The sequence below is a fragment of the Prochlorococcus sp. RS04 genome, from assembly GCF_001989455.1.
GTDB lineage: Bacteria > Cyanobacteriota > Cyanobacteriia > PCC-6307 > Cyanobiaceae > Prochlorococcus_A.
Genome location: NZ_CP018346.1, coordinates 566,133 through 623,678 on the forward strand (window position 1 = coordinate 566,133; position 57,546 = coordinate 623,678).

Sequence of the window (57,546 nt, forward strand, 5' to 3'; positions counted from 1 at the left end):
ATAGGAAATATGGGCTGGCATCATGCTCGAGTACTCAGTTTACTCAAAGATGCGAATCTCATTGGAGTAGCAGATCCAAATGAGGAGAGAGGTAAATTAGCTATTGAACAATTTCAATGTGAATGGTTCAAAGATTATAAAGACCTAATTCCAAAAGTTGATGCTATCTGCATCGCTGTGCCTACACTACTTCATCAAAAAGTAGGACTAGATTGTCTCAATGGAGGAACTAACGTACTCATCGAAAAACCAATTGCAGCTAACGAGTTAGAAGCACAATCCTTAATAGAGGCCGCTAATGCAAGTAACTGTCTATTACAAGTTGGTCATATTGAGAGATTTAATCCTGCTTTTAGGGAATTAAATAAAATAGTACATAATGAAGAAATTGTTGTTTTAGAGGCAAGGAGGCATAGTCCTAATGCAGACAGAGCAAATGATGTATCCGTAGTTATGGATTTAATGATTCATGACATTGACCTTGTTTTGGAGCTTGTAAACTCAAAAATACAAAAATTAGCAGCTGTTGGAGGCAGAAATAGCGAAGGATTAATAGATTATGTCAATGCTACTTTAGTTTTTAAAAATAATGTTATTGCAAGCTTAACGGCCAGCAAAATGAGTCACAAAAAAATTAGAAGTTTAAGTGCTCACTGTCAAAATGGGTTAGTAGAAACTGATTTCCTAAATCACTCCTTACAAATCCATAGAAAGTCTCATGAATCATATACTGCAGAACATGGCGAATTAGTTTATAGAAATGACGGATATGTTGAAGAAGTTAGCACAACCTCCATTGAACCTCTATATGCGGAACTGGAGCATTTTCTTAAATGTGTTCAAGGCAAAGAAATTCCTGAGGTAGATGGTGAGCAAGCCTCAAGAGCTTTAAAAATTGCTGATTTTATAGAGTGTGCTGTAGAAAATTCTGGAGATGCGATTTTACTTGAAAATCCTTTCTAATGCGGGCAATCTAAACTAAAAGAATTTTATTTAAATCCAACTGCAGCTTGCCAAACAAATACCAACAAAAAGAAAAATAAAGGAATAAGTGGAAGAACATCAACAGTAGGAGCAAAGGCCTTGTAAGCCTCAGGCAATTCAGCGAATGTATTAAGTAGAATGAGCACCTTTTTTGATAATTTAATTTAATTATGTTAAGACGTTACCACGTATGATGAGCAATAGAGGATGTTTTCCAAGGAGCGAAATCATTTGTAAAACAATTATCTTTAATTGCAGCAGAAATTGCATTGGTAAATCTTATTAAATGAGCAATATTATGCAAACTTATTAGTGTGAGACCTAATATTTCATCATTTCTAATTAGATGATGTAAATATGCACGAGAATAGGACTTACAGGTTTCGCATTTACAAGTTTTGTCAATCGGAGAAAAGTCATTTTTAAATCGAGCATTTCGCAAATTCAATCTTTCATCATTAAAAAATGCAGTCCCATGTCTTCCTAGTCTTGTAGGCAAAACACAGTCAAATATATCGAATCCATTTGCAACAGCTAAAGAAATTTCTCTTAAAGAGCCAATTCCCATTAAATATCTTGGTTTATCTATTGGTAAGAATTTCGGGACGTAATTAATTACACTATGTATTTCTTCGACTGCCTCTCCAACACTTACACCTCCCACTGCTATTCCAGGAAGATCAAAAGAAGTTGTATATTTGGCGCTATATTCTCTTAATTTCGGATACTTACCACCTTGCACTATACCGAATAATGCTTGATTGGATTTCTGATGAGTCTCGACACATTTTTGCAACCATGAATGAGTTCTTCGTAAAGAATCCTCAATATCATTTTCGTTAGCTGTATGCGGAGGACAATGATCAAAAGCCATCGCAACATCCGATCCAAGATCCATTTGAATCTGTATTACTTTTTCAGGTGATAAAAATACATGACTACCATCTCTTGGATTTTTAAATTCCACTCCTTTATCAGAAATATTGTTTAATTTGGCCAAACTAAAAACTTGATATCCTCCTGAGTCAGTAAGAATAGGCTTAGGCCAATTCATGAACTTATGTATACCGCCAGATTCTTTTACTAATTTTTCTCCAGGTTGTAAATGAAGATGAAAGGTATTTGAGAGAATCATTTCTGATCCTGTAGAGGTTAACTGCTTAGATGAAATTCCTTTAACCGTTGCCAAAGTACCCACAGGCATAAATTTTGGAGTGTTTACCTGACCATTTGGTGTATGAAATATACCAGTTCTTGCCGCTGTGTTACTGCAATTCGATGTAATTTCAAATTCAAACACGATAATTTATAAAATTTTTTGATCCTTTTTCATTAATCTACCCTATTATTTAATATTGAATCTATTTTTATCTCATCAAAAAATATTTAATAAAAAATTTGGCAGGATCTTGGATTTTCTATACTACATTTCCAAAGATACCTTTAATTAATCCCGAATTTAAAAATATTGCACAATTTGCCCCGCCCTTAGGATTTTTTATTGGAACAATACAGAGTTATATTTTTCTTTTTTTAACAATAAACTCTTGGTCAATTTATGCATCTGCATTAATTTGTTTGGCTTCAGGATATTTTATTACTGGTGGTCTACACATTGATGGTTTAATGGATACTTTCGATGGTATTTTTGCGGGTAAAAAGAAACGTTTAAAAGCCATGAAAGACAGTAAAGTTGGGTCCTTTGGCGTTCAAGCTTTGGTTTTTATAACTTTAATTCAAATTGCTTGCATACTGAAAATTCAAACCCTAATAATTTTTGTTTTACCTATATGCTTATTTTGGGGAAGATTTTCAAATTTATTTTTTATAGAGAAGTTTAAATATGTCAGTTATAAGAAAAAGTCTATTAGTCACAAAAAGTTTTGGAATGGATTTAAAAAAGAATCTTTGATCTCCATTATTTTTCTTTTAATTTTCATTGCATACCAATTTGTTTCAATTACATCCCAAGCAATATTAATTAAATTTTTAATCCTTATTTTGATTGGTATTTTTCTAAGCTATTCTATCCCAAACATACTGGGGAATAAAATTGGAGGCTTCAATGGAGATGCTTGCGGTGCAAGTGTTGTACTAGTTGAAACTGCAATGTTGTTTATGCATGCAATTCTTTTATAGGTAGTTCTAAATAGAACATATTTTTCTTCTTAAGATTTTTTGATTTCTCATTATTTTCAATCGAGTTATTTTCCATCAATCTCAAATCTCCTCCAATTTGTTTTGCTAATTTTCTCGCTAAAAAAAGTCCCACACCAGTGCCATCTTTCTTTTTAGAGGCAGATCCTCTAAAACCTTTTTCAAAAATTTTCTCGTTTTCATTTTTGGTTATTTTTTTACCATCATCAAATATACAAAGTCCATTACTCGTAATGGCGAGTCCAATTTCAGCATCTTTTTGGGCATATTTAAACGCATTTTCTAATAAATTGGCCACGATTTCGGCAATCACAGCATATTTTGCCTTTAATGGCGAAATAGTCCAATCTGGCCAAAGAGAAGGTTCAGTCCAATCTCTATTCTCTAAGTCCGCATTAGCTTTACCCCTTTCTAATATTGGCCTTAATAAACTCTGAATAGTTATTACCTTTTTATTATCTAAATTTGGAGGTAATAATAATCTTTCCTCTCCAATTTCCAGCGGAAGTTGAATAGGTGAATTTAATTGCGCAAAAGAATCCATATATTGATTAATTTGTTTTTGCTCCATTATCATGCGTTCGACTATTTCAATAGAATCATCATCTGAGCCAAGTCTTTTTATTAGTAATTTTGCATATGTCCTAATAGCGGCCAATGGATTCCTTAACTGATGAATTATGACATTGACCTGATTTTTTAAAAAATTGATTTCTTCATTTTTATTTTGACGTTCTAATTCTATAGAGACGCATTTAGCTAAAGATATTGAAAGTGCTTTTAATCTAGAATCAAGAGATACTGGCCAATTCCCCCCTTTCAAATCAGTTTCTACCCTAAGGACACCAAGTAAAATATCATTTTCTTGAAGAGGGTACCATCTTCTGTTAGGCGATGAAACTTTTAGTGAAGGATCATCTTCTATTGATGTAAGTAGCCTATCAATTTGTGGCCATTGTCCTATCATTTCAAAAGATGCTTTAGTTCCTTGCTTAGCTGAAGCAAGATACATAACTAAATTAGTCACGCCCATTGAGCAACCAAAACTCTCTAGCTGTTTTATTATTAACTCTTCAAATTTTTTTGAAAGATTCATAATTAATTAAATTTTGAGAAATTTTTAAAAAAAAAAAAAACTTGAGAAGGGCTTGTAAAATATGAAAAAAGTATTAAGATATATAAAGAGGTCTGACATTAGCCAGCCTTAAATATGAATATTTAATCATATTTTAAGCTACATCAGGGGTTGATGGGTCCTCTATGTAATTTGAAGTGAATTTAAAATCACATATATAAGATTAGTAAAAATTAATAAGACTAATCTCACTAATAATTTCAGGAGTACCAATCAATGTCAAAAAAAAGAAAAAGAATCAGCAGAAGAAGATTGGCTGGCCAAAGAGTAATGGCACATGTACCTATTTATCATATCGAAACTGGAAAACATAAACCAGTGACAGCAGCAAGAAGATTCATAGCTGAAAATGGTCTCTCTGCTCCTTCAGTTTTCAATGTAAGAAGAAATGAACACACCACTGATAGATTTTTTTGGGGTGAAAAAGGGTTGTTTAGTGCCCAATATGCTGAAGAAAATCATTTTCTATTTCCATCATTAAAAGTTGTAGTTGAAGGAATTGGTGAAGAAAAAATATTTGAGGGTCTAGAACTTACTGCAGATGATTGGGAAGAGATTGAAGAATATGAATATGCTTTTGTTTAAAAAATCTTACTAATATTTGAACTTATAAAGTTAATTAAATTTGAATCAATTTGATGAAATCCATCGAATTCTAATAATTCGCAAAATTTAGAAGAATTACTCTTTACCTTTTTATATATAGTCCTAGAAGCTTCTATAGGTACAACTTCATCAAATAAACCATGACTAATAATCAAGGGCGAGAATTTTTCTCCTGGGGCCCAGTTAGGGTGAGGATAACCACTACAAGCAACAATTAATCCAAAATTTAACTTAAATCCCGCATCAATTGCCATTGCTGCTCCTTGAGAGAAACCCAACAAAATTGTTTTTCTGAGTGGAATCTGATCAGTATCAAATTTTTTTAATGAAACTAAAAGTTTATTTACTTCAACCTCAGCTCCATTCCAATCATGTGGGTATAATCCATACCACTGTCTTCCCTGACCGCTTGGGTGTAATCCAGGAGCCCTCAAAGAAATTACCTCAAAATCAAGAGTTATTTTTTCAGTCATCTCCTTGCCAAATGTTAAAAGGTCATCTGAATCAGCTCCCCAACCATGCATCAAAATAATTCTATGAGTTGCAGTTTGAGAGCTAATCGAGACAAATTCATGATTGATAGCATATTTCATGTTTATATTCTTAAGTAAGTAAACTTTCCCATAATGTCTCCATTAGCTTTAGTAAGTGTCTCTGATAAAAAAAATATAATCCCATTTTGTAAGGAATTGGTAGAACAATTTAATTATAAAATTCTATCAAGTGGAGGAACTGCCAAACATCTTATAGAGGCCAAAATTCCAGTTATTAAAGTTGCTGATTTTACTAATTCTCCAGAAATTCTTGGAGGAAGAGTTAAAACTTTACATCCAAAAATACACGGGGGAATATTAGCTAAAAGAACTGATAAGGAACATAAAAAAGATATAGAAGCTAACAATCTTGAGTTAATTGACTTAGTAGTTGTAAATTTATATCCTTTTAAAAAAACAGTAGAGAAGGGAGCTAAATGGGAAGATGCTATTGAAAATATTGATATCGGAGGGCCATCTATGATTCGTTCTGCAGCTAAAAATCATAAAGATGTTTCCGTTTTAGTAGATCCTAGTCAGTATCAAAATTTTCTTGAAGAAAGTAAAAAAGGTAAATTGAAAGACTCATATAAAGCAAAATTAGCACTTGAAGCTTTTCAACATACAGCAGACTATGACACTGCAATATCTAATTGGATAAGAGAAGAGAGAGATTTACAATCTTCCAAATATATTGAATCTTATCCACTAATAAAAACCTTAAGATATGGGGAGAATCCACATCAAAAAGCTTTCTGGTATGGTTTAAATAACATTGGATGGAATTCAGCAGAACAATTACAAGGAAAAGAATTAAGTTATAACAACCTATTAGATCTAGAGTCAGCACTTTCAACAGTTTTAGAATTTGGCTACCCAGAAAAAGATGAATTTGCAACCGACATGTTCGCCTCTGTTATTTTAAAACACAATAATCCTTGTGGTGCCTCTATAAGTAATTCAGCTTCTAAGGCATTTTTGAATGCTTTGGAATGCGATTCTATTAGTGCATTTGGAGGAATAGTTGCTTTTAATTCAAATGTTGATAGTGAGACCGCAATTCACCTCAAAGATATTTTCTTAGAGTGTGTCGTCGCTCCATCTTTTGATGAGGAAGCTTTAGAAATTTTAAAAGTTAAAAAGAATTTAAGAATTTTAAAGTTTTCAAAAGATCAACTTCCAAAAAAGAATCAAAATTCTACTAAATCAATAATGGGAGGATTACTAGTTCAAGATACTGACGATAGTGAAGAAAAAACTGAAAATTGGATTTCAGTAACTAATAAAAATCCGAGTGATCAAATTAACTTAGATCTGAATTTTGCATGGAAAATTTGTAAACACGTGAAATCTAATGCCATTGTTATTGCAAAAGACCAAAAAACTATTGGTATTGGAGCTGGACAAATGAATAGAGTTGGAGCAGCAAAAATTGCATTAAAAGCAGCTGGAAGTTTAAGTTCTGATGCTGTCTTAGCCAGCGATGGGTTTTTCCCATTTGCAGATACTGTAGAACTAGCAAATGAATATGGAATAAAAGCTATTATTCAACCCGGAGGAAGTCTAAGAGACCAAGAAAGTATTGATATGTGTAATCTAAAAGGAATCTCAATGGTATTTACACAAAAAAGGCACTTTTTACATTGAATTATGTTGATTTTGGATAATATGTAATTTTGTTAGTTTTTCTGAATAAAGATAGCCTGCCTGGACCTGCACAAAGAAAATAGAGAGAAATAGCCCCATATATAAAAGACAATTCGAAAGCATAATTATGACCTTCAACGACTGCCAGAGGAAAACCTTCTAGTCCAGTATCAAGGAGATGAAAATAAACTGCAAATGCCATGGTGGAGAATAGACCAAGAGAAGAAAGCCTGGCGAAAATCCCTAAAGCCAATCCAACTGGGCATACTAGTTGAGTAATTGCTGCTCCAAAAGTCCAAATAACAGGATCACCAGGCAAAAATGGGAAATACTTACCAACTACAAACTCGGCAAAACCCTGCGGATCCTGAAGTTTCTCAAGGCCATGATGAATCATCAAAGCACAAAAACCTATTCTTAAAACAAAAATCGATAGTTCTCCAAGGATATTTACTTCTGAACCTGAAGATGAATTGGCAACTACAACTTCAACTTTTTGAGGAGCCTTAGTTCTATTCATACTTGCAGTTTGAACCTGATTAGATTGTGCTTTGTCTTCCATACTTCATTAAGTTTTCATTATTCTAGTTAATAAAGTAGATATTTTGGAATTATCTGACTAATAAATTAAAAAAACTAAGCAAATTTATAAATGAATAACAAATTCAAGTTGCAATATCAATTAACTTTTCAATAACATCTGCAACAACCTTATCAGGCGTAGATGCACCTGAGGTAATTCCAACATTAATTTTTCCACTAGGTAGAAAATTATTCTTGAGTTCTAATTCTGATCCTAGTGGTTTATGAAAAATTGAGTTTTCTTTAACTGATATTCTCTCTGGAGTATCAATGTGAAAAGAAGAAATATTTTTATTAATTGCTATTTCTTGTAGGTGAGTAGTATTGGAAGAATTGAAGCCTCCAATAACTACTAAAATATCAAGGTCTTCATCAACCAGAGAGAACATTGCATCTTGCCTTTCTTCAGTTGCATCACAAATAGTATTAAAAGCTAAAAAGTGGCTATTTAAGTTTTCCGGTCCAAATTTCTTTAACATCGTCCTTTCAAAAACCTTTCCAATTTCCTCAGTCTCGCTCTTAAGCATAGTTGTCTGATTCGCGACTCCCACTCTATCTAAATCTTTATCAGGATCAAATCCATTAGAACAAGCTTTAGCAAATTTGTTCATAAACTCATTTCTATTTCCTCGCCCCAGAATATATTCAGAAACATAATTCGCTTCTTCTAGATCAAGTACAACTAAATATTTACCTGCGAATGAACTTGTAGCGAGAGTCTCTTCATGTCTGAATTTTCCATGGATAATGGATGTGAAAATATGTTTTTTATGTTTTTCAACTGTATGCCAAACCTTAGAAACCCATGGACAAGTTGTATCAATAATATGACAACCTTTCTCATGCAAGAGTTTCATTTCTTGAACAGTAGCTCCGAAAGCAGGGAGTATAACTACATCCCCATTAGAAACTAAAGAAAAATCTTTGATTCCATTTTTAGCTGAGATGAATTTTACATTCATTTTCCTTAAATGATCATTAACCGAGGGATTATGAATTATTTCGTTTGTGATCCAAATATTCTCATTTGGGTAATGTCTTCTAGTTTCATAAGCCATTGCAACAGCTCTTTCAACTCCCCAACAGAAACCGAAGGCTTGGGCCAACTTTATATTTAGTCTGCCTTTAGTATAGGTAAAATTATTATCCCTAATAGAAGTTATCAAATCACTTTGGTAAGCTTCTTCCAACGCTTGAGCTCTTTTTGTTGGAGAATCGAAACCCCTTCTATTGTATCTGTCAGAATGATGAAGAGATCTTCTAAAAGCTTGAGTGTCCATCTTCCTATATTACAACGTTTTAAATAATTTTTTGTAAAAAAAAAGAAACCTGACATAAGTCAGGTTTCTTAAATTAATTTTTCGTTAGATTACTTAGCAGATGCAAAGTCTGGATATGCTTCCATTCCATGCTCTCCTATATCTAAGCCTTGAGTCTCTTCCTCTTCAGATACTCGGATTCCACCGAATAATCCTCCAATTACAGACCAGGCAATCCAGCAAGTAACTAGTGTCCAAATAGCATAAGCTGCGGCACCAAGAGCTTGAACTAGAAGAAGGGTAATACCTCCGCCATTGAACAATCCCATACCTGCTCCATCACCTTGTACAGCTGTACCCCAAAGACCGATAACAACAGTACCCCATACACCACAAACTCCGTGAACAGAGAATGCGCCTACAGGATCATCGATCTCAGCGGCATCAAGTGCTGCAACAGAAAATACAACGATTATTCCACCTACTAGTCCTGCGAACCAGGCTCCAGCAAGAGTCATATCACCACAACCAGCAGTGATACTAACCAAACCAGCAAGGATTCCGTTAATTATCATTGTAAGATCAGGCTTACCAGAAGTTAATGTTGAAACAATAGTTGCACCAATAGCACCAGCTGCTGCTGCCAAAGTAGTTGTTACAGCAACATATGGAACCCATTGATCCATAGCAAGTTGAGAACCGGGGTTAAAACCATACCAACCTATCCATAGAACTAATGCACCAAGAGTAGCTATAGCCATGTTGTGTCCTGGCATAGCTTGTGGTTTCCCATCAGAGTATTTGCCAATTCTTGGTCCAAGAAGCATAGCTCCTACAAGACCCGCCCATGCTCCAACTGAGTGAACAATTGAAGAACCAGCAAAGTCTACGAAACCTAAAGAATCAAGCCAACCACCATTCCATTTCCAGCTACCAGCAATTGGATATATAAATGCAGTTAATACAACAGCAAAAACAACAAATTCTCCAAATTTAACTCTTTCAGCAACAAGACCGGATACGATAGTTGCCGCAGTTCCTGCGAATGCAGACTGGAACAAGAAATCAACTGTTGGGACTAATCCAGCATCAGTTACCATATCTGCAGTAACTGTTGGATCAAAAAATAAGCCTCCAAAATAAAGCCATCCGTCAGCAACACTACCTCCGTACATTAATGAATAGCCGATAAACCAATAAGAGGTTACAGCCAGAGCAAATACGAATAGGTTTTTAGCAAGGATGTTTACTGCGTTCTTAGAACGACACATACCTGCCTCAACCATAGCGAAACCAGCGTTCATAAAGATCACTAAAATAGTAGCGATCAAAAGCCATAAATTGTTAGCAAGAAAAGCTGCATTCAACTCAGGTAAATCAGCTGCGTGAGCTGAAAGATTAAAAATACCTAAACCAAACAGAGCTAGAGGAACAGTCGCAAGCCACAACATTGAGCGGTTTGAACTAAATCCTCGAATACTCCTCAAAAGGAGCATAGGTCCATTAACAAGACTTGCATCTTGTAATTTGGACCTAGAGCGCCTTTGAGGCGTTTGCAAAGCAGTGGTCATAAAAAAAAATTAGATCTGCAAAAAAACAGTTTGTGCTGTTTCCTTTCATATTCAATTTTGCTCAAAAAACTAATTAGTGTCTAGTAGTCGTTGTTACCAATTTTATAGTTGCACCTTAAAACTATATCTGTTAAATTTAAAAAATTTTTTTTTTAAGATTTTCAAATTATCAAGATTTAATTTATTTCAAAGGTCTAATTCCTTTCCATGATACGTGGTCTTTATGAAATTCAAAGGAACATGGAATAGTTATCATTCCTGCACTTAGAGATTCTCTAAAAAGACTGCCGTATAAGGGGTCTGCTTCATCTCCAGGGGCAAAAAAACAAGCGTCTTTTCTCGTCATACAAAGTACCAAAACACTTTTACTTTCAGGAATTAATTCCTTTAATTCTATGAGATGTTTTTGGCCTCTTTTCGTGACTGTATCTGGGAATAGAGCTACATTTTCTTTAATCCAAGTCGTATTTTTAACCTCTATGTAAATGTTACGTTTATCAGGATTTGAAGATTTTGGGGTTAAAAAAAAGTCAATTCTGCTTTTTTTATCTTTTCCATAAGGAACTTCAGATTTAATTGTCTCTATTTCACCTATTATTTCTATAAGCAGATTTTTCTCTATAACCTTTTTAATTAACTTGTTTGCAAATAGAGTATTAATGCCTACCCAAACCTCCTCATTTTCTGCATTAAAAACACATATCTGTTCCCAAGTAAAAGGTAATTTTCTTTTTGGAGAAGTGGAAACACTTATTCTTACTTTTGCTCCCTCACTCAATAATCCCTTCATTGGGCCAGTGTTAGCGCAATGAGCAGTTACTACCTCTCCACTCTCTAATTCAATATCTGCAAGGAACCTTTTATACCTCTTAATTAAAACTCCTTCAATTAATGGATCAAAATCAATTATCCGATCATTCATAAATATGTCGTTTATTAGAATTCAAATATAATTGAAACCTAAACTGATTGAAAAATTTAGACGAATCCAAATGCATTCATTTTTAAAAAATAATGTTTTTTCAATTTCGTTTGGTACTAGTCTAAGTAAATTAGCTGGATGTATAAGACAAATATTTATAGCTGCTGCTTTTGGGGTTGGTGCAACTTATGACGCGTTTAATTATGCATATATAATTCCTGGTTTTTTGATAATAATTATTGGGGGTATTAATGGTCCATTGCATAACGCAGTCGTTGCAGTTTTAACTCCGCTTAACAAAAAAAATGGAGGGATTGTTTTAACTCAAGTAAGCATAAAACTTTCAATATTATTATTAATTTTAGCCATATTGATTTACTCTAATTCCAGTTTATTAATTGATTTATTGGCCCCGAATTTAAGTTACGAAGCTAAATCTATTGCCACTTACCAATTACAAATACTTACACCTTGCATCCCTTTATCCGGCTTCATAGGTTTAAGCTTTGGCGCCTTAAATTCCCAAAGAAAATTCTTTTTATCAAGTATAAGTCCAGCGATAACAAGCGTAACTATCATTTTTTTTATTTTTTTTAGTTGGATTTTTAACCGAGAAAATACATCTTCTAATTTCTTTACCTACACGGGATTACTGGCATTTGCAACTTTGACAGGAACTTTAATTCAGTTTGTTGTTCAAATTTGTGAAATAAATAAAATTGGTCTCTTGAGATTAGAGTCAAACTTCAATTTATTTAAAGATGAAAAGAAGAGGATTTTCAAACTAATTATTCCAGCATCTATCTCATCAGGTCTAAGTCAAATTAATGTTTTTATCGATATGTTTTTCGCTTCAAGTTTTCAAGGCGCAGCATCTGGACTAGCTTACGGAAACTTTCTTATACAAGCCCCCCTAGGCATATTATCTAACTCATTGATTCTGCCATTACTTCCAAAGTTATCTCAATTGAGAAGTGAAAAAGACGAAAGAGGGCTCCAAAAACAATTGACATCTGGGATAGAGACCTGTTTCTTGACAGCTATTTTTTTAACCGGATTTTTCATAACATTCAATAATCAAATCGTACAATTAGTTTTTCAAAGGGGATCATTTGATTATTCAGCAACTTTAAAAGTAAAGAATATATTAATTGCTTATGCAGTTGGCATACCCTTTTATCTTTATAGAGATTTATTAGTAAGAACCTATTATTTAATAGAAAAAACAAACTTCCCTTTTAAGTCTTCATTAGCAGGGATAATATTTAATATTTTTTTTGATTGGTTTTTAATTGGTGCCCCAATTAAAAATTTTGGGAATCTTTCTCCTTATAATTTTGGAGTCGTAGGAATAATTTTATCTTCAGGAATAGTCAACATTATAGTTTGTATTTTTCTTTCTTTTAATCTGCGCAATGAAAATATCATTTTGCCTAACTTGGAATTATTGAGGAAAATTAGCCTCTTGGCATTAGCAGTATTTATAGACAGCACACTTTGTTTTACTATTCTCCAAACTACTAATAACTTCAATTCAAATCTTGCAGAATTTTTATTATTAATATTTGGAACTCTAACTTTTTTTGTAATTTATTTTTTACTTACAAAATTCTTGAAAGTAAATAAATTTAAAGTTTCAAAAAAGGAGATTTAGTTTTTAAAAAAACTTTCCAAAATCTCTTCTAATTCTAGAATTTGTGAGTTAGTGATTAAATTAATCAATGGAATACTATTAACACCATCCCCTACTTTTACATCTATTGCTTTAAGACTTAATTTTGCAGCCTCCAATGGGCCTTGATCTCTATTGCTGATACATTCAATAGCAAGATGCCTAGCTAGTCCAGCGTCTCCAAGATATAAATTCCACTTTTCTATTTTTATAAAAACCTTTTCGGAAATAACATTTTCTAGATCACTTATAGTTATCTGAGAGTCCATAAATAGAAATTAATTTAAGTTGATTGTTTTGAAGTATCTTTTGGTTTTTTTATAATTACGAAAAGTAAATGGGAGGCCAAAAGAATTGACCAGACAATTGCAAAATTATTAAAAAAGCTGATTTCATATTTAATCTCTTTTAAAAGCCACGTGCCACTTACAATCGCAGTAAATATCATGCAGTGAATAACAAAATTTACTATTCGAGAAAAATGTTTATAGATAGGATCTTCCGAGTCACCATTTCCGTACCACTTTATAGGCATATTAATAATTAGATTGTTAATAATAGACATTTTACCCGAAATCTAGTTGACTAAGAGACCCTGAAACAGAGATATTACATAATTATGCGCCTGTAGCTCAGTGGATTAGAGCACCTGACTACGGATCAGGGTGTCGGGAGTTCGAATCTCTCCAGGCGCGTTTAAAATTCTGAAATATTCTTTTTATATTTTTCTAAAAAATATCGTCTATATTATGGGTATTACTTATTAAATTCAATGAATATCCTTCAAAATCTTAAAGAAAGCGATCCAGTAATATCAAATTTTATTAACTCTGAAAAAAATAGGCAGGAAACTCATCTTGAGTTAATCGCAAGCGAAAATTTCGCATCAGTTGCCGTTATGCAGGCTCAAGGTTCCGTACTTACAAATAAATACGCCGAGGGATTACCCCAAAAAAGATATTACGGGGGATGTGAATTTGTTGATGAAATCGAAGAATTAGCTATTCAGAGAGTGAAAAAATTATTTAATGCAAATTGGGCTAATGTTCAACCCCATAGTGGAGCGCAGGCAAATGCTGCTGTTTTCCTAAGTCTACTTAAACCTGGCGACACAATCATGGGGATGGATTTATCTCATGGTGGACACCTAACTCATGGGTCTCCAGTAAACATGAGTGGTAAATGGTTCAATGCAGTTCACTATGGTGTAAATAAAGAAACTAGTGAATTAAATTTTGATGAAATAAGAGAGATAGCACTTGAAACAAAACCAAAATTAATCATATGTGGATATTCTGCTTATCCAAGAACAATCGATTTTGAGTCATTTAGAAATATTGCAGATGAAGTTGGTGCGTTCTTAATGGCTGATATTGCACACATCGCCGGTCTTGTAGCAAGTAAACTTCACCCAAATCCAATACCATATTGTGATGTAGTAACCACAACTACTCATAAAACATTAAGAGGGCCTAGAGGGGGACTTATATTGTGTAAAGATGCAGAATTTGGAAAGAAATTTGATAAATCTGTTTTCCCTGGAACTCAGGGTGGGCCCCTCGAACATATAATTGCAGCTAAAGCAGTCGCATTTGGAGAAGCCTTGCAGCCAGATTTCGTTAATTATTCCCAACAAGTAATAAAAAATGCAAAAGTTCTAGCTTCAACTTTAATAAATAGAGGTATTAATATCGTTAGCGGAGGCACTGATAACCATATTGTTTTACTCGATTTAAGGAGTATCAATATGACTGGTAAGATTGCTGATTTACTTGTAAGTGAAGTGAATATCACTGCAAATAAAAATACTGTTCCATTTGACCCTGAATCACCTTTTGTAACCAGCGGACTAAGGTTGGGAACTGCTGCTCTAACTACTAGAGGCTTTAATGAGGATGCTTTTGCTGAAGTTGGTGAAATTATTGCTGATAGATTACTTAACCCAGACGATTCACTGATTGAAAGTAAATGTAAAGAAAGAGTATTAAGCTTATGTAATCGTTTTCCTCTTTATGAAGGCAAACTTGAAGCATCAATTAAATGAGTCCTAACTCCAAGGGAGTTGAAATTCTTTCTATTGGAACAGAGCTACTCTTAGGAAATATTATCAATACAAATGCTCAATGGATTTCTGAAAAGTTATCTCAATTAGGCTTAAATCACTTTAGGCAATCAACTGTCGGTGATAATTGTGATCGAATTATAAAAGCAGTTCAAGAAATATCGACAAGAAGTAATCTTCTAATTACAACTGGTGGCTTAGGACCCACCCCAGATGACTTAACCACTGAAGCAATAGCCAAATCTTTTAATGTATCTCTTTTTGAAAGACCGCTTTTATGGGATGAAATTAAACAAAAACTCTCAAACTCAAAGCTCAAGGACGATTCCTCCAGCTTAAGGAAACAATGTTTCTTCCCTGAAAATGCTCAAATTATTAATAACCCTAGGGGCACTGCCCCAGGAATGATTTGGGAACCAGTAAAAGATTTTACTATCCTTACTTTCCCAGGAGTACCCAGTGAAATGAAAACTATGTGGGAAGAGACGGCGTATGATTTCATTAAGACCAAATTCTCAGATAATTATTCCTTTTTCTCAAATACTCTTAAATTTGCGGGTATTGGAGAATCAAGCGTTGCTGAAAAAATTAATGATCTATTAAATCTTAAAAACCCTACCGTTGCTCCATATGCAAACTTAGGAGAGGTTAAACTCAGAATCACCGCGCGAGCTAAGAACGACCTAGAAGCAAAAAATATAATTAAACCTATTAAAGAAAAATTAAAAAAAGATTTTTCAAAATTTATTTTTGGAGAGGATAACGATACTCTTCCTAGCGTTTTAATAAAAGAATTAACCAAGAGGAACGAAACAATTGTATTTGCTGAATCCTGCACCGGAGGCCTTCTATCTTCATCACTAACCTCAATATCAGGCTCATCTCAAGTTTTTCAAGGTAGTATTGTTTCCTATAGTAATGAACTAAAAAATTCATTATTAAATATTTCTAAAAAAAAGCTTACAAAATATGGAGCTGTTTCTGAAGAAGTTTGTGAGGCCATGGCAATTAATGTAAAAGAAAAATTAGGAGCAGATTGGGCAATAGCAATTAGTGGAATAGCTGGGCCTAACGGAGGCAGTCAAGATAAACCGGTTGGACTTGTCTATATTTCAATTTCAGGCCCAAATAATCATATAACTAACATAAAAAAACTATTTAACTCAACACGAAATCGAATAGAAATTCAAAGACTAAGTGTAAATGTGTGTTTGAACAGCCTCCGATTAATCCTATTATCGAATAGTAAGTAACTATTTTTACAAATTGAGTCAAGATACCCTATTTGATAAAGTTTGGGATTTACATAAGGTTTCAAGTCTTCCTGGAGGATCTGATCAAATATTTATTGGTCTTCACCTTATCCATGAAGTGACGAGTCCTCAAGCATTTGGTGCTTTAAAGGACAAAAAATTAAAAGTAAAATTCCCTGATAGAACTGTTGCTACTGTTGATCATATTGTACCAACAGATAATCAGAGCAGGCCTTTCAAGGATAATCTCGCTGAACAGATGATTGAAACACTTGAGAAGAATTGCTTAGAACATAAAATAAGATTTTTTAATATTGGTAGTGGTAATCAAGGAATAGTTCATGTAGTAGCACCGGAATTAGGCCTAACTCAGCCAGGAATGACAATCGCTTGCGGAGATTCTCATACTTCAACTCATGGAGCTTTTGGGTCAATTGCTTTTGGTATAGGTACAAGTCAAGTAAGAGATGTTCTTGCTTCGCAAACCTTAGCCATGAACAAATTGAAAGTGAGGCAGATTTGGTGTGACAATACATTATCTAAGGGTGTTTATGCTAAGGATTTAGTTCTTCATATAATTAATAAACTTGGTGTAAAGGCAGGAGTAGGTTTTGCATATGAATTCGCAGGACCTGCGATACATGAATTATCAATGGAAGAAAGGATGACGATATGCAATATGTCTATTGAAGGAGGAGCAAGATGCGGCTACATCAACCCTGATGAGAAGACCTTTAGTTACATTAAAAATAAATTATATGCTCCAAAAAATGAACATTGGGATAGAGCGCTTAGATGGTGGGAATCATTAAAAAGCGATGAAAATTCAATTTATGATGACGTAATTAAATTAGATGCTTCTAAAGTGGAGCCAACTGTAACCTGGGGGATTACTCCCGGCCAAAGTATAAGCATTAATCAACAAATCCCTCTTTTAGATGAATTATCCCCAAATGATAAATTAGTTGCAGAAGAGGCTTATGAATATATGAGTTTCAAGCCTGGACAATTAATAAAAGATACTCCTGTAGACGTTTGTTTCATAGGTAGTTGCACAAATGGAAGAATCAGTGACTTAAGAGTTGCAGCTAAAGTATTAAAAGGCAAAAAAGTATCCAAGAATGTCAAAGCATTTGCAGTTCCAGGTTCAGAGAAAGTAGCCACTAAAGCAAAACAAGAGGGTCTTGATCAGATATTTAAGGATTCTGGATTTCAATGGAGAGAACCTGGCTGCTCAATGTGTTTAGCAATGAATTCAGATAAGCTAATAGGTAATCAAGTTAGTGCGAGTTCTAGTAATAGAAATTTCAAGGGTAGGCAAGGATCTCCCAGTGGAAGAACACTTCTCATGAGTCCAGCAATGGTTGCCGCTGCTGCAATTAATGGCAAAGTCAGTGACGTTAGAGAATTTATTAACTGATGAAATCAGAGTTTACCCAGCCAATTGGAAAAATTTCAAATATTAACGGGCAATGTATCCCGTTGATTGGTAATGACATTGATACAGATCGAATAATTCCAGCACGTTTTTTAAAGTGTATTAACTTTGATTCATTGGGTGAATCTGTTTTTGAAGACGATAGAAAAACTTTAAAAGGAAAGCATCCTTTTGATCTTGAGGAAAACAAAAATGCCTCAATACTAATTGTTAATAGCAATTTTGGATGTGGTTCCAGCAGAGAACATGCTCCCCAAGCGCTTATGAGATGGGGTATAAAAGCAATTATAGGAGAAAGTTTCGCCGATATTTTTTACAGTAACTGTATTGCAATCGGAATTCCATGTTTTACGTTACCTAAAAAATCCATAGAAGAAATACAAAACTATTGCGATAATCAATTTTTATTTTTAGAAATTGATCTGAAAAAATCCTCAGCAAAATCAAAAGATTTAAATTTTAATCTTGAAATTAGGGAAAGCTCAAGAAAAATGTTTTTAACAGGAGAATGGGATGCTACTTCAACACTACTTGACAATGAAAATTTAATAGAAAATAAATTTAACCAATTACCTTATATAAAATTTAACTCTTATTATTCTTAACTATTTAAATCCAAATAACTTGAAAGAGATTCCCCCTGCTTGATTATGAGGTTGATAAAAAATACCAACTTCATAGGATCTTTTTTTCCAATTTAAAGAAATTTTGGAATCTATAAATTCACCATAATCATTTGAATCGTTTGTTAAGTTCAAAATCCCAAAACTTTTGAGAATAATTGGTCCATATAATTGCTGATCATAAGAAATATTTAAGGTTAAGTCCTCATAATTATGATCAAACTTAAAAACACTTTCGCCACTATCAAATTTATAAAAAGGTAAAAGACTTATACGAGTATAGTCAAAAGTTTTGTTTTTAAAATTACCAAATATTAATTCTGGGCCTATACCTAGCCCTATATATTCTTGATGATGTCCATTTTCATAGAAAGAATATGATGCTTCTAATCTTGTATTAAGACTTAATCCTTTTGAGATTGGTTCAGGAATATACTTATATGAAATATCAATAGATTTCTTTTTAGGATTTACAATACTAATTGGAAATTTCTGATCAAGAGAATAAAACAAATTACCTTTTAGATTAGTTACAAGATTTTTTGTATTTAAAGCCTCAGCCGTTATGTTGGCCAAACCTAAAGATAAAAATTCTGACTTTTGGATGCCATCAGTAATCCAATTATTTTCTTTTTGCAATTTTGAACCATAACCAGAGTAAATTTCTGCTTCACCTAATGAACCATTCCAAACCCTCTCTCTATAAACTCCATAAAAACTTTTTTCCCATACTGAATCTAACAAATCAATTTCTTTACTCAATTTGGTGTTAAATCTAAATGCATCGGAAAATTTATTAAAGTCAAGAGAATTTAAATTCTTTTCTATTTCTAAATCCCAATTTTTTATTGTGCCTTTTATCTGGGATTTTAGAGCAAAATAATCTTCAAAACTTGAATTTCTTTTAACCCTATCTGAAGTTATTGATTCCCCCTTATTTACAAAACTTTTTGTATAGCCTTTTAGTGAGCGTTGAATCAAGAGTTGAGGTTCTAAATCAAGAACAAAATCATCATTAATGTCTATTGAGTTAATTCTCCTCCCGATAAAATACCCATCCTTATCTAAATTTTCATATCCAAAGTTCCATGTATTTGCAGGTTGTACCTTTTTAAAATCAAAATTTCTACTACCTAACCAAAAGGGGATTGATACTTTTTCGTCAAGTATTAAATAATTTAATGAGGATTTAAATCTAAGTTTTTCATTAATAGGAAAAACTTCTAATGAATTTATTACTAATTTTGCTTGTTTTAATTCAAGTAAATCATTACTAAATATAGCCTTCTTACTCTTCCACTTATCTCCATCTATGATCATTTTTTCTGTAAAAAACAACCAATTCTGTATATTTTCAGGAGTATTTATAACTTCCCTTTTATTTAAGTCAATTAAATTTTCTAACTTTTTAGAATCTGATAAGCTGAAATTTGAAGATACGTCATCAATCAAAGTATTGGTATTAATAACACCCTTAACATCTAATAGATAACCTTTTTCACTATTAAAGCTGTATTCAAGTTGTGAAACTCTAAAGATTTGATCTCCTAATATGAATGTTATATTTCCGTTTGCTTCAATTTTTTTATTTGACTTGTCGTATATTAATTTATCAGCTTTGAGTAGTTTGCCTTTATAAGAAACGGAAACATTGCCCTCTGCATAAATAACATCACTTATTTCGGACTGTTTATCCGATTGTATTATTAACTCATGTTGATTTTCGGCTTTAGCAACCAAAAGTGAATCTGTTTTTTTCTTTAAAAATTTTACATAATCATTACCTTCATCAAGATTATTACTAAAAGATCCATTTTGAGAATTTGATGAAATGTCTAAATTAGATGAATTTGATAAAGTTATTTTTATATTCCGATTGTTGACATCTTTATTAATTTTTGAAAATTCAGCTGATTTTGATGGCTGAATAAAATTAATAAAAAGAAAAGAGAAAAATATTACTTTTTTTGATATACCTGAAATCAATTTAAGAATTTAATTAAAAAATTAATCTTGAGGACTTTCTAGATCTTTTCTATTTGGGGTTCTTGTTGGGTCACTTGCTAAAAATCCGAAAAGAAATATTCCAACAAAGAAGAAAACGATTGTGTAAACAGAAATTTTTAAGGCAAGCATGGAATTACTAGTGCTGACAGATTTATATCCTATTAAATTTATAATTAAACTATGGTTAATTGTTTACTTTTTGTATTTTTGGTAAATTTTGAAATACTTTAAGGGAGACTAATCGTCATGATCATCCCAAGGATCAGTAAGCTTTGCTGCTTTAGGTCCAAAGGCAGTCCAAAGACCAAAACCGGTCAAAGCTAAGAGTAGGGCCAGAATTGTCACAGCTATAGAAACTGCAGGATCAGGAGCTGATGATAAAGTTTGCATCAATTTTGCTAAGTTTGTAAACAATTTATGTATAAGTTCTTATACAATAGCGAAATAATATTCGATTTTGTGAATTTAACATGGGTCAAAAAACAGCATTAGGAAGTCTTCTAAAAGCAATTGGCAATTCAGGTCAGGGGAAAGTTGTACCTGGTTGGGGAGCAGTACCTGTCATGACAGTAATTGGTCTACTACTTTTGGTTTTCTTAGTTATTCTTCTACAAATTTATAACCAATCCCTTCTGCTACAGGGTTTCTCAGTAGATTGGAACGGAAATTAAATTTCTGAAAATTTCTCAAAAAGTTATTTGGTTAATGTTAAAATTGCCAAGTAATTTTTTTTTAAATTTTTGTTTTATTAATTAGTTATAGTTTGTATATATTAATAATTCTCAAACAAAAAGAGATTTAGAAATAAACAATGAAAGAAATATTTTTAATTGGATTGGGAAATCCTGGCAAAAAATACTCAAAAAGTAGACATAACATTGGTTTTTTACTGCTTGAACAATTCTCGAAAAAATATAATTCAAATTTCTTACTAAAAGATAAGCTTAAAAGTTCCTGCTCAGAATTCCAAATCAATGATTCTACTTTCAGATTATTCTTACCAAATACGTTTATGAATAACAGTGGTGATGCTGTCCGCGCAATAGTTGATTGGTACAAGATCAATTTAGATCAGATTTTCATAATAGTCGATGATAAAGATCTTCCCCTTGGAAAAATAAGATTTAGAAGAAAAGGAAGCTCAGGGGGACATAACGGGCTTAAAAGCATCATTGAACAATTGCAGACACAAAACTTTAAAAGAATAAGAATTGGTATTGGGTCACCTCCTCTCATAAAAGGAAAAAATAATTTTAATACCATTTCACATGTATTAGGAAATATTTCTCTAGAAGAAAAATCAATCTTAAATAAAGTGTACAAGAGAGTAATTGAATCTCTTGAACAAATAAATACTAAAAAAGAAGAATATATAATTAATGAATTAAATTCTTTTGACAAAGACCAACCTTAAGAAATGCGTTCAAAACCTGAAACTATCGCAAATGTAAGTGTTAGGAAATATTGCTTCTCTAAAAAGCAAATTCAGGGGGTTGTGGAAGCTAGTCAATTTAAATGGACTTTTACATACTCCTTTAATAAGGGTCAATTAAAGGTAGATCCACCTTTAGGAAGAGCATTAATTGAGAATGCCTTATTGAAATTTTTACTAAAAAAAGATTATGAACTAGAAACAGGGAATGAGTATAAGTTCACTATTTCAGCCAAGTTTTAAAATCTAAATTTTGATTCAAAGTAAACTTCATTTTGCAATAATCCTCTAAAATTATTAGAGCTGATATAGCATCAAGGTTTTTATTAAGAATAAAAACCTCTCTTGGAATTAAAAACTTGAGACCACTTATTGGAAACAGTTCGAAATATCTTGCTTTAGCCCTGTAGGTAGTATTCTTTTCCTCAAAAGTTATTATTTCTTTTTTAAAAAAATCTAGTTTTTCTCTGATCTCCCTGTTAGTGGTACCATTGCCAATAATAATTTGTGATATTTCCTCAGCAGTAATTAAATTTCTGACATAATTCCCAAGTAATTCACTTTTAAGAATTATCGCTTTATAAACTTTTTTCTCACTTATTTCAGCTAATACTAAGCCACATTTACTTTTTCCGGGATCAATAGTTATTACTCTAGACATTTAAACTGCAATCTTTAAAATATTAATTTCAACGACTATAGGTTCTATAGTTTTACTATCTCTTAAAGATACTACTTCCAACTTAAATTTGATATTTTGATTTTCTTTAAGAAAGTCTCTAATTTTTTTTACAAAATTTCCACTTGTATTAATTTCACTAACTTGCGACCCTTTTGACTTAATTTCATCTCTTGTTTCTCTAAGCAATGATTTAATTTTTAGATTTATTGATTTACTATTTAAATCACTTGCTTCCAGAATAGAACTTGTAATAATATCACCTTTTTTGACTATAAATTTATTCTCTAATAAATCTGGAGATACAAAAACATAATTATCTCCTTTTAAAACATTTGTTGCTGATTTAATTAATAAAACCCAGTTACCTCCGCTAGCAGCTACTGTCTCAATCTTTGTAATATCACTGGGTCTCCACAAAAGAATATTTCTTGCTTTTTTATTATTTGGGATAACAATTTTTCTAACAAATTTATCAGCTTCATTAAAGATTTCTGTTAAGTTAAGTTTTAAATTTGAGCTGGAATCAACCTCAGCAATAAATAAAGTTTGTCCTCTTTTAATAACGATATTTCCTCTCCTAAATTCTTTAATATTATTTTTTAATTGATTTAACTCCTTTTCTTTTTGAATAATTTTACCCTCAAGTTCTTTTCGTTCTTCCTGTAAAGGGATTAATGCCTTTTTACTTTCATCTAAAGTTTTTTGCAAAAAAGGAATATCAACAAAAAGCCTTTGTCTGAATTCTTCACTTGCTAAAATCAATAAACCTATTGATATTGAACTAATAAATCCACCGGTAAAAATAGTTATAATAGTTGCTGTTTTTTTCGGTCTTAATTTTAAGATACTAAATCTTGCTTTACCAATCTTTGTTCCAAGAATATCCCCAAATGGCGCAATTAATCCCCCAAGTAATATTAAAAAAACAATTAGAATCCAAGCCACACTTTTGTATATACTCAATACATCATAATTTATGATGAATCAATTAAATCTTTTTGCAAGAGCAATTGGATCAAACACTGTGATCTTTTTTCTTTCAATATTAAGAAGACCTGAATCCTTTAAATCACCCAATAATCTTGTAATGGTTACTCTTGTAGAACCAATAGCTTCAGCAATTGCCTGATGTGAAAGCCTTAAATCTATTGTAATACCTTTTTCACCTGCAACTCCAAAGTCTCTACAAAGGACCATTAAAAAACTCACTAAACGAGAAGACATATCTCTATGTGTAAGAGTTTCTATCATTGTTTCAGTTTGCAGGATCCTACTTGAAAGCCCCTGTAAAAGTAATAGTCCTACTGAGGCATCTTCCTCTATAGCTCTTAAAACAGAATTTGCAGGTGCTGTTATCATTTCAACTCTTGTGAATGCTATTGCATGGTAAAAACGATCAGATCTATGGCCTGTAAGCAGGGATAAAACACCAAAGAGACTATTCTCTCTTAAGAGAGCAACAGTTATTTCCTCACCCGACTCATAAACTCTTGAAAGTCTTACTGCGCCTCTTCTTATAAGATAAACCCTTTCAGCAGGGTCACCGGGGAAGAATATTGTTTTAGATCTCTCAACCATTTCTGTACTTGCACCATCTAGACCTTTAATAACTTCCATTAAAGTTCTATTGATTGGAAAACGTTCTCCAACAGAGTTAATTTTACTTTGTCCGGATTGTTGCGAACTAAAGCGGTTGAATCCTCGTGAAGCAGGTATCATAAATATCTTGACTATTAAAAAATTTAAGGAGACACCCTGAAATATCTTGTATCAACAGTAACAATTTTCAATTCTTATCGGTTTATCAACAAGCTTTTTTCATTCAGTTTCAAGTTGCTTAAACCTTTTTTAAGTAAAATTACACTATATGCAGCGTTAATAGATTCTAATTATACTGCATGTAGAAAGAATCTAAATAATGGTAATTAGCTCATCTCATATTTATTCCAAAGGTAACCTTGATGTTTTAAAAACAAATACTGATAACAAAATTAACCTAAAAAAATTTCCACAAAACGGACAAATCCAAATCTATCAATCTTCATATAGAGGTAGCTATACATCTATCATTAGAGACTCTCTAAGAAATGCTGCTCTTGGCAGAAAAGTGCTACTAATACAATTTATGAAAGGAGGGGTAAAGCAAGGAGTTGATCATGCAGTAAAGCTATGCGGTAATTTGACCTGGGTAAGATCATCTCATTCATATGATCAATATAATTCTGAAGCAATTGAAAATAATAAAACTTTAAAAAAATCTATTTATGAATCTACTATTGAATTATGGAATTTTTGTAAAAGAGAACTACAGTCTGGAGAAAATGATCAAATCATACTTGATGAAATTTTTTTAGCTATTGACATGAAATTTATCGATAAAGATGATTTGATTTCAACACTTGAAAACCGATTTATATCAGGAGATGTAATCCTTACTGGTACAGATATACCTAAAGATTTATTATTAATGGCTAACCAAATTACCGAACTTCGCTCATAAAACAATGCTAAAAAATGATCTCTGGATAAATCAAAAAGCTTCGGAAGGTATGATTAAACCCTTTCAATCAAATTTGGTGAGACATCTTGAGCCTGACAATAAACAAAAGCCAGTTTTGAGTTACGGATGTTCCTCTTATGGCTATGATTTAAGACTTTCATCTAAAGAATTCCTAATTTTCAGACATATCCCTGGGACTGTGATGAACCCCAAAAAGTTTAATCCCAATAATTTAGAGAAAACTGTTCTTCACCATGATAAAGATGGAGACTTTTTCATTCTTCCTGCTCACTCCTATGGTTTAGGAGTTGCTTTAGAAAAGATGAAAGTTCCAGAAAATATTACTGTAATTTGTATAGGCAAGAGTACTTACGCCCGACTTGGAATTATTGTTAATACAACGCCCGCAGAGGCAGGGTGGGAAGGTCATTTAACTTTAGAATTTAGTAATAGTTCTGGTGCAGATTGCAGAATTTATGCTGAAGAGGGTATTTGCCAACTACTCTTTTTTGAAGGTGATCCGTGCTCTACAACCTACGAAGATAGAAGAGGTAAATATCAAAACCAACCAGAAAAAGTAACTCTTGCAAAGATCTGAAATGAGTAAAGTTGAACTAATTTCGCTAACTCCTGATGCAGAAAAAACAATGGCTTACATTGCAAGAGTTAGTAATCCAAAAAATCAGGAAAATGAAGACTATTCTAAATTATTGAGTTATTGCATTAAAAACGAACATTGGAGTGTTTTTGAACAATCATTTATGACCTTGCAAATAGAAACTAACAGAGGAATAGCTGCCCAAATTTTAAGACACAGATCATTTACTTTCCAGGAATTTTCACAGAGATATGCAGATAGTTCTCAATTGGGAAATATCCCTTTACCAGACCTAAGGCGTCAAGATTTTAAAAACAGGCAAAATTCAATTCCCGATCTCCCCGATGAATTAAAAAAAAGATTCAATGAAAAAATAAGTTTACATTTTCAGGCTGCTTCAGAATTATATGAAGATTTACTTGCTGAAGGCGTAGCCAAAGAATGTGCAAGATTTGTTTTACCATTAGCAACTCCAACAAGAATCTATATGTCTGGATCATGCAGATCGTGGATCCATTATATTCATTTAAGATCAGCTCACGGCACCCAAAAAGAACACATGTCTATAGCCCAAAATTGCAAGTCTATTTTTAAAAAAAGTTTTCCGATTGTATCAAAATCTTTAGAATGGTAAAAATCATCCATGACTGCGGGGATTAACCTCATTGTTTTTATTTTCTTGTATTATTGAAAATTCAGAATTAATAATTTCCTCATAAGGTTTCTCTTCTTTTTTTAAATTATTAATAGATTTTCTTATTTTTATTTCATCTTGTTTACCAATAAAAGTAGATATTAGATTACCCTTTTCATCAAAAAGATTAACTTGAGGAATCCCGTTGACAGCAAATTTCTGGATGTAATTACCCCATTTTTTATTATCAACATTTAAAAAAACAAAATTAATATCTTTTTCGTATTCATCTTTAAAAGCAGAAACTTTTGGAGCCATTTCTTTGCAAACTTCGCACCACTCAGCATAAAATTCCAGAAATGTAGGCTTATTATTTGTAAAAGCTATTTCAGGGTCAACGGACAATTCTCCAAAACTCTTTAGAAGATAAGTTGATTTAAAAAAGAAATTTCTAAACAAAAAAAGTGAAATGATAACAATAGATATAATTAAAATAAGTATTGTTTTTAAATTTGTTTTTAAAATTTGCTCTCGACTCTCAGATTGCACTATTAAGAAATTACTAACTAAAAGCATCTTAAATAAGTTAAACAAATATAGAGAATTAAAATCTACAAGCTTTTAATCAACTGATAAAATAATAAATAAATAATTTTCAAAATTTCTTTAATTCCTGAAATCTAATTATGCAATCAATCTTTGGAACTGATGGAATAAGAGGAAGATTTAATGAAGAGATAACCTATTCACTAGCCTACAAAGTGGGATACGCTTTAGGTTCGATCTTAGAAAAGAAAAGTCCAATTATAATAGGGAGAGATACAAGAATTAGTGGAGATATTCTTCTTCAGGCAATAACTCAAGGTATAAACGATAGTGGTAAAAAATTTATAAATCTTGGAATCTGCCCTACCCCAGCTATACCTTTTTTAATCAAACAAGAAGACCTAAGTAGTGGGATCATGATATCTGCAAGTCATAATCCGCCAGAATATAATGGCATAAAAATTTTTGATCATAATGGTCAAAAAATTACTAAATATTTTGAAAATAAAATTCAAAAATTAATTGAAGAGTCAAGTCACAATATCTCAGTTCCTAAAAAAGTGATCCCCCTAAATACAAATAAAGATCTCATTGATATTTATATCAAAGGCCTAATCCAAACAATGGGAGGAGAAAATCTAAGCGGGTTGAGAATAATATTAGACACATGCTATGGATCAGCAGCAACCTGCGCAAAAAATATTTTTCAATCTCTTGGTGTTGATGTAAGAGTTATCAATAATTCTAAAAATGGGTTAAAAATTAATTTGAATTGCGGTTCTACTAACCTCGAACCATTAAAAAAAGCATTAAGAGAGAGTCCTGCAGATATGGGTTTTAGCTTCGATGGGGATGCTGATAGAGTAATTGGCATAGATTCAAAAGGGAATGTTTTAGATGGAGATCACATTCTTTTTCTTTGGGGTAGAGAACTTTTGGAACAAAAAATGCTCACAAATAATTTACTAATATCAACGCAAATGGCAAACTTAGGTTTTGAAAAGGCCTGGAAGAAAATTGGAGGAATTTTATATAGAACTAATGTAGGAGATAAACATGTGCATGATGCAATTAAGGAAAAAGGAGCAGTTTTAGGAGGTGAGCAGTCAGGTCATATACTTTCAAAAATTAATAACTTTTCTGGAGATGGGATATTGACTGCACTTCAAATTTCTAAATTTTGTAAAAAGAAAAATATTAATTTAAATGATTGGCTTAAAAGTAGTTTCGAACCTTATCCTCAAAAACTAACCAATATCAATCTAAATTTTAATATTAATAAATTAAATTCAAAAGACAAAATCTTAATTGATGAATCTATGAAAAATATTCAGGCAATATATTCGGATAATTGTAGAGTTTATATAAGGCCTAGCGGTACAGAACCGGTTATGAGAGTTCTAGTGGAGGCCAAAAACCATAACAAAGTTGATTCTTTATCAAAAGAAATAACAAATAAACTCTTTTTAGAAATTGATAAAATAACAAATCAAAGATGAATTAAATTTTTATATAAATTTTTTCATAAATATCAAGTTGGTTAACAATCACATACTTTTCTCTATCAGTTTTAACTTTAAATGGATTAAAACTTTCGGAACAATTAAAATCTTTTTTATCTATTGTTTGAAAATGAAAATTACTCGATATAGTGCAATCCATATAATCGAATAAATCCTTTACATCTGTTTTTATAAAAATTAGGGTGCCTTTTTGCAATGAATTTGAGAGTATATTAATAAATCCTGGCTGAATTACACGCCTTTTATAATGCCTCTTTTTAAACCAAGGATCAGGGAAATTAAAAGAAATACTTTTTAGATTTTTGATAATAAATTTATTTTGGACATCATTCAAAATATTATTAGCATTGCCAAATATAAAATTTAGATTTTTGATTTCTCTTTCAATAACTTTTAACTTAGCATTTTTGACTAATTTCTCACGGATTTCAATGCCTAAATAATTCCAACTGGTATTAACAAAAGCTAAATCAAATAGAAACTCACCAGCAGCACAACCTATATCCAAATGAAGGTTCAATTTAGAATCACCAAACATTTCGCTCAAAGAAGGTATTCTTTCAATTTGATTAAAATTACTACTAAGAGGATTAACATGCTGTCTCATACAATTATCAATATATTCCTAGGCAATAATATAAGGATGCATAATATTCATAACTATGACAATAGTAAGTTCAAAAGTAACAGTTTGATGTTTAATTATTATGTGTTTAAAAAGAAAAAGTTTTGAACGTTTTTAATCAACTTTCTATTTGGGTATCCTTTCAACTTTCAATAATTTTCCTTATTGGTATTCCTGTTACTCTATCTTTCTGGTCATTTAAAAAAAGAAATAAAGCAGTTACTAAACTTCTATCAATTTATTGGAAAGTCTCCCTTTTATTTTTTATAAGCCTTCTACTTTTAATAGGAAAATATAATTATGCTCTTGTGATAACAAATATTTCAACATTATTAATAACAGCTTCAGTTTGGTTTTGGAACGATATTAATGATGAATTAAGAGAATATGATTTTTCTTACTACCTTACAACAACGACAAAAATATGGAGATGGACGATAACTTTTATATCTCTCAATTTCTTTATTCAGAGTTTAAAAAACTTAACCTGCTTTTCTTTTATTAATTCAGAAACTTGTGCAATATGGCTTCAGCCTTCTTCAAATTTATACATTATTATCAAAAATTTATTTAATTTTTTCTTTGGAGCTAACTTTACCCAGCCGATATCAAAATTCTTAGGATTATTCGCATTATTAATCTATATTTTAGGCATTTTTCAATGGTCAATAATCAAATTACCTAAAAATGGAAGAAACTCTTGCTTCTCAGAAAATGGCAAAAATTGATTTAATAAATAGTCTTGAAAAAATAAGTTCCGAGATACCTGATAGGGTACTTAAACTAGAGGGATTTATTCTAAAAGAAAATCAAAAAGAACAATTAGAAATAATTATTTTTAGAGGATTCAGCAGCTCAACAACTCATCCAATTGAAATAGATTCAGAAAAAAAAGTAATAACACTTTCTCATATGATTACAAACTTTAAACTTTATAAAGCACCGTTAACAGAAACCGAAGAAAATTTTATCAGAGAAAATCAAAACTTAGTTTTCTTTTTGAATCAACAAAACTGGATTTAAATAAATTCAAAATTAATAATATTTGAACATCTTTTGCATAATTTTGTATTTTGGACTCCATTAAAAGTTTCTTTTTGATAATGCCAACATCTATCACATTTTTGACCTTGAGCTTTATTTATTTGAATTTTACCAAGAGCATTGTTATCAATAATCAGGGAATTCTCAGCCAAATCGGATACAACTTCGAAATTTGATACTATAAGCCAATCTCTAAACAAATCTACATCTTGATTGCCAAATTCTTTTAGCCAAGTAAGTGAATCTTTTAAAGCTTTATCTTCAGGTAAATAATTAACTTCAGTTTCCAAAGCTGCTCCAATTATTTGTTTGTTCCTACATCCTTCTATAGCCTTGTTAATTTCAACTCTCAAATTTCTTAAATTTGCAATGTGCTCATTAAGTATTTGATTTTTCCAGGACTGCGAAAATATTGGCCATCCTCTTTGAAAGACTGATTTTTCTTTAGTTAGATATGGAATATTTTGCCAAATATCTTCAGCCATATGACAAAGTACTGGAGAAATAAGTACGGCTAAATTTTCAACAACTTTTGACATGACGAACTGGCAAGATCTTCTCCTAAATTGTGATTTAGAACTTACGTATAACCTATCCTTTGCAATATCCAAATAAAAATTTGATAGATCTACAACGCAAAAACTTTGCAAAATTTGGAAAAATTTTGAAAATTCATAATTTTCATAAGCATTTGATATTTGATCCGTAACCTCAACTAATCTGCCTAACATCCATTGATCTAAGAGAGGCAATTGCTCAATTTCAAAACTATCAATTTTAGGATCATAATCATGAATATTACCTAAAAGATATCTTGCAGTATTACGAACTTTTCTGTAAACGTCTGAAAGTTGCTTGAGTATATTTGAACCAATTGGAACATCTACTGAATAATCTACAGAGCTTACCCATAGCCTTAAAACATCCGCACCATAAGCAGGATCAGTTTTTTTATTATTACCTCCATTAATAATTATATTTGGGTCAACAACATTTCCTAAAGATTTGCTCATTTTTCTTCCGTTTTCATCAAGTGCAAAACCATGAGTTAAAACTTTCTTATATGGAGGTTTATTATTGACTGCAACAGATGTTAGCAAAGATGACTGAAACCATCCTCGATGTTGATCTGAGCCCTCTAAATAGAGATCTGCTGGATACTTTAATTCTTTTCTTAGTTCACATACTGCGGCCCAGCTAGATCCTGAATCGAACCAGACATCCATTGTATCTGTTCCTTTTTTCCATAAATCAGATTCTTTTAAATAATTTTCTGGCAAAAGATTCTTGACATCCCAATCCCACCAAATATCTGCTCCATGTTCGCTAAAAAGTTCTTGAATATGATTAATTATCTCTTTGTTAAGGAGAATATCATTACCATTTTTTTTATAAAAAACTGGAATAGGGACTCCCCATGACCTTTGTCTAGAAATACACCAATCTCCTCTACCAACAACCATAGAGTAAATTCTTTTCTTTCCAGTCTCTGGCATCCATTCAACATCTTCTATTGCCTTTAATGCAGATGATCTAAAGCCATTTACAGATGCAAACCATTGTTCTGTTGCCCTAAAAATAGTTGGTTTTTTGGTTCTCCAATCATAGGGATATCTATGCATATAATTTTCTTTGAATAGAAGCAAATTATTTCCTTTTAAATATTCAATAATTAAATCATTTGCATCTTTCAGGACATTTGATCCTTTGAATTGACCAGAATATTCATTTAAGTTACCTTTTTCATCAACCACACATGTTATTGGTAAATCATATTTTTGACCCACATTAAAATCATCTATCCCATGACCAGGAGCAGTATGAACAATTCCAGTCCCTGATTCTGTAGTAATATAATCTCCTCCAATTACAATTCTGCAATTTTTATTCTTAGAGGGATGTTGATATTCAATATTTTCCAATTTAGAGCCTTTAACTTCTAAAAGCACCTTGAAATCTTTATTCAATTTCTTACTTATTTCAGAAGATAAATCCTTAGCAAAAAGGTAAATTCGCTTCTCTTCATTGATAGCAAAAACGTACTTTATTTTTGGATTTACTGCAACAGCTTCATTTGCAGGTATGGTCCAAGGAGTAGTGGTCCAAATAGTTATGAAAGAATTATTTTGAAAAAAATCTTTTTTTATATCAAGATTTTCTTGGATGAAATTTAATAGAATTTCCTCAGGTATTTTAGTGATTTTTAATGAAACATAAATACTTTTTGAATAATGTTCATCCGGGTATTCTAATTCTGCTTCTGCAAGTGCAGTCCTTGAACTTGGACTCCAATGAACAGGTTTAAGACCTCGATATATATAACCATTTAAAAACATTTTCCCAAATACTCCAATCTGAGCAGATTCATAACTTTTCTTAAGAGTTAAGTAAGGGTTATTCCAATCTCCCCATATGCCCCACCTTTTGAACCCCTCCTTCTGATTATTAATTTGGATATGGGCATAATCTGTTGCTTTTTTTCTTAAATTTAGAGTGTCAAGATTCTTTCTTTCATCAGATTTTAAATTCTGAAGAACTTTTAATTCAATAGGTAATCCATGACAGTCCCAACCAGGTACGAAATGAACCCTAAATCCTCTTAAGGTTTTGTACTTATTTATTATGTCCTTTAAAACTTTATTAAGGGCATGACCCATATGAAGCGCCCCATTTGCATAAGGAGGGCCATCATGTAATGTAAATATTTCGCCTGAATTGCTTGAACCTAATTGGAAATCAATATCATTGTTAGCCCAAAAATTCTGAATCTCAGGTTCTCTTACAACTGAGTTAGCGCGCATGGAGAAGTCAGTTTTTAATAAATTTAAAGTTTCTTTATAAGAAAAGTCTGATTTTTTTTCTTTGTTATTTTGAGATTTCATAGGACGATATAAGAAATATTGGTGATCAAAAGAATTATTTTAATAAATCTAATACATTATATTCTTTCTTAATTGACCTGTAGTATTTTGGGGATGTTTCAAATAACCAATTTATTTGATTTCAGATTTTTATATTATCATTTTTATCATTTCTTACCCACTTTTTTTGGGTCGTATTTTTATTATTGCTACCAAAATTAAATAAATTTGAAGGTTTCGTGAAATCACCAAATACAAGATTTATAGACTTTAATATTTTCAAAAAGTTATTTTTAAACTCCACAAAGGTAATTAATTTTTTCTTTTCGTTATCTGTCAATTGGTACCATCTAGATAAAAAAAGCTCTGCTAGATAAAAAATAACTAGTACTGTTAAAAAAAGAAAAATTACAAAAAATGATTCATCTATTGTTTTATTTTTAATTATTAATATCAAACCTATTAATAAATTTAAAAAAGCTTTAATTAAGTCTTTTGGTTTGCCGAGCTCAAGATAAATTATCGGTACAGTTAGAAAAATTGTCCCAACTAAAATATAAAAAGTTCCCAAATAAAATATCAAACTATTCATTAAATTAAGCACTTAATCAAAGTATAAGAGTAGATATCAATAAAAAACTATCTATCAGAATTTCCTTAAGTGCGGTCGGGGAGACTTGAACTCCCACACCCTAAGATACGAGTACCTAAAACTCGCGCGTCTACCAATTCCGCCACGACCGCTCTTATAAAATAATAATTGAAAGAGGTATATTTTAAGAATTTTTTTTCTTAAGATGATTAATTTGACACATTAAAATTAAATTAAAAATCTCCTAAAAGAAATTTTTTATGTTTAAGCATGCAATCATCTAAAAATATTAGTTATATTATCTAAAGAATAAAAGAAACGATTTCAAACTTAACCAGTAAAAATACAACGAAAAATACTAATTCTTCAAAAACATTTAATTGGCAAAAAGAGATTAAAAATTACGTAGATCCGCCAGGTTTTTGGAATCCAACATTAGGTTTATTTTTTGGCGGTTATTTTCTCGCTTTTCTTAGCATATGGCAATGGTATAGAGGTGTTTGGCCTTTACCTTTACTTGTAGCTACTGCTTTTTTGGCTTTACATATTGAAGGTACTGTTATTCATGATGCCTGTCATAAAGCTGCTCATCCAGTTCCTTGGATAAACCAAGCAATGGGCCATGGCTCAGCTATTTTATTAGGGTTTAGCTTCCCAGTTTTTACGAGAGTTCATTTACAACATCATATTCACGTAAATCACCCCAAAAATGATCCAGATCATATTGTCAGTACTTTTGGTCCAATTTGGCTAATTGCTCCAAGATTTTTTTATCATGAGGTGTTTTTCTTTCAAAGAAAACTCTGGCGAAGATATGAATTACTACAATGGGGAATTGAAAGATCCATATTTATAACGATTATCTTGGCAGGTTTGAAATTTGACTTTATGAATTTAATTTATAATTTATGGTTCGGGCCAGCATTAATGGTAGGAGTCACTTTAGGAATATTTTTTGATTATCTACCCCATAGACCATTTCGATCAAGAAATAAATGGATAAATTCTCGAGTTTATCCAAGCAAATTTATGAATTTATTAATAATGGGACAAAATTACCATCTCATTCATCATCTTTGGCCTTCTATTCCTTGGTTTGAATACAAAATCGCTTATGAAAAAACTAAGCCTTTATTAGATAAAAAAGGCTCCCCTCAAAGGGTTGGGATATTTGAAAGTAAAGAAGACGTTTTTAACTTTATTTATGATTTATTAATAGGTGTAAGGAGTCATAGCAAAAAGAGGGGGAAAATAAGAAAAATCATAAATTTATATCCAGGCTTTAAAATAAAAAAATTTTTATTAAAGATAGTCAACAAAACATTTATTGGTAGCAACTAACTTTCTTATTCATTAATGATTTTTGGTACTTTATAATATTTATCTTCCCGCGATGGACCCAATTCTAAAAGTTCTTCATTGCAATCAGAATTTTTCTTTTCGTCTTTTCTAAATACATTTACAACCTCTATTGCTCTTGTTGTACAGGGGACGTCATCTGTATCAATTTTTTCAAGTTGTCTTATATAGTCCAATATCTTTTCTAATTGTTCTGCATGATTATTAATTTCATTCTCGTTAAGTTCTAATCTAGCTAAATGAGCAACTTTTTTTACTTCCTCTTTAGTTATTTTTGTCATACCTTTAATATCTTTCTTATTAAATAATAGTTTATTAAGAACAACTTATTTACATATCTTTTGAATTTCAAATAATTTAAAGAATAATCACATCTTTTTAAAAATCAATATCAATTAATAGCCTTAAATATTTTTCTCAGCTAAATATAATACTAGATAGGCATTGAAAAATAGAAGAAGAATTATTTCCAAAAAATTTTTTTTATCGGCACTCTAAACTTGTTGCTCCTGATTTAATAGGCTGTCACCTCATAAAAAAAAATAATGAGATAGATCAAGTTAAAGGAGTAATTGTTGAAACAGAAGCTTATTCACAGGAAGAAGAGGCCTGTCATGGCTACCGCAAAATGACTGAATCAAACAAATCATTATTTGGCAAACCTGGCACATTTTATATTTACAAATCTTATGGCATTCATCATTGTTTAAACATAGTTACTGATAAAGAAAATTTTGCGAGTGGTGTTTTAATAAGATCAGTTTTTATCTCTAATAAAAATGAAAGATTAGCTTCTGGACCTGGCCTGGTAACTAAAACATTCAGAGTAGACATTTCATTTAACTCACTTGAAGTTCTTAATAACAAATCTCTATGGATTTCTCCACGAAAATCCACTCTAAAAGAAAAAGATCTCATTCAAACTACGAGAATTGGCATATCAAAGGCAAAAAATATAAAATGGCGTTGGTATCTCAAAAATAGTAGGAGTGTAAGTAAAAGATTAAAAGGTGACAAAACACCTAAATTTCAATGATCATTTATCTTTTTAAGCGTAATGCAAATTTGGCCTCATAAACATATTCACACACTAGCTAATTTTTCAATTAAAGATTATGAGTCAGTATTTGAATTAGCTAATAGATTTGATGCACTTAAGAATGCAGGAACAAAAAAGCTACCGGCCTTACAAGGGACTTTGGTAACTTCTTTATTTTTTGAAGCTAGTACAAGAACAAAAAATAGTTTTGAGCTTGCAGCAAAAAGACTGTCTGCTGATGTGCAAACGTTTGCGCCATCCTCCAGCTCTTTAACAAAAGGCGAAACAATAATTGATACAGCCATAACTTATTCTGCTATGGGGGCGGATACATTAGTTATCAGACATTCATCAAGTTACATAACCTTTGAGATCGCAAAAAAACTTGATGCAATAAATTCCAAGACTTCGGTTCTTAATGCGGGAGATGGATTACATAGTCACCCCAGCCAAGGATTGCTTGACATGTATACATTGATAAAGTTCTTTTCCAAAAAAACACTGAATCCAGAGGTTTTAAATTCCAAAAAAATTTTAATAATTGGAGACGTTAATCATTCAAGGGTTGCAAGGTCAAATCTTTGGGCTTTGAGTGCATTCGGCGCAGATATAATCTTATGTGGTCCTAAGACATTAATATCTGATGAATTTATCCATTTTTTAAAAACCCCTGCGCCAAATCAAACAGAAGATCCTGTTAAATCAAGAGGTTCTGTAACAATTTCTAGATCATTGGAAGAATCAATAAAAATTGCAGATGCGATTGTTGTTTTAAGACTCCAGAAAGAGAGAATGATTAAAAATTTACTAAGTAGCATTGATTCATATAGTTTAGATTATGGCTTAACCCTAGAGAAATTATCTTTAAATAATAAAGGAATACCAATTCTACATCCTGGTCCCATAAACAGAGATATTGAAATAAGTAGCCAAGTGGTAGATCGATATCCTAATTGCTTAATTAATAATCAAGTTGCAAATGGTATCCCTATAAGAATGGCTTTGCTTTATCTATTGCAAAAACACAACAAGTAAATTTATAGCAACTTAAGACTTTCAGTAAAGAAACCATAAAATAATCCCAATCTTAAAGAATCTAATAAAAGTACTAAAAATTTCTTTTTCCTTTCAAATCTAAAATTTCGTCTTAGAGCTATTAAAAACTCAACAAAAACTACTGATAAAAAAGCAGCTACAGGATCCATGAGTTCCACAACGGCACTTACCATACCAAGAGAACTTCCAAAAAAGTAGCCTATTAAAAGTGTAATCAATGATATTGAATATCTTCGCCATGGATTATTAGCCCAAATACTTAATGTCTGAATATTTTCCACAATTTTTAGCTGAAATTTTGTCTTTTGAGGTTTAACAACCATTTTGCTTTAAACTAAGCGGCTTCAGAGTTTGATTGAATTTTAGTATTTCCTTCTATTAATTCAAGTAACGCTTCCAACTGAGCCATTAATCCTCTTAATTCGCCTGGTTCAGGGAAAAGATCATCTTCATTTATTCCTAAATGCATTTCTCTAAGCTCTTGCCTTAAATAGCGTATGTGACTAATGACTTGCTCTCTTTTGTTTTGCGACATAATATAGATTTTTACATCGATATTTTAAGAAAGATTATTTTTGAAAAGGGGAGTTTGCATATTTATGACTGAGAATGAAGATAAATGACCTTACAATAATTTGAAAAGATTATGAAATTTGAAAACTATAATATCCTTGAAAATATTTACTTAATTTTTATATCAATTCTAAATAATTCCTTGAGGCATTATTATTAAAGTATATTGACTTTACTCAATATGAAATTCATTTCTGAAAATAAAATAAGTGAAGAATTAGTAAATTCTTTTGATGAAGAAATGACTCTTGAGCTCGCTAAAAGGCTAGAAGAAGATAACTATAATACTCCATTTGATGGTTTAAAAGATTGGCACTTACTGAGGGCTCTTGCAATCAATAGACCTGAATTAACAACTAATTATACCCATCTCCTCGATCAGGAACCTTTCGATGAAAACTAAAAGTAAGGACTCCAAAATAAAGGTTCTTTTATTAATAACTGGGAGTATTGCGGCTGTAAGAATTCCATTATTAGTTAGCCAATTAGCAAAAGAAAATTATGAAATAAGATGCGTTTTATCAAAAAATGCAGAAAAATTAATAAAGCCGCTTTCTCTTTCTATTTTAAGTAGAAACCCTTGCATTTTAGAAAATGATCAATGGTCTGATAGTCAATCAACACCTCTTCACATAGAACTAAGTAATTGGGCTGATATTTTAATCATCGCCCCTTTAACAGCGACAACATTAGCAAAATGGGTAACTGGAAATGCAGAGGGATTAATCTCTAGCATCTTAATAGGAAATATAAAGCCAATTATTGTTGCACCAGCAATGAATTCACAAATGTGGCTAAATAAAGCTGTACAAAAAAATTATGAGAATTTACAGAATTACGAAAATGTTTTGTCTTTGCAACCAAGTGAAGGCCTCTTAGCATGCGATGCTATTGGCATCGGTAAAATACCTCCAAATGATCTAATACAATTAGCTCTCGAATTTATAGCTTCACACAAACAAAATGAATATCGCAAAGATTTGATTAATAAAGAAATTTTAATAACTGGAGGATGTACCTCAGAGAAAATTGACGCGGCAAGACACATTACTAACAAAAGTTCTGGAGCTATGGGCCTACTTCTTTCTCAAGTAGCGAGGTTCAGGGGAGCACAAGTAAAATATGTTCATGGGCCCCTGAAAATCGATAAAAATCTTACTGATGGAATAAAAAGATATGAAATTGAAACTAGTTTTGATTTAATTAGGGCACTTAATAATGAAATATCAAATTGCGATTATTTTTTCATGAATGCAGCAGTATCTGATTTCAAGATAACCTCTGATACTTCAGCTAAAATTCCAAAAAATCAAATTAATGCTCACTTAAATCAAAACTTTGAGCTAGTCCCAGATATTTTAAAAACAATTAGTAAATCAAAAAAAGATAACCAAGTTTTTGTAGGCTTTTGTGCTTTTACAGGATCTATCGAAGAAGCACGAATGACAATTAAAGAAAAGATTATCCAAAAGGGTTGTGATTATCTATTCGCCAATCCAATTGATCTTGAAGGCCAAGGATTTGGCTTTTTGGCACAAAATGAAGGTTGGCTATTCGATACTAACAATATGGAACATTACATTAACAAAACATCAAAAATTGATTTAGCAAATAAATTAATAACCAAAATTATTTCATAAAAAAAATAAAAAAATATTTTTTAATTTGTATTTTTTTGTAATCTTAATCATTAAAAATAATGTGATAGCTTAAAATAATTCCAGTTTTTTAAAATCTAAAAAGCTACGGGTTGTTTCGAGGATTTAATAGTCCTATCTTTTATGGTCCTTTCCCTTGTAATATCCGTACTGAACTTATTAGATGACCTTTAATCTATTGCCACAGAACTTTACTGCAACTTTAATTATGAGAATTCGTTCTTTCCTAGCTTTTGTTATTTCTATTTGCATAACTTTTGCTTTCGTACCTGTTAAAACATTTGCTTTTTCTGAAAGAGGAAATGCACAATTTACAGATGTTGTTAATACAGGAAAAGCTAATGATTGTCCTACATTAGACTCATCTCTTGTCGGATCAATATCTTTAGGTAATGGAGATAGCCTCAAAGGAATATGCATGCATCCAACAGAAGTTTATGTAAAAGTGCCAGGAACAAAAAGAAAAGCTGCAGAATTTGTTTCTACAAAAATTATTAGTCCTAGAAATAACACCACAGTGACAGAGGTTTATGGAGATATAGATTCAGGAACTTTTACTGAAAAGGGTGGTATTGATTTTCAACTTATTACTGTATTAACTCCTGGTGGTTTAGAGGTGCCATTTGCATTCTCAGCAAAAGATCTTACAGCTGATTTACCTTCATCTATTGAGCCAGGCACTGAGGTTAGTGGTTCAACATTTACACCTAACTACAGAACTGGTGACTTTCTAGATCCTAAGGCAAGAGCTAAAAATACTGGTGTTGAATATGCTCAAGGTTTAGTTGCATTAGGAGGAGACGACGAAGAACTTGCCAAAGAAAATATTAAAGTTGATGTAAACGGTACTGGTGTTATTACTCTTTCCATCAACAATGTAGATTCTGACACAGACGAATTTGCTGGTACTTTTGAAGCAATCCAACCTTCAGATACAGATATGGGTTCAAAGGATCCACTTGATGTAAAAATAATTGGGGAGCTTTACGGAAGAAAGGCATAAACCCTGCTTAAGAGAAAAAGGGGGTTAAACCCCTCTTTTTTTTTTCAAAATTTTTTTATCAATTTAAAAAATGGAATTACAACAAAAAACTAAAACAGATACCAATGGACTAATACCGCCTTATGGAGGGGAACTAAAAAATTTAATTATCAAAGATAAAAATCTTAAAAATGATCTTATCTCTAAAGCTACTTATGAATTTGAATGTAGTGAGAGAAATGCATGCGATGTAGAACTTTTGATGGTTGGAGCTTTTTCTCCATTGGAAGGTTTTATGGATGAAAATAACTACAATTCGGTAATTAAAAATAATAGAAATATAGATGGGTTGCTTTTTGGCTTGCCTATTGTATTTGATTCAAATAATGAAAAAGTAAAAGCTGGAGAGACAGTATTGCTGACTTATAAAAAACAAAAAATAGCAGTTTTAGAAGTTAGCTCTAAATGGGAGCCTGACAAATCCTTAGAAGCTGAACTTTGTTATGGTACTAATTCTTTAGATCATCCTGCTGTTAAGATGATTTTTAACGAGAGAGGGAGATTTTATATAGGAGGAAGAGTTTATGGTTTCGAACTACCAACTAGAGAATTCCCCTGCAAAACTCCAGAAGAAGTTAGATCTTCACTGCCATCAAATCATGATGTAGTTGCATTTCAATGCAGAAATCCAATTCATAGAGCACATTATGAATTATTTACTAATGCTTTACTTTCAGATAATGTCTCCTCTAACTCAGTTGTTTTAGTTCATCCTACTTGTGGGCCAACTCAACAAGATGATATCCCTGGAAAAGTTAGATATTTGACCTATAAAGAATTAGAAGAGGAAATATCTGATGAAAGAATAAAATGGGCTTTTTTGCCTTATTCAATGCATATGGCAGGGCCAAGAGAAGCTCTTCAACATATGATAATCAGAAGAAATTATGGCTGCACCCACTTTATTATTGGTAGAGATATGGCTGGTTGTAAGTCGTCGTCAACTGGTGAAGATTTTTATGGTCCATATGACGCCCAGAATTTTGCGAATAAGTGTGCAGATGAATTGATGATGCAAACTGTTCCCTCAAAAAATTTAGTTTATACAAAGGAAAAAGGATATATAACAGCTGAAGAAGCTAAAGAATTTAATTATGAAATTATGAAACTTAGTGGTACTGAATTTAGAAAGAAATTGAGGAATGGCGAACCAATTCCTGAATGGTTTGCATTCAAAAGTGTAGTAGATGTTCTAAGACGCTCTTAATATTGTTTTATTATTAGTATTATAGATTTATTAAAGATTTTTTATCGTGAACAAACGTTGGAGAAACGTAGGACTTTACGTCCTAGCTGTCATTACTGTAATTTTCATTGGTACTTCAGTTTTTGATAAACCTAGTACTGAAAGTTCGACGAAGACCTTAAGATATAGTGATTTTATAGAGGCAGTTCAAGATAAAGAAATCAGTAGAGTCTTAATATCTCCAGATAATGCCACAGCTCAAGTTGTTGAAAATGATGGGAGCAGATCTGAGGTCAATTTAGCCCCTGACAAAGATTTATTAAAAATTCTGACTGAGAATAATGTAGATATCGCTGTAACTCCTACAAAATTAGCCAATCCATGGCAACAGGCTGTAAGCAGCTTAATTTTCCCAGTACTTTTGATTGGAGGCCTATTTTTTCTTTTCAGAAGATCCCAAAGTGGTAATGCTGGAGGTGGCAATCCTGCCATGAGTTTTGGCAAGAGCAAAGCTAGACTCCAAATGGAACCATCTACACAAGTAACCTTTTCAGATGTTGCTGGTGTAGAAGGAGCAAAATTAGAACTAACAGAAGTTGTAGACTTTCTTAAGAGCCCAGATAGATTTACTGCAGTCGGAGCGAAAATTCCAAAAGGAGTTCTTCTTGTTGGTCCTCCTGGTACTGGAAAAACATTGTTAGCTAAAGCAGTAGCTGGAGAAGCAGGTGTACCTTTTTTCTCAATATCTGGTTCAGAATTCGTAGAGATGTTTGTTGGGGTAGGAGCTAGTAGAGTTAGAGATCTTTTTGAACAAGCTAAAAAGAATGCTCCTTGTATTGTGTTTATTGACGAAATAGATGCAGTTGGAAGACAAAGAGGAGCTGGTATGGGCGGAGGAAATGATGAAAGAGAGCAAACATTAAATCAACTCTTAACCGAAATGGATGGTTTTGAAGGTAATTCAGGAATAATAATAGTTGCTGCAACCAACAGACCAGATGTTTTAGATTCAGCTTTAATGCGTCCTGGAAGATTCGATAGACAGGTAACAGTAGACCGACCAGATTATGCTGGAAGATTGCAGATATTAAATGTTCATGCGAAAGATAAAACTCTTTCAAAAGACGTTGATTTAGATAAAGTTGCCAGGAGAACACCAGGATTTACTGGTGCAGATTTAGCTAATCTTTTAAATGAAGCAGCAATACTAGCAGCTAGAAAAGATTTAGATAAAGTAAGTAACGATGAAGTCGGTGATGCCATTGAAAGAGTTATGGCTGGCCCAGAAAAGAAAGATAGAGTCATCAGTGAGAAGAAAAAAGAATTAGTTGCTTATCACGAGGCTGGTCATGCACTCGTTGGAGCATTAATGCCTGATTATGATCCAGTAGCAAAAGTCTCAATCATTCCAAGAGGTCAAGCTGGGGGGCTAACCTTCTTTACTCCAAGTGAAGAAAGAATGGAATCTGGTCTTTATTCTCGTTCTTACCTTCAAAATCAAATGGCTGTAGCTCTTGGTGGAAGAGTTGCTGAAGAAATAGTCTATGGCGAAGAAGAGGTAACAACCGGAGCTTCAAATGACTTACAACAAGTTGCAAATGTAGCAAGACAAATGATCACTAAATTCGGTATGAGTGACAAAATAGGTCCAGTCGCACTAGGACAATCTCAAGGTGGAATGTTTCTCGGAAGAGATATGAGTTCTACAAGAGACTTCTCTGAAGACACAGCCGCAACAATTGATGTAGAGGTTTCAGAACTTGTTGATGTTGCCTACAAGAGAGCTACAAAAGTTTTAACTGACAATAGAACTGTCCTTGACGAAATGGCTCAAATGCTAATTGAAAGAGAAACTATAGATACTGAAGATATCCAAGACTTGCTCAACCGCTCAGAAGTAAAAGTCGCAAACTATATTTAACTTGGAATTTTAAATTTTTAATGAATAATAAAGAAGATTCTTTTTCGGAGTACCTGAAAATTGAATCTTTTTTTTTACTTATAAAACCTGAAGTTAATATTTACTCAAATACCTCTATAAGAAATTCATTTTTTGAAGAATTAGAAAAATTAGTAAAATTAGGATTAAAGAATATTGAAATAAGTTGGTCTAACAACGAAAATTGGTTCGATTTTGTATCCGATATCAAAATTAAATATCCAAGAATTAATTTAGGCTCTGCCTCCATAGTTAATAAGCAATCAATAAAAGATTCTTTAAAAATTGGATTAAATTTTTCGATGATGAAATTTTGGGATAAAGATCTTTTCAATTATGCGCAATCAAAAAATTATTTATTAATTCCTGGAATTAATAATTTAAAAGATCTTAAGGAAGCGATAGATTTAAATTGCAACATTATCAAAATTTACCCAATAAAAAGTAAAGATAGTTCGATAAATATACGCAACTATAAAAATATTGATTTCATTGCTGCTGGAGGACTATCAATCAATGATTTAAAAACTTATAAATCTTTAGGGTATAAAGCAGTTGTAATTGGAGATAAAGCTATCAAAAATAAAAAATTTGATCCAAAAATATATGAATGGCTCAAAAATAATTAAGTTAAGGATAAATATAATTTATTCAACAAAACTACTATTTATTTATTAAGTCACACTGAGCATGATTTAGAAGCAAATGATCAGCAAGTACTAAAGCTACCATAGCATCAACCATGGGAACTGCTCTTGGTAGAACGCATGGATCGTGTCTCCCTTTTGCTTTCATAAGTACTTCTTTACCTTCAGCATTCACTGTTTTCTGTTCTTTCCCGATGGTTGCTGTAGGTTTAAAAGCTATCTTCATCTCGATATTTTCACCATTACTTATTCCGCCCTGTATACCTCCTGAATTGTTTGATGTTGTTCTTAACTTACTATTATCATCAGACTTGATGAAGGCATCATTATGTTCACTTCCTTTTAAATAAGTTCCAGAGAAACCTGAACCTATTTCAAAGCCTTTCGTGGCAGGCAAAGACATCAAAGCCTTTGCTAAATCAGCTTCTAATTTATCAAAAACAGGCATTCCAAGACCAGAGGGAACATTTCTTACTAGACATTCAATAACACCGCCGCAAGAGTCTCCTTGACGCTTTAATTCCTTAATTCTCTCGATCATTTCTATTGATACCTTTTCATCAGGACATCTAACAATATTAGAATCTATTTTTTTGAGAGAAATCTTCTCTTTATTTATATCAGAATCAATATCATGTATACGCTTTACCCAAGATAGTATTTCAGTGTTACAGAAGGTTTTTAATAATTGTTTTGCTACAGCACCAGCAGCTACTCTCCCAATTGTTTCTCTAGCAGAGGCTCTACCACCGCCAGAACTTGCCTGAATTCCATATTTCAGATGATATGTACCATCCGCATGAGAAGGTCTAAATACCTGCTCCAAATTATTATAATCTCCTGGTCTTTGATCCTTATTTCTTACCAACATTGCTATTGGAGTTCCAAGTGTTAACCCTTCCTTTATCCCACTTAATATTTCAATTTTATCTTCTTCATTTCTGGGTGTTGTAATGTCACTTTGGCCAGGTCTGCGCCTATCTAATTCATTTTGTATCAGATTTATATCTATTTTTAACTTAGGTGGACATCCATCAAGGATTACTCCTACTGCACCACCATGTGATTCTCCAAAAGTACTAACGCGAAAAATTTTTCCAAAACTACTACTCATAGAAATATCAAATGTTTTATCTATATATAAACATTATATGAAACCAATTGAAAATTAAACAAAAAAAAGCCCCCAAAAAGGGGGCCTGTAAGTTTAAGAACTTTAAGCTTAACCGATAGCTGGAGCTGAAAGAGCTACTGTTGTAGACTCAGCTGCTGCTAGATCAAGTGGGAAGTTGTGAGCGTTACGCTCGTGCATTACTTCCATACCTAGGTTTGCTCTGTTAAGAACGTCACCCCATGTAGGAACAATCTTACCGTTCGCATCAACAACTGATTGGTTGAAGTTGAAACCGTTAAGGTTGAATGCCATTGTGCAGATACCCATTGAAGTTAACCATACACAAACAACTGGGAATACAGCTAGGAAGAAGTGAAGACTTCTGCTGTTGTTGAAACTTGCATATTGGAAGATCAAACGACCGAAGTAGCCATGAGCTGCAACGATGTTATATGTTTCTTCTTCTTGTCCGAACTTGTAACCATAGTTCTGAGACTCAGTCTCAGTTGTTTCTCTGATTAGAGATGAAGTAACAAGTGAACCGTGCATAGCTGAGAATAAAGATCCTCCGAACATACCAGCAACACCAGCCATATGGAATGGGTGCATAAGAATGTTGTGCTCTGCCTGGAAAACAAACATGAAGTTGAATGTTCCAGAGATACCTAGAGGCATTCCGTCAGAGAATGAACCTTGACCGAATGGGTATACAAGAAATACTGCGAAAGCTGCTGAAACTGGTGCAGAGTATGCAACACAGATCCAAGGACGCATACCTAAACGGTATGAAAGCTCCCACTGTCTTCCCATGTATGCTGAGATACCGATTAGGAAGTGGAAAATTACAAGCTGGTAAGGACCACCGTTATATAACCACTCATCTACAGTAGCTGCTTCCCAAATTGGGTAGAAGTGTAGACCAATAGCGTTAGATGAAGGAACAACTGCACCTGAGATGATGTTGTTTCCGTATAGGAATGAACCAGCAACTGGCTCTCTAATTCCGTCGATGTCTACTGGTGGTGCTGCGATGAATGCAACGATGAAGCAAGCCGCTGCTGTAAGAAGGCATGGAATCATTAAGACGCCGAACCAACCAACATAAATTCTGTTGTTAGTTGATGTTACCCACTCACAAAACTGTGGCCAACCTTTTAACAGCGAAGAACGCTGCTGCTGAATAGTTGTCATGAGTTCGTAAAGTATGTCTCTAAAGAGAGACGTGTAAATAAAAACGGAAATAAATTCCGCTTCGAAGATTTTAGACCAAAATCGCTAAAAATGTGTAAATATTTTTTCTTTAAGTAAATTTATTTTTTGAAAAACATGAGAAAAGAACTTCCATGTCTTAAGATTTTCTTTGTTATTGAGGATTCAACTTGGTAATAATCGAATGGCTTCTTAACGGAAAAAGATCTAGAGAGGTAGTTTCCTTAAGAGAGGCTAAGCATAGAAGACTGCAATTAGAGGCTTTTGGAGCTGTTATTTATTGGAGTGAAAGAATTTAGGGTTTTAAGGTTTAAAAATTAGAAAAAAAAATAAAAGTATTAAATATTAAATAAACTTATCTATTAAATAAAAAATTCTTATTACTTTTCAGCGATTTATTGTTCCGGTTTCTTAATTTAAAGACTTTCAAACTCTTGAACCCATAGTTTATTGGAACGAATCACTTCTTTTTTTGTGTAGCTCATGGCAATTTTTTTTTCCTTATAAGCTACTTCTCCAATAAAAACAGGCCAAATCAATTTGTCTCCTTCATATTTGTGAATTATTCCTTGGCTATCCAGAAATAATGGATCTCCTTTTTTAATCATTTTCCAATCTTGGTTTATTCTCTCAGGATGAATTAAGCCATCAATATCTCCTTTTTCATCTCTTGGATAATCTATACTCCCTTGATGAACGTGAACAACTAATTCCCTTGGTAGTTCTATAAGGTTGTTTTTTAATTTATCTATCTCTTCCCTCAGGGAACTAATAATTATCAAGAATCTATCTATGATTTTTGGATCATAAAAATTTTGTGCGACAGCTCCTATTTCAATAACTAAACCACATGGCCAAGCTTCTACAAGAAAGCCTGTTTGGGCTTTATCTTTTTCGTGCAAATAAATAGGCAATCCAAATTTGTTCTGCAGTAATGCAGCTAAACAAAAATCTTTGGATCTCCTCCCATACATAACAATGCTTGTTCCCATATTTGCAGTAGTTGTGTGCAAATCGATTGCAATTTGACAGGGTTTAGATCCATCAATTCCAAATTCATCTACTAAAAAATTGGCTCTATTAATTTCGTAAAAGCTATTCTTGTGTTGATCAAAATTCTCACTTTCTTTAAAAGATCTATTTAAATCTACATCTATATATCTGCAACCTTTTTCATAGGCAGCAGGATTACCTATGATGAACTCATAATCAATACCATTATTTAAACTATTTTCTTTTCTATTAAATTGCTTAACAGCCCAAACAGGATTAATTTCATTCCCATGAGTGCCTGAAACGATAAGTATTCTTTGAACAGTCATTTTTTCTTTAAAAATAAAATTTTATGCAAAATAAATACCTTATAAAGGCCTCCAGAAAATTCTGGTTTTGGTATTGGACTCAATTAATGAATGGCTTCGCACCATCAGATATACATGGTAATTATAAAAGGCCTAAAGGTATAACCATAAATAGTGAATACGATATTAATAATGAAAATGGACAAATTTATTTATTAGTAGGTCATTCTTGTCCATGGTGTCAAAGAACTTTACTCGTACAAGAAATAAAAGATTTATCTAAAAAAGTTAAAGTAATTTTTTTAAAGGCAGATGTTGAGCATGGCGAATGGATTTTCAATACAAAGATTAAGGGATGCATGAGACTTTCAGACCTTTACAAAAAAGCTAATAAAAAGACTATTTTTAGAGCGACATTACCTCTTTTAATTAGCTTTGTAAAAGATGAAGTAAATATTCTTTCTAATGAAAGTTCACAGATCATAAGACTACTAAATTCAATAAAAAATGAATCGAAATATCAAGCATTGAGTATTAAAGATGGTAATCAAAATTTTTTAGATTTAATTAATAACAGCATTAATGATGGTGTATATAAATGTGGTTTCGCCAGAAACCAGTCAGCTTACGATAAAGCAAGTAAAAATCTTTTCGCAGCTATAAATGAAATTGAAAATTTACTGCAGAAAAATAAAGGGGACTGGATATTTGGAGAAGAGTTAACCTACGCAGATATTTACCTTTTTCCAACGCTTATAAGATGGGAATTAATATATAGCAAACTTTTCAAATGTACTGAACAGGAACTATCAAGTTTTGAAAAGATTATTGAATGGAGATTAAAATTCTTTAAATTATCTAACGTAAAAAGGACATGCTTTGACAATGAATGGAAAAAAGATTACTACAAAGCTTTATTCCCTTTAAACCCAAATCAACTAATCCCAGTGTTACCATCGCTAGAGAAAATAATGAGAATAGAAGTCGAAAAAATATAAAAATCAATTTCAAAAAAAAAATGATGTTGTAATGAACACTTATTTAGTTCATAGATAATGCAATTTCATTAGAAATTAACTATGTTATGTATGTCTACTAAAGTACGAAAAGCTTAAAATGAAATCCATTGACGAACACATCCAAAAAGATCAATCGGAAATCGAATCTGCAAAAGCAGAGGGCAATCTTCCAAAGGTCAGACATTTAACTGAAGAGCTAAAAGAACTCGAAGAATATAAGGATCATCATCCAGAAGATAAACATGACCCTAATGCTTTGGAATTATTTTGCGACGCCAACCCAGATGAACCAGAATGTCTTGTTTATGATGATTAAGTTACCTTAATTATTAGATAATGCATAAAAAAAAGGGCTTTTGAGCCCTTTTTTTATTTCTTGAATTCTTTTAGTAATCCATATTAAAATCTGATGGGCTACCTGTCAGAGAACATACCACCGACTCTTCATTTTTCATTTCCTTAACTTCTACAATCGGTCTTCCCATTTTCTTAAGAACCTCAATATCTTGAATGGTTTGACATCTAGCTATTATTTTTCCTTGTTTATCAAAACAACTGTAGAAATTCATATTTTGTTTAGAGAATTATCTTATTTATGGCTAATTTTCATTATTAAATCAAGTGTATTTATTTACAAAAAAATTTTTAATTTCAGTTAGATCCTTTTCCAAACTTCAGAAAGCAGTGAGGATAAACCTTTTTTTAAAGATGAAGAAATAACTAAAACTTTCTTTTTTGATAAATCTTCTAACTTTTTTGTAATTATTTTCAAATAATCATCATCTACCAGCTCCATTTTATTTAACACTATTATCCTCTCTTTATCTAAAAGACCTTTCCCATATTTTTTTAATTCCTGCTCAATAATCTCAAAATCATGTAAAGGATTTTCTGCAATTGCATCAATTAAGTGAACAAGTATCTTCGTTCTTTGGATGTGCCTTAAAAAATCATGCCCTAAACCTACTCCATCAGCTGCACCTGATATTAATCCAGGAATATCAGCAAAAAGGCAACCATTCCCATCAATTTTTCTTACTACACCTAAGTTAGGTATTAGGGTCGTGAAAGGATAATTTGCGATTTTTGGACGTGCAGATGATACAACGGAAATCAAAGTACTTTTCCCAGCATTTGGAAGGCCTATAATCCCAACCTCTGCAAGAAGTTTTAGTTCTAATTGAACCTCCCATATTTCACCATCTTTTCCTTCAGTGAATGATTCTGGAGCTCTATTTTGATTACTTAAATAGTAAGCATTACCATGTCCACCTCTTCCTCCAATGGCAATTGTTAAACTCTGTTTATCTTTAGTTAAGTCTCCTAAAATAATGCCGGTTTTAATATCTCTTATTTCTGTGCCGCAGGGAACTTTAAGGATTCTATCCTCACCTGAAGCACCTGATCTCTTATTAGGACCTCCTTTGCATCCATCTTCAGCAATTATTTCTCGTTTGAATTTGAAATCTAATAATGTTTGAAGATTATTATCAGCCATCAAAATAACTGAACCCCCTCTGCCACCATTTCCCCCCGAGGGTCCTCCAGCAGGAACGAATTTTTCTCTTCTAAATGAAACTATGCCATTTCCGCCTTTTCCAGCTTTAAGAATAATGTTTGCTTGATCAATAAATTGCACTTAATACGCTTATTAAATTGTTTTCTAGGTTTTTTAAATTTTATTTTATCCACGCAATACTGCAACCAGGTCCACCCTCGGCGTTGGCTGCATCTTCAATCTTATCAACATAATTTAAACCTGATAACCAATTTCTTAATCCTTTTTTTAATTTCCCTGTGCCAATTCCATGAACAATCCATAGCGGTCCATGAAATTTTCTAATTTTCTCCTCAATAACTATTTCGGCTTCATGAACTCTTAGCCCTCTTACGTCAATTGTATTTTTACTCGTTCTAATTTTAGAAAAAGAAAAATCTTCTCTTGTAGAGTTGATTTCAATCTTTGATATTTTGGAATTAGGCTTTTCTCCATTAATACCTTCAAAGTCATTTACAGATAATGTGCTTCTGAATGCACCACATTTAACTTCGTAAAAACCACCTTTTTTATCTAAATCTACAATTTGCCCCGTACTATTTAGGCTTTTTATTTTCACAAAATCACCAACCTGAGGAATCCATGATATTGACTTTTCAAATTTTTTTTGGGTTAAATGTTCCGTCTCAATTTCCTTTAATCTTTTTCCAATAATTCTCGTATCCTCTCCGTTTACATTTTTATCTCTTAATTTTTTAATCAAATCTATTACCTCTCTCTTAGCGGATACAATATGTTTTGATAATTTAGACCTTTCAATTTCTTGGATTTTTTCAGCATTTATTTTTTGATATTCATAATTTCTCTTCAGTTCATCATGTAATATTTCAGTCCTTGCAATCAGTTCTGCAGCCTCTTCTGCAGAATTTTGTTGCTTAATCCTCTCTTCCTCAAGTCCTTTAATAATACTGTTAATATTATCAACCTCTTTTGGCTTTAGATAATTAGCCGCTTCATTAAGTATGCTTTGATCGAGACCAATTCTCTTTGAAATTGACAAAGCATTACTTCTCCCAGGAATACCCCAGTTGAGTATATACTTTGGCTTCAAAGAATCCTCATCAAAAGCAACTGATACATTTTCAAATCTTGAGTCATTATATTTTAGAGCTTTAATATCTCCATAATGTGTGGTTGCTAAAGTGATATCAGATTTATTTGCAAATTCTTTTAATAACGCCATCGCAAGAGCACTTCCTTCAAGAGGATCTGTACCAGATCCAATCTCATCTAATAAAACAACAGATAATCCTTTCTTTTTATCAAGTGAATCCAATATCTCTTTTATGCGGGATATATGCCCGCTGAAGGTAGATAAATTTTCTTCTAATGATTGATTATCTCCTATATCCACATATATATTTGGACAAAAAGGGATAATAGGGTTTTTAGTTGAGGGTATCAATAATCCTGCTCTAGCCATAAGTAAAGACAAACCCAAACCTTTTAAAGCTGCCGTTTTACCTCCAGTATTTGGACCTGTAATAGCTACAACCTTAATATTTCTATTTATATGAAAATCGACAGCCACAGGGGGAGGGGCTCCTTTTTTCTTATGTTCCCAAATCAATAACGGATGAGAAAAACCAATTAAAGAGATAATAGGATTTTTATCAAAGGTAGGAGTTTTGCCTCCAATCCATTTAGAATATCTTGAACGAGTTAGAGCATTTTCTAATCTCAATAAAATAGATGCCATTTCAATAAGACTTTCTGAATTATCACTAACAACTTGGGACCATTTCTTTAGTAATTTAAATTCTTCTGCTGTGATCCTAGCCTCTAAAGAAGCGATCTTATTACCTTTAATAACTACACTTTCAGGCTCAAAATATACTGTATTTCCTGAGGATGAAGAGTCATGAATTATGCCTTTAAATTTATCTACATAATTAACTTTAACTGCTAAAACAGGCCTACCATATCGATCTCCAATAGTAGTATCTTGCAAATAAGCTAAATTCTTTTGAATAAATTTCTCAACTAATATTTTTCTTTCAAGTTTCTTAGATAAAAATTCTTTTCTAAGAATAGATAGTTCATTACTTGCATTTTCTGAAATCCTTCCATTAGATTCAATGCCTTTTTTAAAAATCTTTTCGATATTCTGATGGTCAATTAGATTTTTTGTAAATGATGAAATATAAGGCCTTTCTTCAAAATCTAATAAGATTTTTTTTAAATTTCTTGCTGCAGCAATTGTTTTCGCTATTTCTAACAATTCAGAAGATGAAATTACACCTCCCTTGGAACAAATTTCAATATTTCTACTAATATCAAAAACACCAGAAAAACTTATTGATTTATCTAAATTATTTTCTAGCTCATTTATTTCAACAGTTTCATGCAACAGTCTTTTAGAGGCTTCGTATTCTGAAGGAATAACAAAACTTAAAATTGCTCGTTTACCCATTTCCGTTGAGGCGAATGAAGATAAATGCGTTTTTAATGAATCCCACTCTAAAAGGCTTATAGATTCTTCTTCTAAGGTGTTATCTGAATATGATTTTTTAGAATAACTTTTCTCTGGCATACAAAAAAAAAGAATCAAACATTCGATTGAATCCCTTCAGGAGGAACATAAAGCATCTCGAGCCAGTTTCCTTCAGTATCCTTCATGTAAAAAGATGCTGTCCCATCTCTATGTTCATGTAAAGGACCAACTTTTACACCAGAATTCTTTAAATCATTTTGAATATTTTCCACTTCTTTTTTATTTTCAAAATGAAAAGCAAAGTGTGGTCCCGCAGCTTTGTAGCTAGGGCCTAACAACGCAAGTCCATCTTTACCTTTACCAGCTTCTAAATAAGACCAATCTTTATCGTCCCAAACTAAATTCATACCCAGCTTAATATAAAAAGATTTAGCCCTTTCGAGATTCTCTACTCTTAGTGCAATGTGACCAATCCTATTTACTCCTTGTGAAAACTTCAAAACAAAGCGGTTAATTTATTACTTATTTAAGAATAAACCAAATTTTTGTTAATAATGAGTTTTTAAGTATCCTGCAACCATTGAGATGCATCACAAGCATGATAAGTGAGTATTAATTTTGCTCCAGCTCTCTTAAAACTAAGCAATGTTTCTAATACAATATCTTTTTCATTGATCCAGTTCTTCATAGCAGCAGACTTGACCATAGAATACTCCCCACTAACGTTGTATGCAGCAATGGGTTTATTTGAAAAAGTGCTTAATCTATAAACAATATCCAAATATGAAATACCTGGTTTTACCATCAAAATATCAGCTCCTTCATACTGATCCAATGCAGATTCAATTAAAGCCTCTTTTGAATTGGCAGGGTCCATTTGATATGTAGACTTATTGTCTGGAATTATTTTCTTACTATTCTCTCTAGGAGCAGAATCTAAAGCAGTTCTAAATGGACCATAGTAAGCAGATGAATATTTTGCTGTGTAACTAATAATACCTACATCACTAAATCCTTGACTATCAAGAACAGTTCTAATTGCTCCAACTCTCCCATCCATCATGTCACTAGGGCCAATAAAATCTGCTCCAGCTCTTGCTTGTGTTAAAGCTTGTTTTTTTAAAATTTCGATTGTTTCGTCGTTCAATATTTTTCCAGTTTCATCAACTAATCCATCATGACCATCACAAGAGTATGGGTCCAAGGCAACATCTGTCATTATTGCCATTTCTGGAATCTCTTTTTTTAATATTCTAATAGCTTTAGGTATTAAACCGTCTTCATTAAAACACTCTGCTCCATCTTCAGTCTTTAAACTATCGTTGATCTTTGGGAAAAGAACCACACACCGTATTCCCAATTCCCATGCCCTAGTAACCTCCTTTATTAAACCATTAATATCCCATCTATAAGTTCCAGGCATTGCTGAAATTTCCTCTTTAAAATCTTTTTCATGAATAAATAATGGATATATAAAGTCAGATGCCGTTAGATGATTTTCTCTAACCATTTCTCTAATTGCTTCAGTTCTTCTTAATCTTCTAGGACGAATAATCGAATTCATATGAATATTATTTAAATTGAAAAATATTTATCTAATACATTAATCGCTCGCCTCGCACATAAATCAATCAGAGACTACTTTTGTTCAGGAAAATTAACTAAAATTTATTTAGTAAGAGCAAAAAAAGTTACAAAAATATTTTGCACAATCTTCATTTTTCACAAATTTACGTCATTAAGAGATAATATCTTCTAGTTAAGTGTTTATTTTTAGGAGAGCATCTTTGAAAATAATTAATGGGTTTCATCTGAAAAATGTAAGAGGCGATATTCTTGGAGGCATCACGGCCGCAGTTGTGGCTTTACCTCTAGCTCTTGCTTTTGGTAATGCTGCTTTAGGGCCTGGTGGAGCAATTTATGGACTATACGGAGCAGTAGTAGTTGGTTTTTTAGCAGCATTATTCGGCGGAACACCTGCTCAAGTTAGTGGCCCTACTGGTCCCATGAGTGTAACTGTTGCAGGTGTAGTAGCAGGCTTAGCAGCAGTAGGGGTTCCAAGAGATCTTTCTGCAGGACAAATTTTACCTTTAGTTATGGCAGCGGTAGTCATTGGCGGCTTACTGCAAATATTATTCGGGATTCTAAAACTAGGTAAATACATTACTTTAGTTCCATATTCTGTTGTTTCAGGATTTATGTCTGGTATTGGAGTAATAATCATTGCACTTCAAATTGGGCCATTACTAGGAATTAGCACTCGAGGTGGAGTGGTCGAATCTTTAACTACTGTATTTTCAAATTTCCAGCCAAATGGTGCTGCTATTGGAGTGGCAATAATGACTCTAGGTATAGTATTTCTAACTCCTAGAAAAATAAGTCAATGGGTTCCTTCTCCTCTATTGGCCTTATTGATAGTAACTCCAATATCAATTTTAATTTTTGGAGACGGAGCTATAGATAGAATTGGAGAAATTCCAAGAGGAGTTCCATCTTTAAATTTCCCAAGTTTTAATCAATATTTCCCAATTATTTTCAAGGCAGGATTAGTCTTAGCAGTACTTGGCGCTATTGACTCCTTACTGACATCTCTAGTAGCAGACAATATCTCTCAAACAAAACATAATTCTGATAGAGAACTTATTGGTCAAGGGATAGGAAATGCTGTAGCAGGTCTGTTTTCAGGTTTACCTGGAGCAGGAGCAACCATGAGAACAGTTATAAATGTTAAATCTGGAGGATCAACTCCCATTTCTGGTATGGTTCACTCAGTTGTATTGTTGATAGTTTTAGTTGGTGCTGGACCTTTAGCTGAGCAAATACCAACTGCATTGCTAGCAGGAATTCTTATAAAAGTAGGCCTTGATATTATTGATTGGGGATTCTTGAGGAGGGCTCACAAATTATCTTTAAAAACATCATTAGTAATGTACGGTGTACTTTTAATGACTGTTTTTTGGGATTTAATTTGGGCAGTTTTAGTCGGTGTATTCATAGCAAATATGCTAACTATTGATTCAATAACCGAAACTCAACTAGAAGGTATGGATGAGGATAATCCTTTATCAAAAGATGATCAAGCAAAAAATTCATTGCCTGCTGATGAAAAAGCACTTCTCGATAGATGTTCAGGAGAAGTAATGTTGTTTAGACTAAAAGGACCACTTAGTTTTGGAGCAGCTAAAGGAATATCTGAAAGAATGATGCTTGTAAGAAACTACAAGGTTTTGATATTAGATATCACTGATGTACCAAGACTTGGAGTAACGGCGACTCTCGCAATAGAGGATATGATGCAAGAAGCAAAAAATAATTCCAGAAAAGCATTTGTTGCTGGTGCAAACGAAAAAGTGAAGGATAGATTAGCTAAGTTTGGAGTTGAAGGCATTATTGAAACAAGAAAAGAAGCTTTAGAAACTGCTCTAAATGAAATAGCTTCGTAATTTATGGAAATAAATCCAATTCTGCAAAATGTATTAGCCCCGCCAGTTCTTTTCTTTTTGATTGGAGCAATATCAGTACTCTTTAAATCTGATTTAGAAATACCAGCTCCATTACCTAAACTTTTCTCCTTATATCTGCTCCTAGCTATTGGGTTCAAAGGAGGTATAGAGATACAGAAAAGTGGTTTTACTAATCAAGTGTTGCCTACTTTAAGCGCTGCAATACTGATGTCACTAGTAATCCCTCTGATTGGATTTTTAATTTTAAGATTTAAGTTTGATGTATTTAATTCAGCCGCAATAGCAGCAGCATACGGTTCAATTAGTGCTGTTACATTTATTTCCGCAGAAAGTTTTTTAGAAAGTCAAAAAATAGCTTTTGATGGGTTTATGGTTGGCGCCTTAGCTTTAATGGAATCTCCTGCAATCATTGTTGGATTATTACTTGTGAAATTTGCAGCTCCAAAAAATAGACCAAAAACAAGAAAAATGCATCTAAGCGCAATATTACACGAGTCACTTTTGAATGGCTCAGTTTATTTATTGCTTTCAAGCTTAATTGTGGGATTTCTGACTGCTTCCAGTAATCCCTCAGGAATTGCAAAAATGGAGCCTTTTACTGGACAATTATTCTATGGAGCAGAATGCTTCTTCTTATTAGATATGGGAATAGTCGCTGCTCAAAGATTACCAAGATTGAAGAATGCTGGTTCGTTTTTGATTGGGTTTGCTATTTTCATGCCTCTATTTAATGCATTTATTGGTGTTTTCGTTGCAAGATTTTTATCTTTAGGACCTGGCAACGCACTTTTATTTGTGGTTTTATGTGCAAGCGCCTCTTATTTAGCAGTTCCTGCAGCGATGAGGATGACAGTTCCAGAGGCTAAATCTAGTTATTATATTTCAACTACACTAGGTCTAACTTTCCCATTCAATATAGTTCTTGGCATTCCCATATATATGAGTTTAGTAAATAACATTATCCCACTTTCCCCTCTATAAAAAATGAAAAGATTAGACTTGATATTTAGTGAACGGGAACTAGATGCAATCATTAAAACATTAGAAAAAGCTAATGTTCCTGGATATACCGTTATGAAACATGCCACAGGCAGAGGTCCTGAAAGAGTTGTTACTGAAGATATGGAATTTACAGGATTAGGAGCAAATGCTCATGTAATTGTTTTTTGTGAGCAAGAATTAATAGATAAAATGAGAGATAACATCAGGGACGATTTAAGCTACTACGGAGGAGTAGCTTATATTTCTGAAGCAACACCTCTTTAAATTAAAGCAGAAATATTTTTTAAGAATGAATCCAATCTACTCTTATATTTTTTCTACTATTTAAATATCTATCAATTGACATCGCAGCAATACATCCATCAGAAGCCGCAACGACTGCTTGCTTAAATGGTGTATTTCTTATATCTCCAATAGCCCATACTCCATCAGAGTTTGTAGACATAAAGTCATCGACA

General features: G+C 32.4%; 65 protein-coding genes and 2 tRNA genes (2 of these 67 running past the window's edge). 34 read left to right on the forward strand and 33 right to left on the reverse strand.

Translation table 11 applies throughout. The annotated features are described in order from the left end of the window. Positions 1–963: the 3' portion of a Gfo/Idh/MocA family protein gene (locus tag BS621_RS03310; RefSeq protein ID WP_077141804.1), read on the forward strand. Its footprint begins 42 nt before the window's first position; 963 of the gene's 1,005 nt are visible here — the last part of the coding sequence; the start codon falls outside the window, past its left edge; it ends in the stop codon at positions 961–963. Between the two features lie 26 nt (positions 964–989). Here the strand turns inward: BS621_RS03310 and BS621_RS03315 are convergent, their stop codons facing one another. Further along, on the reverse strand, positions 990–1,130 hold the full coding sequence (locus BS621_RS03315; protein ID WP_002805418.1) for a photosystem II reaction center protein K: 141 nt from the start codon (positions 1,128–1,130) through the stop codon (positions 990–992). A gap of 35 nt (positions 1,131–1,165) precedes the next feature. Beyond that, the gene (gene tgt, locus BS621_RS03320; protein WP_025933073.1) at positions 1,166–2,284 is read right to left on the reverse strand and encodes a tRNA guanosine(34) transglycosylase Tgt; all 1,119 of its coding nucleotides are present in this window, start codon (positions 2,282–2,284) and stop codon (positions 1,166–1,168) included. Between the two features lie 98 nt (positions 2,285–2,382). Between tgt and BS621_RS03325 the strand changes: the two genes are divergently transcribed. After that, entirely contained in the window at positions 2,383–3,123 is a 741-nt protein-coding gene (locus BS621_RS03325) for an adenosylcobinamide-GDP ribazoletransferase (protein ID WP_077141805.1), read from the forward strand. Here BS621_RS03325 and BS621_RS03330 read toward each other — a convergent pair. Further along, entirely contained in the window at positions 3,101–4,237 is a 1,137-nt protein-coding gene (locus tag BS621_RS03330; RefSeq protein ID WP_077141806.1) for a sensor histidine kinase, read from the reverse strand. The two genes, BS621_RS03325 and BS621_RS03330, sit on opposite strands and share 23 nt — an antisense overlap. Positions 4,238–4,492: 255 nt before the next feature. On the opposite strand from BS621_RS03330, the gene BS621_RS03335 reads away from it, so the two are divergent. Beyond that, positions 4,493–4,861 (forward strand): DUF3155 domain-containing protein, encoded by a 369-nt coding sequence (locus tag BS621_RS03335; RefSeq protein WP_011817760.1) that lies wholly within the window; start codon positions 4,493–4,495, stop codon positions 4,859–4,861. Here BS621_RS03335 and BS621_RS03340 read toward each other — a convergent pair. Next, positions 4,858–5,475 (reverse strand): alpha/beta hydrolase, encoded by a 618-nt coding sequence (locus BS621_RS03340; RefSeq protein ID WP_077141807.1) that lies wholly within the window; start codon positions 5,473–5,475, stop codon positions 4,858–4,860. The genes BS621_RS03335 and BS621_RS03340 overlap by 4 nt on opposite strands. Positions 5,476–5,508: 33 nt before the next feature. On the opposite strand from BS621_RS03340, the gene purH reads away from it, so the two are divergent. Then, positions 5,509–7,062 (forward strand): bifunctional phosphoribosylaminoimidazolecarboxamide formyltransferase/IMP cyclohydrolase, encoded by a 1,554-nt coding sequence (gene purH, locus BS621_RS03345; RefSeq protein ID WP_077141808.1) that lies wholly within the window; start codon positions 5,509–5,511, stop codon positions 7,060–7,062. Position 7,063: 1 nt separating this feature from the next. On the opposite strand, the gene BS621_RS03350 is transcribed toward purH, so the two are convergent. The 4 genes from BS621_RS03350 to sfsA all read right to left on the reverse strand — a co-directional run bounded on the left by BS621_RS03350 (position 7,064) and on the right by sfsA (position 11,396). Then, positions 7,064–7,624, reverse strand: a complete 561-nt coding sequence (locus tag BS621_RS03350) for a DoxX family protein (RefSeq protein WP_077141809.1) — start codon at positions 7,622–7,624, stop codon at positions 7,064–7,066. A 103-nt stretch (positions 7,625–7,727) separates the two neighbouring features. Then, positions 7,728–8,924: a 4-hydroxy-3-methylbut-2-enyl diphosphate reductase gene (locus BS621_RS03355; protein ID WP_077141810.1), complete on the reverse strand. Its 1,197-nt coding sequence runs from the start codon at positions 8,922–8,924 to the stop codon at positions 7,728–7,730. An 89-nt stretch (positions 8,925–9,013) separates the two neighbouring features. Beyond that, positions 9,014–10,474, reverse strand: coding sequence for an ammonium transporter (locus BS621_RS03360; RefSeq protein ID WP_011862304.1), 1,461 nt, complete (start codon positions 10,472–10,474; stop codon positions 9,014–9,016). A gap of 181 nt (positions 10,475–10,655) precedes the next feature. After that, positions 10,656–11,396, reverse strand: a complete 741-nt coding sequence (sfsA, locus tag BS621_RS03365; RefSeq protein ID WP_077141811.1) for a DNA/RNA nuclease SfsA — start codon at positions 11,394–11,396, stop codon at positions 10,656–10,658. Between the two features lie 70 nt (positions 11,397–11,466). Here sfsA and murJ point away from each other — a divergent pair, with 70 nt between their 5' ends. Continuing rightward, positions 11,467–13,050 (forward strand): murein biosynthesis integral membrane protein MurJ, encoded by a 1,584-nt coding sequence (murJ, locus tag BS621_RS03370; protein ID WP_077142652.1) that lies wholly within the window; start codon positions 11,467–11,469, stop codon positions 13,048–13,050. On the opposite strand, the gene BS621_RS03375 is transcribed toward murJ, so the two are convergent. After that, the gene (locus BS621_RS03375; RefSeq protein ID WP_077141812.1) at positions 13,047–13,337 is read right to left on the reverse strand and encodes a DUF3181 family protein; all 291 of its coding nucleotides are present in this window, start codon (positions 13,335–13,337) and stop codon (positions 13,047–13,049) included. The two genes, murJ and BS621_RS03375, sit on opposite strands and share 4 nt — an antisense overlap. A gap of 14 nt (positions 13,338–13,351) precedes the next feature. Then, entirely contained in the window at positions 13,352–13,603 is a 252-nt protein-coding gene (locus BS621_RS03380; RefSeq protein WP_077142653.1) for a hypothetical protein, read from the reverse strand. 86 nt (positions 13,604–13,689) lie between these two features. Between BS621_RS03380 and BS621_RS03385 the strand changes: the two genes are divergently transcribed. From BS621_RS03385 to leuD, 5 genes are all read left to right on the forward strand, one after another. After that, positions 13,690–13,763: transfer RNA gene (locus tag BS621_RS03385), tRNA-Arg, on the forward strand. 77 nt (positions 13,764–13,840) lie between these two features. Further along, positions 13,841–15,112, forward strand: coding sequence for a serine hydroxymethyltransferase (gene glyA, locus BS621_RS03390; RefSeq protein ID WP_077141813.1), 1,272 nt, complete (start codon positions 13,841–13,843; stop codon positions 15,110–15,112). Further along, a complete protein-coding gene (locus BS621_RS03395; protein WP_077141814.1) occupies positions 15,109–16,383 on the forward strand; it encodes a competence/damage-inducible protein A in 1,275 nt (424 codons plus the stop codon). The genes glyA and BS621_RS03395 overlap by 4 nt, the downstream gene beginning before the upstream one ends. Before the next feature lie 13 nt (positions 16,384–16,396). Continuing rightward, positions 16,397–17,803, forward strand: coding sequence for a 3-isopropylmalate dehydratase large subunit (gene leuC, locus BS621_RS03400; protein WP_077141815.1), 1,407 nt, complete (start codon positions 16,397–16,399; stop codon positions 17,801–17,803). Further along, positions 17,803–18,426, forward strand: a complete 624-nt coding sequence (leuD, locus tag BS621_RS03405; protein WP_077141816.1) for a 3-isopropylmalate dehydratase small subunit — start codon at positions 17,803–17,805, stop codon at positions 18,424–18,426. The genes leuC and leuD overlap by 1 nt, the downstream gene beginning before the upstream one ends. Here the strand turns inward: leuD and BS621_RS03410 are convergent, their stop codons facing one another. The 3 genes from BS621_RS03410 to psbN all read right to left on the reverse strand — a co-directional run bounded on the left by BS621_RS03410 (position 18,427) and on the right by psbN (position 20,841). Beyond that, on the reverse strand, positions 18,427–20,430 hold the full coding sequence (locus BS621_RS03410) for a DUF3769 domain-containing protein (RefSeq protein WP_077141817.1): 2,004 nt from the start codon (positions 20,428–20,430) through the stop codon (positions 18,427–18,429). It abuts the gene before it with no gap. A 21-nt stretch (positions 20,431–20,451) separates the two neighbouring features. Then, entirely contained in the window at positions 20,452–20,580 is a 129-nt protein-coding gene (locus BS621_RS03415; protein ID WP_002805124.1) for a photosystem II reaction center protein I, read from the reverse strand. Between the two features lie 108 nt (positions 20,581–20,688). Beyond that, positions 20,689–20,841 carry a photosystem II reaction center protein PsbN gene (gene psbN / locus BS621_RS03420; RefSeq protein ID WP_011817745.1) on the reverse strand — a complete coding sequence of 51 codons (153 nt, stop codon included), beginning with the start codon at positions 20,839–20,841 and terminating at the stop codon, positions 20,689–20,691. Between the two features lie 80 nt (positions 20,842–20,921). On the opposite strand from psbN, the gene psbH reads away from it, so the two are divergent. From psbH to BS621_RS03435, 3 genes are all read left to right on the forward strand, one after another. Continuing rightward, entirely contained in the window at positions 20,922–21,122 is a 201-nt protein-coding gene (gene psbH / locus BS621_RS03425; RefSeq protein WP_002805661.1) for a photosystem II reaction center phosphoprotein PsbH, read from the forward strand. Between the two features lie 140 nt (positions 21,123–21,262). Further along, positions 21,263–21,865: an aminoacyl-tRNA hydrolase gene (pth, locus tag BS621_RS03430; RefSeq protein ID WP_077141818.1), complete on the forward strand. Its 603-nt coding sequence runs from the start codon at positions 21,263–21,265 to the stop codon at positions 21,863–21,865. Between the two features lie 3 nt (positions 21,866–21,868). Continuing rightward, the gene (locus tag BS621_RS03435; protein WP_077141819.1) at positions 21,869–22,126 is read left to right on the forward strand and encodes a DUF3146 family protein; all 258 of its coding nucleotides are present in this window, start codon (positions 21,869–21,871) and stop codon (positions 22,124–22,126) included. On the opposite strand, the gene BS621_RS03440 is transcribed toward BS621_RS03435, so the two are convergent. From BS621_RS03440 to ntcA, 3 genes are read right to left on the reverse strand one after another with little or no spacing between them, the layout of a single operon-like run. Continuing rightward, a complete protein-coding gene (locus BS621_RS03440) occupies positions 22,107–22,544 on the reverse strand; it encodes a hypothetical protein (protein WP_025933056.1) in 438 nt (145 codons plus the stop codon). The two genes, BS621_RS03435 and BS621_RS03440, sit on opposite strands and share 20 nt — an antisense overlap. Continuing rightward, entirely contained in the window at positions 22,545–23,510 is a 966-nt protein-coding gene (locus tag BS621_RS03445) for a DUF3084 domain-containing protein (protein WP_077141820.1), read from the reverse strand. A 39-nt stretch (positions 23,511–23,549) separates the two neighbouring features. Beyond that, entirely contained in the window at positions 23,550–24,284 is a 735-nt protein-coding gene (ntcA, locus tag BS621_RS03450) for a global nitrogen regulator NtcA (protein ID WP_025971688.1), read from the reverse strand. A 199-nt stretch (positions 24,285–24,483) separates the two neighbouring features. Between ntcA and BS621_RS03455 the strand changes: the two genes are divergently transcribed. Genes BS621_RS03455 through thyX form a run of 3 tightly spaced genes read left to right on the forward strand, consistent with a single transcriptional unit; the run spans position 24,484 to position 26,297 of the window. Next, a complete protein-coding gene (locus BS621_RS03455) occupies positions 24,484–25,065 on the forward strand; it encodes a cob(I)yrinic acid a,c-diamide adenosyltransferase (protein ID WP_077141821.1) in 582 nt (193 codons plus the stop codon). A 4-nt stretch (positions 25,066–25,069) separates the two neighbouring features. After that, the gene (gene dcd, locus BS621_RS03460; protein WP_025933052.1) at positions 25,070–25,663 is read left to right on the forward strand and encodes a dCTP deaminase; all 594 of its coding nucleotides are present in this window, start codon (positions 25,070–25,072) and stop codon (positions 25,661–25,663) included. A 1-nt stretch (position 25,664) separates the two neighbouring features. After that, positions 25,665–26,297, forward strand: coding sequence for an FAD-dependent thymidylate synthase (thyX, locus tag BS621_RS03465; RefSeq protein ID WP_077142654.1), 633 nt, complete (start codon positions 25,665–25,667; stop codon positions 26,295–26,297). Positions 26,298–26,300: 3 nt separating this feature from the next. Here the strand turns inward: thyX and BS621_RS03470 are convergent, their stop codons facing one another. Next, positions 26,301–26,846, reverse strand: coding sequence for a thioredoxin domain-containing protein (locus BS621_RS03470; RefSeq protein WP_077142655.1), 546 nt, complete (start codon positions 26,844–26,846; stop codon positions 26,301–26,303). A gap of 137 nt (positions 26,847–26,983) precedes the next feature. Here BS621_RS03470 and BS621_RS03475 point away from each other — a divergent pair, with 137 nt between their 5' ends. Beyond that, the gene (locus tag BS621_RS03475) at positions 26,984–28,342 is read left to right on the forward strand and encodes a phosphoglucosamine mutase (RefSeq protein ID WP_077141822.1); all 1,359 of its coding nucleotides are present in this window, start codon (positions 26,984–26,986) and stop codon (positions 28,340–28,342) included. A gap of 1 nt (position 28,343) precedes the next feature. Here BS621_RS03475 and trmB read toward each other — a convergent pair whose 3' ends face one another. Then, entirely contained in the window at positions 28,344–28,973 is a 630-nt protein-coding gene (gene trmB, locus BS621_RS03480) for a tRNA (guanosine(46)-N7)-methyltransferase TrmB (protein WP_077141823.1), read from the reverse strand. Positions 28,974–29,095: 122 nt separating this feature from the next. On the opposite strand from trmB, the gene BS621_RS03485 reads away from it, so the two are divergent. Together BS621_RS03485 and BS621_RS03490 are read left to right on the forward strand one after the other, a co-directional pair. After that, positions 29,096–29,719 (forward strand): DUF3177 family protein, encoded by a 624-nt coding sequence (locus tag BS621_RS03485; protein ID WP_077141824.1) that lies wholly within the window; start codon positions 29,096–29,098, stop codon positions 29,717–29,719. Further along, positions 29,679–30,014 (forward strand): DUF7734 family protein, encoded by a 336-nt coding sequence (locus BS621_RS03490; RefSeq protein ID WP_077141825.1) that lies wholly within the window; start codon positions 29,679–29,681, stop codon positions 30,012–30,014. The genes BS621_RS03485 and BS621_RS03490 overlap by 41 nt, the downstream gene beginning before the upstream one ends. Here the strand turns inward: BS621_RS03490 and ileS are convergent. The 3 genes from ileS to BS621_RS03505 form a co-directional block, all read right to left on the reverse strand. After that, entirely contained in the window at positions 30,011–32,917 is a 2,907-nt protein-coding gene (ileS, locus tag BS621_RS03495) for an isoleucine--tRNA ligase (RefSeq protein ID WP_077141826.1), read from the reverse strand. The two genes, BS621_RS03490 and ileS, sit on opposite strands and share 4 nt — an antisense overlap. Before the next feature lie 121 nt (positions 32,918–33,038). Further along, positions 33,039–33,488 (reverse strand): hypothetical protein, encoded by a 450-nt coding sequence (locus BS621_RS03500; RefSeq protein ID WP_077141827.1) that lies wholly within the window; start codon positions 33,486–33,488, stop codon positions 33,039–33,041. 70 nt (positions 33,489–33,558) lie between these two features. Next, positions 33,559–33,640: transfer RNA gene (locus BS621_RS03505), tRNA-Leu, on the reverse strand. Between the two features lie 382 nt (positions 33,641–34,022). Between BS621_RS03505 and BS621_RS03510 the strand changes: the two genes are divergently transcribed. After that, positions 34,023–34,829, forward strand: a complete 807-nt coding sequence (locus BS621_RS03510) for a fatty acid desaturase (RefSeq protein WP_237073303.1) — start codon at positions 34,023–34,025, stop codon at positions 34,827–34,829. 5 nt (positions 34,830–34,834) lie between these two features. On the opposite strand, the gene gatC is transcribed toward BS621_RS03510, so the two are convergent. Then, positions 34,835–35,128, reverse strand: coding sequence for an Asp-tRNA(Asn)/Glu-tRNA(Gln) amidotransferase subunit GatC (gene gatC, locus BS621_RS03515; RefSeq protein ID WP_077141829.1), 294 nt, complete (start codon positions 35,126–35,128; stop codon positions 34,835–34,837). Positions 35,129–35,298: 170 nt separating this feature from the next. On the opposite strand from gatC, the gene BS621_RS03520 reads away from it, so the two are divergent. Continuing rightward, entirely contained in the window at positions 35,299–35,883 is a 585-nt protein-coding gene (locus tag BS621_RS03520) for a DNA-3-methyladenine glycosylase (RefSeq protein WP_077141830.1), read from the forward strand. A 21-nt stretch (positions 35,884–35,904) separates the two neighbouring features. Beyond that, on the forward strand, positions 35,905–36,921 hold the full coding sequence (locus BS621_RS03525; RefSeq protein WP_077141831.1) for an aspartate carbamoyltransferase catalytic subunit: 1,017 nt from the start codon (positions 35,905–35,907) through the stop codon (positions 36,919–36,921). Between the two features lie 2 nt (positions 36,922–36,923). On the opposite strand, the gene BS621_RS03530 is transcribed toward BS621_RS03525, so the two are convergent. Both BS621_RS03530 and BS621_RS03535 read right to left on the reverse strand, forming a co-directional pair. After that, positions 36,924–37,265 (reverse strand): DUF565 domain-containing protein, encoded by a 342-nt coding sequence (locus BS621_RS03530; protein ID WP_077141832.1) that lies wholly within the window; start codon positions 37,263–37,265, stop codon positions 36,924–36,926. 11 nt (positions 37,266–37,276) lie between these two features. After that, positions 37,277–37,477 carry a hypothetical protein gene (locus BS621_RS03535; protein WP_077141833.1) on the reverse strand — a complete coding sequence of 67 codons (201 nt, stop codon included), beginning with the start codon at positions 37,475–37,477 and terminating at the stop codon, positions 37,277–37,279. A gap of 219 nt (positions 37,478–37,696) precedes the next feature. Between BS621_RS03535 and isiD the strand changes: the two genes are divergently transcribed. From isiD to BS621_RS03565, 6 genes are all read left to right on the forward strand, one after another. Continuing rightward, positions 37,697–37,918, forward strand: coding sequence for a protein IsiD (gene isiD / locus BS621_RS03540; protein ID WP_025971674.1), 222 nt, complete (start codon positions 37,697–37,699; stop codon positions 37,916–37,918). Continuing rightward, positions 37,908–39,155: a bifunctional phosphopantothenoylcysteine decarboxylase/phosphopantothenate--cysteine ligase CoaBC gene (gene coaBC / locus BS621_RS03545; protein WP_077141834.1), complete on the forward strand. Its 1,248-nt coding sequence runs from the start codon at positions 37,908–37,910 to the stop codon at positions 39,153–39,155. The genes isiD and coaBC overlap by 11 nt, the downstream gene beginning before the upstream one ends. Positions 39,156–39,381: 226 nt before the next feature. Then, positions 39,382–40,176: a photosystem II manganese-stabilizing polypeptide gene (locus tag BS621_RS03550; protein ID WP_025890347.1), complete on the forward strand. Its 795-nt coding sequence runs from the start codon at positions 39,382–39,384 to the stop codon at positions 40,174–40,176. A 70-nt stretch (positions 40,177–40,246) separates the two neighbouring features. Beyond that, the gene (sat, locus tag BS621_RS03555) at positions 40,247–41,422 is read left to right on the forward strand and encodes a sulfate adenylyltransferase (protein WP_077141835.1); all 1,176 of its coding nucleotides are present in this window, start codon (positions 40,247–40,249) and stop codon (positions 41,420–41,422) included. 46 nt (positions 41,423–41,468) lie between these two features. Then, on the forward strand, positions 41,469–43,322 hold the full coding sequence (gene ftsH / locus BS621_RS03560) for an ATP-dependent zinc metalloprotease FtsH (RefSeq protein WP_077141836.1): 1,854 nt from the start codon (positions 41,469–41,471) through the stop codon (positions 43,320–43,322). 20 nt (positions 43,323–43,342) lie between these two features. Continuing rightward, positions 43,343–43,969 carry a bifunctional 4-hydroxy-2-oxoglutarate aldolase/2-dehydro-3-deoxy-phosphogluconate aldolase gene (locus tag BS621_RS03565; protein WP_077141837.1) on the forward strand — a complete coding sequence of 209 codons (627 nt, stop codon included), beginning with the start codon at positions 43,343–43,345 and terminating at the stop codon, positions 43,967–43,969. 34 nt (positions 43,970–44,003) lie between these two features. On the opposite strand, the gene aroC is transcribed toward BS621_RS03565, so the two are convergent. Beyond that, on the reverse strand, positions 44,004–45,101 hold the full coding sequence (gene aroC, locus BS621_RS03570) for a chorismate synthase (protein WP_077141838.1): 1,098 nt from the start codon (positions 45,099–45,101) through the stop codon (positions 44,004–44,006). A 108-nt stretch (positions 45,102–45,209) separates the two neighbouring features. After that, complete coding sequence (gene psbA / locus BS621_RS03575) at positions 45,210–46,292, reverse strand: photosystem II q(b) protein (protein ID WP_002805533.1); 1,083 nt, start codon at positions 46,290–46,292, stop codon at positions 45,210–45,212. A gap of 188 nt (positions 46,293–46,480) precedes the next feature. On the opposite strand from psbA, the gene BS621_RS09700 reads away from it, so the two are divergent. Then, positions 46,481–46,609, forward strand: coding sequence for a hypothetical protein (locus BS621_RS09700; protein ID WP_257008958.1), 129 nt, complete (start codon positions 46,481–46,483; stop codon positions 46,607–46,609). A 117-nt stretch (positions 46,610–46,726) separates the two neighbouring features. Here the strand turns inward: BS621_RS09700 and BS621_RS03580 are convergent, their stop codons facing one another. Next, a complete protein-coding gene (locus BS621_RS03580; RefSeq protein WP_077141839.1) occupies positions 46,727–47,632 on the reverse strand; it encodes an aspartoacylase in 906 nt (301 codons plus the stop codon). 23 nt (positions 47,633–47,655) lie between these two features. On the opposite strand from BS621_RS03580, the gene BS621_RS03585 reads away from it, so the two are divergent. Next, a complete protein-coding gene (locus tag BS621_RS03585) occupies positions 47,656–48,609 on the forward strand; it encodes a glutathione S-transferase family protein (protein ID WP_077141840.1) in 954 nt (317 codons plus the stop codon). A 118-nt stretch (positions 48,610–48,727) separates the two neighbouring features. Continuing rightward, positions 48,728–48,946: a CP12 domain-containing protein gene (locus BS621_RS03590; protein WP_011817713.1), complete on the forward strand. Its 219-nt coding sequence runs from the start codon at positions 48,728–48,730 to the stop codon at positions 48,944–48,946. A gap of 70 nt (positions 48,947–49,016) precedes the next feature. Here BS621_RS03590 and BS621_RS03595 read toward each other — a convergent pair whose 3' ends face one another. From BS621_RS03595 to hemB, 5 genes are all read right to left on the reverse strand, one after another. Then, the gene (locus BS621_RS03595; protein WP_011862263.1) at positions 49,017–49,199 is read right to left on the reverse strand and encodes a hypothetical protein; all 183 of its coding nucleotides are present in this window, start codon (positions 49,197–49,199) and stop codon (positions 49,017–49,019) included. 86 nt (positions 49,200–49,285) lie between these two features. Next, on the reverse strand, positions 49,286–50,269 hold the full coding sequence (gene obgE, locus BS621_RS03600; RefSeq protein ID WP_077141841.1) for a GTPase ObgE: 984 nt from the start codon (positions 50,267–50,269) through the stop codon (positions 49,286–49,288). A gap of 40 nt (positions 50,270–50,309) precedes the next feature. Next, the gene (locus BS621_RS03605) at positions 50,310–52,721 is read right to left on the reverse strand and encodes an endonuclease MutS2 (RefSeq protein WP_077142656.1); all 2,412 of its coding nucleotides are present in this window, start codon (positions 52,719–52,721) and stop codon (positions 50,310–50,312) included. A gap of 14 nt (positions 52,722–52,735) precedes the next feature. Next, positions 52,736–53,122, reverse strand: a complete 387-nt coding sequence (locus BS621_RS03610) for a VOC family protein (RefSeq protein ID WP_032523985.1) — start codon at positions 53,120–53,122, stop codon at positions 52,736–52,738. Between the two features lie 62 nt (positions 53,123–53,184). Next, on the reverse strand, positions 53,185–54,186 hold the full coding sequence (hemB, locus tag BS621_RS03615; RefSeq protein WP_077141842.1) for a porphobilinogen synthase: 1,002 nt from the start codon (positions 54,184–54,186) through the stop codon (positions 53,185–53,187). Positions 54,187–54,409: 223 nt separating this feature from the next. Here hemB and BS621_RS03620 point away from each other — a divergent pair, with 223 nt between their 5' ends. From BS621_RS03620 to BS621_RS03630, 3 genes are read left to right on the forward strand one after another with little or no spacing between them, the layout of a single operon-like run. After that, positions 54,410–56,065 carry a SulP family inorganic anion transporter gene (locus BS621_RS03620; protein WP_077142657.1) on the forward strand — a complete coding sequence of 552 codons (1,656 nt, stop codon included), beginning with the start codon at positions 54,410–54,412 and terminating at the stop codon, positions 56,063–56,065. A gap of 3 nt (positions 56,066–56,068) precedes the next feature. Then, on the forward strand, positions 56,069–57,067 hold the full coding sequence (locus BS621_RS03625; RefSeq protein ID WP_077141843.1) for a sodium-dependent bicarbonate transport family permease: 999 nt from the start codon (positions 56,069–56,071) through the stop codon (positions 57,065–57,067). A 3-nt stretch (positions 57,068–57,070) separates the two neighbouring features. Then, a complete protein-coding gene (locus BS621_RS03630; protein WP_002805886.1) occupies positions 57,071–57,352 on the forward strand; it encodes a P-II family nitrogen regulator in 282 nt (93 codons plus the stop codon). A 19-nt stretch (positions 57,353–57,371) separates the two neighbouring features. Here BS621_RS03630 and BS621_RS03635 read toward each other — a convergent pair whose 3' ends face one another. Beyond that, positions 57,372–57,546 carry the 3' portion of an NAD(P)/FAD-dependent oxidoreductase gene (locus BS621_RS03635; RefSeq protein ID WP_025913212.1) on the reverse strand. 782 nt of this gene lie beyond the right edge of the window, so only the last 175 of its 957 coding nucleotides appear in the window; its start codon lies off the right edge, out of view; it ends in the stop codon at positions 57,372–57,374.

Bases quoted from the DNA above. Each gene is read 5' to 3' on its own strand.
- BS621_RS03330 (WP_077141806.1), bottom strand. From the start codon at position 4,237: ATGAATCTTTCAAAAAAATTTGAAGAGTTAATAATAAAACAGCTAGAG.
- BS621_RS03335 (WP_011817760.1), top strand. From the start codon at position 4,493: ATGTCAAAAAAAAGAAAAAGAATCAGCAGAAGAAGATTGGCTGGCCAA.
- BS621_RS03340 (WP_077141807.1), bottom strand. From the start codon at position 5,475: ATGAAATATGCTATCAATCATGAATTTGTCTCGATTAGCTCTCAAACT.
- purH (WP_077141808.1), top strand. From the start codon at position 5,509: ATGTCTCCATTAGCTTTAGTAAGTGTCTCTGATAAAAAAAATATAATC.
- BS621_RS03350 (WP_077141809.1), bottom strand. From the start codon at position 7,624: ATGGAAGACAAAGCACAATCTAATCAGGTTCAAACTGCAAGTATGAAT.
- BS621_RS03355 (WP_077141810.1), bottom strand. From the start codon at position 8,924: ATGGACACTCAAGCTTTTAGAAGATCTCTTCATCATTCTGACAGATAC.
- BS621_RS03360 (WP_011862304.1), bottom strand. From the start codon at position 10,474: ATGACCACTGCTTTGCAAACGCCTCAAAGGCGCTCTAGGTCCAAATTA.
- sfsA (WP_077141811.1), bottom strand. From the start codon at position 11,396: ATGAATGATCGGATAATTGATTTTGATCCATTAATTGAAGGAGTTTTA.
- murJ (WP_077142652.1), top strand. From the start codon at position 11,467: ATGCATTCATTTTTAAAAAATAATGTTTTTTCAATTTCGTTTGGTACT.
- BS621_RS03375 (WP_077141812.1), bottom strand. From the start codon at position 13,337: ATGGACTCTCAGATAACTATAAGTGATCTAGAAAATGTTATTTCCGAA.
- BS621_RS03380 (WP_077142653.1), bottom strand. From the start codon at position 13,603: ATGCCTATAAAGTGGTACGGAAATGGTGACTCGGAAGATCCTATCTAT.
- glyA (WP_077141813.1), top strand. From the start codon at position 13,841: ATGAATATCCTTCAAAATCTTAAAGAAAGCGATCCAGTAATATCAAAT.
- BS621_RS03395 (WP_077141814.1), top strand. From the start codon at position 15,109: ATGAGTCCTAACTCCAAGGGAGTTGAAATTCTTTCTATTGGAACAGAG.
- leuD (WP_077141816.1), top strand. From the start codon at position 17,803: ATGAAATCAGAGTTTACCCAGCCAATTGGAAAAATTTCAAATATTAAC.
- BS621_RS03415 (WP_002805124.1), bottom strand. From the start codon at position 20,580: ATGCTTGCCTTAAAAATTTCTGTTTACACAATCGTTTTCTTCTTTGTT.
- psbN (WP_011817745.1), bottom strand. From the start codon at position 20,841: ATGCAAACTTTATCATCAGCTCCTGATCCTGCAGTTTCTATAGCTGTG.
- psbH (WP_002805661.1), top strand. From the start codon at position 20,922: ATGGGTCAAAAAACAGCATTAGGAAGTCTTCTAAAAGCAATTGGCAAT.
- pth (WP_077141818.1), top strand. From the start codon at position 21,263: ATGAAAGAAATATTTTTAATTGGATTGGGAAATCCTGGCAAAAAATAC.
- BS621_RS03435 (WP_077141819.1), top strand. From the start codon at position 21,869: ATGCGTTCAAAACCTGAAACTATCGCAAATGTAAGTGTTAGGAAATAT.
- BS621_RS03440 (WP_025933056.1), bottom strand. From the start codon at position 22,544: ATGTCTAGAGTAATAACTATTGATCCCGGAAAAAGTAAATGTGGCTTA.
- ntcA (WP_025971688.1), bottom strand. From the start codon at position 24,284: ATGATACCTGCTTCACGAGGATTCAACCGCTTTAGTTCGCAACAATCC.
- BS621_RS03455 (WP_077141821.1), top strand. From the start codon at position 24,484: ATGGTAATTAGCTCATCTCATATTTATTCCAAAGGTAACCTTGATGTT.
- dcd (WP_025933052.1), top strand. From the start codon at position 25,070: ATGCTAAAAAATGATCTCTGGATAAATCAAAAAGCTTCGGAAGGTATG.
- thyX (WP_077142654.1), top strand. From the start codon at position 25,665: ATGAGTAAAGTTGAACTAATTTCGCTAACTCCTGATGCAGAAAAAACA.
- BS621_RS03475 (WP_077141822.1), top strand. From the start codon at position 26,984: ATGCAATCAATCTTTGGAACTGATGGAATAAGAGGAAGATTTAATGAA.
- trmB (WP_077141823.1), bottom strand. From the start codon at position 28,973: ATGAGACAGCATGTTAATCCTCTTAGTAGTAATTTTAATCAAATTGAA.
- BS621_RS03490 (WP_077141825.1), top strand. From the start codon at position 29,679: ATGGAAGAAACTCTTGCTTCTCAGAAAATGGCAAAAATTGATTTAATA.
- ileS (WP_077141826.1), bottom strand. From the start codon at position 32,917: ATGAAATCTCAAAATAACAAAGAAAAAAAATCAGACTTTTCTTATAAA.
- BS621_RS03500 (WP_077141827.1), bottom strand. From the start codon at position 33,488: ATGAATAGTTTGATATTTTATTTGGGAACTTTTTATATTTTAGTTGGG.
- gatC (WP_077141829.1), bottom strand. From the start codon at position 35,128: ATGACAAAAATAACTAAAGAGGAAGTAAAAAAAGTTGCTCATTTAGCT.
- BS621_RS03525 (WP_077141831.1), top strand. From the start codon at position 35,905: ATGCAAATTTGGCCTCATAAACATATTCACACACTAGCTAATTTTTCA.
- BS621_RS03530 (WP_077141832.1), bottom strand. From the start codon at position 37,265: ATGGTTGTTAAACCTCAAAAGACAAAATTTCAGCTAAAAATTGTGGAA.
- BS621_RS03535 (WP_077141833.1), bottom strand. From the start codon at position 37,477: ATGTCGCAAAACAAAAGAGAGCAAGTCATTAGTCACATACGCTATTTA.
- isiD (WP_025971674.1), top strand. From the start codon at position 37,697: ATGAAATTCATTTCTGAAAATAAAATAAGTGAAGAATTAGTAAATTCT.
- coaBC (WP_077141834.1), top strand. From the start codon at position 37,908: ATGAAAACTAAAAGTAAGGACTCCAAAATAAAGGTTCTTTTATTAATA.
- BS621_RS03550 (WP_025890347.1), top strand. From the start codon at position 39,382: ATGAGAATTCGTTCTTTCCTAGCTTTTGTTATTTCTATTTGCATAACT.
- sat (WP_077141835.1), top strand. From the start codon at position 40,247: ATGGAATTACAACAAAAAACTAAAACAGATACCAATGGACTAATACCG.
- BS621_RS03565 (WP_077141837.1), top strand. From the start codon at position 43,343: ATGAATAATAAAGAAGATTCTTTTTCGGAGTACCTGAAAATTGAATCT.
- aroC (WP_077141838.1), bottom strand. From the start codon at position 45,101: ATGAGTAGTAGTTTTGGAAAAATTTTTCGCGTTAGTACTTTTGGAGAA.
- psbA (WP_002805533.1), bottom strand. From the start codon at position 46,292: ATGACAACTATTCAGCAGCAGCGTTCTTCGCTGTTAAAAGGTTGGCCA.
- BS621_RS03580 (WP_077141839.1), bottom strand. From the start codon at position 47,632: ATGACTGTTCAAAGAATACTTATCGTTTCAGGCACTCATGGGAATGAA.
- BS621_RS03585 (WP_077141840.1), top strand. From the start codon at position 47,656: ATGCAAAATAAATACCTTATAAAGGCCTCCAGAAAATTCTGGTTTTGG.
- BS621_RS03590 (WP_011817713.1), top strand. From the start codon at position 48,728: ATGAAATCCATTGACGAACACATCCAAAAAGATCAATCGGAAATCGAA.
- BS621_RS03595 (WP_011862263.1), bottom strand. From the start codon at position 49,199: ATGAATTTCTACAGTTGTTTTGATAAACAAGGAAAAATAATAGCTAGA.
- BS621_RS03605 (WP_077142656.1), bottom strand. From the start codon at position 52,721: ATGCCAGAGAAAAGTTATTCTAAAAAATCATATTCAGATAACACCTTA.
- hemB (WP_077141842.1), bottom strand. From the start codon at position 54,186: ATGAATTCGATTATTCGTCCTAGAAGATTAAGAAGAACTGAAGCAATT.
- BS621_RS03625 (WP_077141843.1), top strand. From the start codon at position 56,069: ATGGAAATAAATCCAATTCTGCAAAATGTATTAGCCCCGCCAGTTCTT.
- BS621_RS03630 (WP_002805886.1), top strand. From the start codon at position 57,071: ATGAAAAGATTAGACTTGATATTTAGTGAACGGGAACTAGATGCAATC.